The organism is Pseudomonas kilonensis, from assembly GCF_001269885.1.
GTDB lineage: Bacteria > Pseudomonadota > Gammaproteobacteria > Pseudomonadales > Pseudomonadaceae > Aquipseudomonas > Aquipseudomonas kilonensis.
Window position 1 is genome coordinate 230686 of record NZ_LHVH01000022.1, and the last position, 57671, is coordinate 288356.

At 62.5% G+C, this 57671-nt stretch carries 49 protein-coding genes (2 of these 49 only partly in view); 22 read left to right on the plus strand and 27 right to left on the minus strand.

Going from position 1 to position 57671, the window contains the following annotated elements:
- The 7 genes from AD662_RS15345 to AD662_RS15375 all read left to right on the plus strand — a co-directional run.
- Window positions 1–695, plus strand: the 3' portion of a protein-coding gene (locus tag AD662_RS15345) for an MFS transporter (RefSeq protein WP_053188534.1). The gene continues 592 nt to the left of window position 1, outside the view; the window shows 695 of its 1287 coding nt (coding positions 593–1287); its start codon lies off the left edge, out of view; the stop codon is at window positions 693–695.
- Window positions 688–1656, plus strand: coding sequence for a fatty acid desaturase family protein (locus AD662_RS15350; RefSeq protein ID WP_053188537.1), 969 nt, complete (start codon window positions 688–690; stop codon window positions 1654–1656). Before AD662_RS15345 ends, AD662_RS15350 begins: the two co-directional genes overlap by 8 nt.
- Before the next feature lie 4 nt (window positions 1657–1660).
- On the plus strand, window positions 1661–2434 hold the full coding sequence (locus tag AD662_RS15355) for a metal-dependent hydrolase (RefSeq protein ID WP_053188540.1): 774 nt from the start codon (window positions 1661–1663) through the stop codon (window positions 2432–2434).
- A gap of 93 nt (window positions 2435–2527) precedes the next feature.
- The gene (locus tag AD662_RS15360; protein ID WP_053188543.1) at window positions 2528–3907 is read left to right on the plus strand and encodes a UDP-glucose dehydrogenase family protein; all 1380 of its coding nucleotides are present in this window, start codon (window positions 2528–2530) and stop codon (window positions 3905–3907) included.
- A gap of 176 nt (window positions 3908–4083) precedes the next feature.
- On the plus strand, window positions 4084–4791 hold the full coding sequence (locus AD662_RS15365; protein WP_053179890.1) for an HPP family protein: 708 nt from the start codon (window positions 4084–4086) through the stop codon (window positions 4789–4791).
- A gap of 134 nt (window positions 4792–4925) precedes the next feature.
- On the plus strand, window positions 4926–6032 hold the full coding sequence (locus AD662_RS15370; RefSeq protein WP_018603919.1) for an enoyl-CoA hydratase/isomerase family protein: 1107 nt from the start codon (window positions 4926–4928) through the stop codon (window positions 6030–6032).
- A gap of 3 nt (window positions 6033–6035) precedes the next feature.
- Window positions 6036–7187, plus strand: coding sequence for an acyl-CoA dehydrogenase family protein (locus AD662_RS15375; protein WP_053179894.1), 1152 nt, complete (start codon window positions 6036–6038; stop codon window positions 7185–7187).
- Between the two features lie 374 nt (window positions 7188–7561).
- Here AD662_RS15375 and AD662_RS15380 read toward each other — a convergent pair whose 3' ends face one another.
- From AD662_RS15380 to pssA, 7 genes are all read right to left on the minus strand, one after another.
- Window positions 7562–8335, minus strand: coding sequence for an enoyl-CoA hydratase (locus tag AD662_RS15380; protein WP_024617255.1), 774 nt, complete (start codon window positions 8333–8335; stop codon window positions 7562–7564).
- A gap of 13 nt (window positions 8336–8348) precedes the next feature.
- Window positions 8349–9476 carry an acyl-CoA dehydrogenase gene (locus tag AD662_RS15385; RefSeq protein WP_024617256.1) on the minus strand — a complete coding sequence of 376 codons (1128 nt, stop codon included), beginning with the start codon at window positions 9474–9476 and terminating at the stop codon, window positions 8349–8351.
- 9 nt (window positions 9477–9485) lie between these two features.
- The gene (locus AD662_RS15390) at window positions 9486–10676 is read right to left on the minus strand and encodes an acetyl-CoA C-acyltransferase (RefSeq protein ID WP_162493986.1); all 1191 of its coding nucleotides are present in this window, start codon (window positions 10674–10676) and stop codon (window positions 9486–9488) included.
- A 12-nt stretch (window positions 10677–10688) separates the two neighbouring features.
- Window positions 10689–11450 (minus strand): SDR family NAD(P)-dependent oxidoreductase, encoded by a 762-nt coding sequence (locus AD662_RS15395; protein WP_003202015.1) that lies wholly within the window; start codon window positions 11448–11450, stop codon window positions 10689–10691.
- 16 nt (window positions 11451–11466) lie between these two features.
- Window positions 11467–13131, minus strand: coding sequence for an AMP-binding protein (locus AD662_RS15400; RefSeq protein ID WP_053188644.1), 1665 nt, complete (start codon window positions 13129–13131; stop codon window positions 11467–11469).
- Window positions 13132–13361: 230 nt separating this feature from the next.
- Window positions 13362–14378: an AraC family transcriptional regulator gene (locus AD662_RS15405; RefSeq protein ID WP_053188647.1), complete on the minus strand. Its 1017-nt coding sequence runs from the start codon at window positions 14376–14378 to the stop codon at window positions 13362–13364.
- Window positions 14379–14389: 11 nt separating this feature from the next.
- Window positions 14390–15733: a CDP-diacylglycerol--serine O-phosphatidyltransferase gene (gene pssA, locus AD662_RS15410; RefSeq protein ID WP_053188553.1), complete on the minus strand. Its 1344-nt coding sequence runs from the start codon at window positions 15731–15733 to the stop codon at window positions 14390–14392.
- Window positions 15734–15853: 120 nt separating this feature from the next.
- Here pssA and AD662_RS15415 point away from each other — a divergent pair, with 120 nt between their 5' ends.
- The 3 genes from AD662_RS15415 (at window position 15854) to AD662_RS15425 (ending at window position 18038) form a co-directional block, all read left to right on the plus strand.
- Window positions 15854–16417: a TetR/AcrR family transcriptional regulator gene (locus tag AD662_RS15415; protein ID WP_053188556.1), complete on the plus strand. Its 564-nt coding sequence runs from the start codon at window positions 15854–15856 to the stop codon at window positions 16415–16417.
- A 45-nt stretch (window positions 16418–16462) separates the two neighbouring features.
- Window positions 16463–16942 carry a nuclear transport factor 2 family protein gene (locus AD662_RS15420; RefSeq protein WP_018603901.1) on the plus strand — a complete coding sequence of 160 codons (480 nt, stop codon included), beginning with the start codon at window positions 16463–16465 and terminating at the stop codon, window positions 16940–16942.
- Window positions 16943–17636: 694 nt separating this feature from the next.
- Window positions 17637–18038: a hypothetical protein gene (locus AD662_RS15425; RefSeq protein WP_003202036.1), complete on the plus strand. Its 402-nt coding sequence runs from the start codon at window positions 17637–17639 to the stop codon at window positions 18036–18038.
- A 36-nt stretch (window positions 18039–18074) separates the two neighbouring features.
- On the opposite strand, the gene AD662_RS15430 is transcribed toward AD662_RS15425, so the two are convergent.
- The 4 genes from AD662_RS15430 to AD662_RS15445 all read right to left on the minus strand — a co-directional run bounded on the left by AD662_RS15430 (window position 18075) and on the right by AD662_RS15445 (window position 22954).
- Entirely contained in the window at window positions 18075–20498 is a 2424-nt protein-coding gene (locus tag AD662_RS15430) for a TonB-dependent receptor (RefSeq protein WP_053188559.1), read from the minus strand.
- A gap of 253 nt (window positions 20499–20751) precedes the next feature.
- A complete protein-coding gene (locus AD662_RS15435) occupies window positions 20752–21696 on the minus strand; it encodes a FecR domain-containing protein (RefSeq protein ID WP_053188562.1) in 945 nt (314 codons plus the stop codon).
- A complete protein-coding gene (locus AD662_RS15440; protein WP_003202042.1) occupies window positions 21696–22205 on the minus strand; it encodes a sigma-70 family RNA polymerase sigma factor in 510 nt (169 codons plus the stop codon). Before AD662_RS15440 ends, AD662_RS15435 begins: the two co-directional genes overlap by 1 nt.
- Before the next feature lie 227 nt (window positions 22206–22432).
- The gene (locus tag AD662_RS15445) at window positions 22433–22954 is read right to left on the minus strand and encodes an SgcJ/EcaC family oxidoreductase (protein ID WP_024618799.1); all 522 of its coding nucleotides are present in this window, start codon (window positions 22952–22954) and stop codon (window positions 22433–22435) included.
- A 173-nt stretch (window positions 22955–23127) separates the two neighbouring features.
- Here AD662_RS15445 and AD662_RS15450 point away from each other — a divergent pair, with 173 nt between their 5' ends.
- The 5 genes from AD662_RS15450 to AD662_RS15470 are packed head-to-tail and all read left to right on the plus strand — an operon-like array spanning window position 23128 to window position 28679.
- Window positions 23128–24312: a sensor histidine kinase gene (locus AD662_RS15450; RefSeq protein WP_053188565.1), complete on the plus strand. Its 1185-nt coding sequence runs from the start codon at window positions 23128–23130 to the stop codon at window positions 24310–24312.
- Window positions 24309–24977, plus strand: coding sequence for a response regulator (locus AD662_RS15455; RefSeq protein WP_053188567.1), 669 nt, complete (start codon window positions 24309–24311; stop codon window positions 24975–24977). Before AD662_RS15450 ends, AD662_RS15455 begins: the two co-directional genes overlap by 4 nt.
- A complete protein-coding gene (locus tag AD662_RS15460) occupies window positions 24974–27286 on the plus strand; it encodes an ATP-binding protein (protein WP_053179908.1) in 2313 nt (770 codons plus the stop codon). The genes AD662_RS15455 and AD662_RS15460 overlap by 4 nt, the downstream gene beginning before the upstream one ends.
- A complete protein-coding gene (locus tag AD662_RS15465; protein WP_018610463.1) occupies window positions 27283–27750 on the plus strand; it encodes a response regulator in 468 nt (155 codons plus the stop codon). The genes AD662_RS15460 and AD662_RS15465 overlap by 4 nt, the downstream gene beginning before the upstream one ends.
- Window positions 27751–27782: 32 nt before the next feature.
- On the plus strand, window positions 27783–28679 hold the full coding sequence (locus AD662_RS15470) for a helix-turn-helix domain-containing protein (RefSeq protein ID WP_053188571.1): 897 nt from the start codon (window positions 27783–27785) through the stop codon (window positions 28677–28679).
- Window positions 28680–28841: 162 nt separating this feature from the next.
- Here AD662_RS15470 and AD662_RS15475 read toward each other — a convergent pair whose 3' ends face one another.
- The 5 genes from AD662_RS15475 to AD662_RS15495 all read right to left on the minus strand — a co-directional run bounded on the left by AD662_RS15475 (window position 28842) and on the right by AD662_RS15495 (window position 35451).
- The gene (locus AD662_RS15475; protein ID WP_053179912.1) at window positions 28842–29654 is read right to left on the minus strand and encodes an energy transducer TonB; all 813 of its coding nucleotides are present in this window, start codon (window positions 29652–29654) and stop codon (window positions 28842–28844) included.
- Window positions 29651–30097 (minus strand): protein TolR, encoded by a 447-nt coding sequence (tolR, locus tag AD662_RS15480; protein ID WP_018610437.1) that lies wholly within the window; start codon window positions 30095–30097, stop codon window positions 29651–29653. Before tolR ends, AD662_RS15475 begins: the two co-directional genes overlap by 4 nt.
- A gap of 13 nt (window positions 30098–30110) precedes the next feature.
- Window positions 30111–30818: a protein TolQ gene (tolQ, locus tag AD662_RS15485; protein WP_053188573.1), complete on the minus strand. Its 708-nt coding sequence runs from the start codon at window positions 30816–30818 to the stop codon at window positions 30111–30113.
- Between the two features lie 64 nt (window positions 30819–30882).
- On the minus strand, window positions 30883–32799 hold the full coding sequence (locus tag AD662_RS15490) for a phytase (RefSeq protein WP_162843749.1): 1917 nt from the start codon (window positions 32797–32799) through the stop codon (window positions 30883–30885).
- 129 nt (window positions 32800–32928) lie between these two features.
- Window positions 32929–35451, minus strand: a complete 2523-nt coding sequence (locus tag AD662_RS15495) for a TonB-dependent receptor (protein WP_053188581.1) — start codon at window positions 35449–35451, stop codon at window positions 32929–32931.
- 458 nt (window positions 35452–35909) lie between these two features.
- On the opposite strand from AD662_RS15495, the gene AD662_RS15500 reads away from it, so the two are divergent.
- Window positions 35910–36824: a GGDEF domain-containing protein gene (locus tag AD662_RS15500; RefSeq protein WP_053188584.1), complete on the plus strand. Its 915-nt coding sequence runs from the start codon at window positions 35910–35912 to the stop codon at window positions 36822–36824.
- The gene (locus tag AD662_RS15505; RefSeq protein ID WP_053188587.1) at window positions 36821–37858 is read left to right on the plus strand and encodes an AraC family transcriptional regulator; all 1038 of its coding nucleotides are present in this window, start codon (window positions 36821–36823) and stop codon (window positions 37856–37858) included. Before AD662_RS15500 ends, AD662_RS15505 begins: the two co-directional genes overlap by 4 nt.
- Before the next feature lie 107 nt (window positions 37859–37965).
- Here the strand turns inward: AD662_RS15505 and AD662_RS15510 are convergent, their stop codons facing one another.
- The 4 genes from AD662_RS15510 to AD662_RS15525 all read right to left on the minus strand — a co-directional run bounded on the left by AD662_RS15510 (window position 37966) and on the right by AD662_RS15525 (window position 42689).
- Window positions 37966–38406, minus strand: a complete 441-nt coding sequence (locus AD662_RS15510; protein WP_018610425.1) for a CBS domain-containing protein — start codon at window positions 38404–38406, stop codon at window positions 37966–37968.
- Between the two features lie 171 nt (window positions 38407–38577).
- Window positions 38578–38964, minus strand: coding sequence for a nitrite reductase small subunit NirD (nirD, locus tag AD662_RS15515; RefSeq protein WP_018610423.1), 387 nt, complete (start codon window positions 38962–38964; stop codon window positions 38578–38580).
- Window positions 38964–41525: a nitrite reductase large subunit NirB gene (nirB, locus tag AD662_RS15520; RefSeq protein ID WP_018610421.1), complete on the minus strand. Its 2562-nt coding sequence runs from the start codon at window positions 41523–41525 to the stop codon at window positions 38964–38966. The genes nirD and nirB overlap by 1 nt, the downstream gene beginning before the upstream one ends.
- A gap of 540 nt (window positions 41526–42065) precedes the next feature.
- A complete protein-coding gene (locus AD662_RS15525) occupies window positions 42066–42689 on the minus strand; it encodes a TetR/AcrR family transcriptional regulator (RefSeq protein ID WP_033062763.1) in 624 nt (207 codons plus the stop codon).
- Between the two features lie 86 nt (window positions 42690–42775).
- Between AD662_RS15525 and AD662_RS15530 the strand changes: the two genes are divergently transcribed.
- A complete protein-coding gene (locus AD662_RS15530) occupies window positions 42776–43402 on the plus strand; it encodes an NAD(P)H-dependent oxidoreductase (protein ID WP_053179926.1) in 627 nt (208 codons plus the stop codon).
- Between the two features lie 2 nt (window positions 43403–43404).
- Here the strand turns inward: AD662_RS15530 and AD662_RS15535 are convergent, their stop codons facing one another.
- Window positions 43405–44967: a L,D-transpeptidase family protein gene (locus AD662_RS15535; protein WP_053188590.1), complete on the minus strand. Its 1563-nt coding sequence runs from the start codon at window positions 44965–44967 to the stop codon at window positions 43405–43407.
- Between the two features lie 162 nt (window positions 44968–45129).
- On the opposite strand from AD662_RS15535, the gene AD662_RS15540 reads away from it, so the two are divergent.
- The gene (locus AD662_RS15540) at window positions 45130–45813 is read left to right on the plus strand and encodes a murein L,D-transpeptidase catalytic domain family protein (protein ID WP_018610412.1); all 684 of its coding nucleotides are present in this window, start codon (window positions 45130–45132) and stop codon (window positions 45811–45813) included.
- Between the two features lie 219 nt (window positions 45814–46032).
- The gene (locus tag AD662_RS15545) at window positions 46033–46986 is read left to right on the plus strand and encodes a class I SAM-dependent methyltransferase (RefSeq protein WP_053188593.1); all 954 of its coding nucleotides are present in this window, start codon (window positions 46033–46035) and stop codon (window positions 46984–46986) included.
- A 54-nt stretch (window positions 46987–47040) separates the two neighbouring features.
- On the opposite strand, the gene AD662_RS15550 is transcribed toward AD662_RS15545, so the two are convergent.
- The 5 genes from AD662_RS15550 to AD662_RS15570 all read right to left on the minus strand — a co-directional run bounded on the left by AD662_RS15550 (window position 47041) and on the right by AD662_RS15570 (window position 54813).
- Complete coding sequence (locus AD662_RS15550) at window positions 47041–52140, minus strand: dermonecrotic toxin domain-containing protein (RefSeq protein WP_053188596.1); 5100 nt, start codon at window positions 52138–52140, stop codon at window positions 47041–47043.
- Window positions 52141–52366: 226 nt separating this feature from the next.
- Complete coding sequence (locus AD662_RS15555; RefSeq protein ID WP_018610406.1) at window positions 52367–52969, minus strand: LysE family translocator; 603 nt, start codon at window positions 52967–52969, stop codon at window positions 52367–52369.
- A gap of 54 nt (window positions 52970–53023) precedes the next feature.
- A complete protein-coding gene (locus AD662_RS15560; protein WP_018610404.1) occupies window positions 53024–53860 on the minus strand; it encodes an AraC family transcriptional regulator in 837 nt (278 codons plus the stop codon).
- Window positions 53861–54067: 207 nt separating this feature from the next.
- Window positions 54068–54268: a nucleoid-structuring protein H-NS gene (locus tag AD662_RS29330; protein ID WP_156334913.1), complete on the minus strand. Its 201-nt coding sequence runs from the start codon at window positions 54266–54268 to the stop codon at window positions 54068–54070.
- Between the two features lie 119 nt (window positions 54269–54387).
- Window positions 54388–54813, minus strand: a complete 426-nt coding sequence (locus tag AD662_RS15570; protein WP_018610403.1) for a GlcG/HbpS family heme-binding protein — start codon at window positions 54811–54813, stop codon at window positions 54388–54390.
- A gap of 280 nt (window positions 54814–55093) precedes the next feature.
- Here AD662_RS15570 and AD662_RS15575 point away from each other — a divergent pair, with 280 nt between their 5' ends.
- Together AD662_RS15575 and AD662_RS15580 are read left to right on the plus strand one after the other, a co-directional pair.
- Window positions 55094–56179, plus strand: a complete 1086-nt coding sequence (locus AD662_RS15575; RefSeq protein WP_053188603.1) for an aromatic ring-hydroxylating dioxygenase subunit alpha — start codon at window positions 55094–55096, stop codon at window positions 56177–56179.
- Window positions 56176–57126, plus strand: a complete 951-nt coding sequence (locus AD662_RS15580) for a PDR/VanB family oxidoreductase (RefSeq protein WP_053188607.1) — start codon at window positions 56176–56178, stop codon at window positions 57124–57126. The genes AD662_RS15575 and AD662_RS15580 overlap by 4 nt, the downstream gene beginning before the upstream one ends.
- A 289-nt stretch (window positions 57127–57415) precedes the next feature.
- On the opposite strand, the gene AD662_RS15585 is transcribed toward AD662_RS15580, so the two are convergent.
- Window positions 57416–57671, minus strand: the final stretch of a protein-coding gene (locus AD662_RS15585; protein ID WP_003202123.1) for a GntR family transcriptional regulator. Its footprint extends 458 nt past the window's final position; 256 of the gene's 714 nt are visible here — the last part of the coding sequence; its start codon lies beyond the right edge, outside the window; its stop codon occupies window positions 57416–57418.

Sequence of the window (57671 nt, forward strand, 5' to 3'; positions counted from 1 at the left end):
TCCTCGATGCGCTCACTTTCGCCTTGTCCGCGTTCGGCCTGCGTGCCTTGCCTGTCCGCCGCGCCACGGGTTCCGAAACCAGCGCCGGCACGACAACGGCAGAAGGCCTGCGTTATTTCTTTCAGGATCGACGTCTGCGCACCTACCTGACCTACATGGCCGCCATGACATTACTCATGAGCGGGCCGGTGCAGGTCGCCTTGCCGCTGCTGACCCATGAGCGCTTCACGCCCGAGGCGCCCGCGCTGGGATGGCTGTTCGGGGCGCAGGGGGCCGGCACGCTGGTGGGCATGCTGATGTTTACCGCCCGGCCGAAACTGCGGATGGTCAATCTGGGCATCACGTTGCTCGCCGTCGACGCCGCCATCGCCTTGCTGCTAATGCCATTGGGCTGGGTCTACGCCCTTTGGCAGGGGGTGGCCTTGTTGTTTGCCATCGGGCTTTGCGGCGGCTTCGTCCAGGTCATGGCGTTTACCTGGTTGCAGCGCTCATTACCGCCCAGGCTGCTTGGGCGCGGCATGAGCCTGTTCATGCTGGTGTTTTTCGGTCTTGCGCCGGTCTCGGCGGCGATTGCGGGCTGGGTTCTGCAATTCGTCTCCATCCAGGCCGTCTTTCTTGCAACCGGCGCGCTGCTCCTGGCAGCCGTATTGATGACTTACTTTGGATCGAGCCTGAGGAGGCTGTCGGATGTTTAATCCAGTTGAACCTGGGCAATCCCACGGGCAGCACGAGCGTGCCGTCACGCGCGCCCAATTACTGGAGTGGGGGCGCCCTGCCCCCTTGCGCTTGCTTGCCAGCACGATTCTGGAGTGGGTGCTCATCCTGGGGGCGGCAACTCTGGCCATCCAGACCCAGACCATTTTCGCCTCGCTGCTGGCCATTGTGTTTATCGCCACCAGGCAGCATGCCTTGCTGATCCTGATGCATGAGTTCTCTCACCGGCAGTTCAGCCGGACTCGTCCTGTGCTCAACGACACATTGGGCGACTTCCTGACGGCACTGCCCTTCACCATTACCCTGTTTGGTTTTCGGCGCGACCACGCCGCCCACCACCGACATACCGCCACTGACCATGACCCCAACTGGGTGTCATGCACCGGGCAGGATCGATTCAGGTTCCCCAAATCGGCCTTCGACATGCTCGTCCTGCTGTTGAAACACTGCATCGGGCTGTACAGCATCCACGAGTTCAAAACCGCCTTGGTGACATCAAAAATGGCCTCGCAGTGCCCACCCGCCACTCAGTACCGGCAATGGATTTTCGCCGTGTTGCTTGCGGTGGTGCTCACCGGGTTTCACCTTTGGCTGGCGGCGTTGGTGTACTGGCTTATACCGATGTTCACGGTGCTGATGGCGCTGCTGTATTGGCGCGACGTGGCAGAGCATTTCGCAATGCCTCAGCCCGGTCACGGCGCGTCTCGAACCGTCATTGCCCCTGGGTGGGAACGCCTCTTGATCGCGCCCCACGGAGTCGGTTTTCATGCCGAACATCACCTTTACCCCGCCATACCAGGCTTTCGCCTGCAGCAGGTGCACGCCGCGCTCATGAAAGACAAGGCGTATGTCCAAAAAGCCCAGATCACTCATGGCTACTGTACCGGACTGATCCGCGAGATAGCCGCCACCGGCACAGCGCATTCACGCATGAAGGACTGAGCCAATGAATATTCCCCAGCAACAGGTCACCGACCGACATGGCGAAGACGACACTTTCGCCCCCTTCTGGAACGACACACCGATCAGGACCTACCTGTTCGATGCCTTTTCGGTGTTGCTTCCCGCCGGAGAACAGTTCGTGATCTCGGTGGTGGAATCATCCGCTTTGCAGTTGCCGCCAACCTCGACGCTGGCAGACCAGTCGCGCAGCTTCGTGGCCGAGGAACGCGCCCACCAGCGAGCCCACCGCCTCTACAACCAGCAACTGGAAAAGCAGGGATTTAATGTCCAGGAATACGAACACGGAATCGAGAAGGACCTCGATGCCCTGCGCGCCAAACTGTCACTCAAGGCGCAGCTGTCCCTGGCTGCGGCGTTCGAGCATGTGACGGCCGTCACCTCGCGGATCGCCTTGCGCAGTGGCGGGCTGCTTTCTACCAGCGCCTCCGCGCAAACGCGCCTGTGGCGATGGCACTGCACGGAAGAAGTGGCCCACCAGCACGTCACCACCGACCTCCTCCAGGCGCTGGGTGTTCCCTATTGGCAGCGAATTTTCTATTTCTTGGCCGCTTCAGCGTTGATGACCTTCGATGTCCTGCGACATCTGCACGGTTTTGCGCGACTGGACATTGCCCGCGGCCGGGTCAGCGCCAGACAGCTGCGACAGGCGACGAGCCGCCTGCTGCTACGCGACAGCGCGAACCTGGTGTTGCTGGCAGCGGGATGGGCCGCCTACTTCCTTCCGCTGAAAACAAATGCGGCGTCAGGCTGTCAGTGAACTGCAATATCCCCGACTTATTCTGAGTCGAGCGCACTGCGGCGAACGCTGGTTGTGCATGTCGCTCGCTCGGAACGATCCAGGGAATCCGCCATGAAAATCAGTGTATTCGGAAGTGGCTACGTAGGTTTGGTGCAAGCCGCCGTGTTGGCCGAAGTGGGCCATGACGTGGTGTGCATGGACATCGACGAGCGCAAGGTCGACAGCCTGCGCCAAGGCCAGGTGAGCATTTACGAGCCTGGCCTGGCCGCGCTGGTGCGTGAAGGCCTGGAGGCTGGCCGTTTGCATTTCACCTGCGACGAACAGCTCGCCGTGCAGCACGGCCAGGTGCTGTTTATCGCCGTGGGCACGCCTTCCCGGGACGATGGCAGTGCCGATCTGAGCCAGGTCCTGGCCGTCGGCGAGGCCGTCGCGCGTTACCGCGAGCAACCGCTTATTGTGGTGGAGAAGTCCACCGTGCCGGTGGGCACCGGCGACGTTCTGCGGGCGCACATCGACAGATGCCTGCTCAAGGCCAGTCGCTTGCTGCAGTTCGATATCGTCTCCAACCCCGAATTCCTCAAGGAAGGCTCGGCGGTCGCCGATTGCCGTCGTCCGGACCGCATCGTGATCGGCTGCGAGTGCGATGAAGTGCGCGAAACCATGCGCGACCTGTACGCCCCGTTCAACCGCAACCACGACCGGATCCTGTTCATGGACCTGCGCAGCGCCGAACTGACCAAATACGCCGCCAACGGCATGCTGGCGACCAAGATCAGCTTCATCAACCAGATCGCCGAACTGGCCGAACACCTGGGGGCCGACATCGAGTCCGTGCGCTTGGGCATCGGCGCCGACTCGCGCATCGGCTACCACTTCATCTACCCAGGATGCGGCTACGGCGGCTCGTGCTTCCCCAAGGACATGCGCGCCCTGATCCACACCGCCGAGCAGGCCCACTGTTCCAGCGACCTGCTGCAAGCGGTGGAAGCCATCAACGGGCGGCAGAAACACAAGCTGTTCGAGCGGATCAACGCGTTCTACCAGGGCGACCTGCGCGGCAAGACCTTCGCCCTATGGGGGCTGGCCTTCAAGCCCAACACTGACGACATGCGTGACGCACCGAGCCGCACCCTGCTGGAATCGCTGTGGGCCGCGGGGGCCAGCGTCCGTGCGTTTGACCCGGAGGCGATGCAGCAAACGCAGTTGCTCTACCCCGACGAGACCCGACTCATGCTGATGGGCACGCCGGAATCGGTGTTGCCAGGGGCCGACGCGCTGGTCATCTGCACCGAATGGCAGCCCTTCAAGGCGCCGGATTTCGAGCTGATCCGGCAGAGGCTCAAGGCCCCGGTGATCTTCGACGGACGTAACCTGTTCGACCCGGAGCGCATGGCGGACAAGGGTTTCACCTATTTCCCGATGGGTCGCGGGCAGTCGCGCAACCTGCCCATTACCCAGCAAACGTGGTTCCCAGCGTCGAGAAGCGCATGAGCCGTGGCCTTACCTCAAAATTAATGCACTCAAGCAGCATTAATATGAATTTGTAAGCAAGGGGCATGAACGGCACACTGTGCAACGTTCCTCCCCCAACTGTTGGAACACTTAAAGGGCTTTCTGGGATTTTCCCGTAAGCCCCTTTTTTTGTTCTTTTTTTGGATTCTCGCTTAATGCTTTCTCGCTGGTTCCCCGCCGCTATCAATACCCGTCCCACCGAATGGAGCCGAGCCGCCATCGGCATGGCGCTGGGGACGATGTTCAGTGTCTGGCTTTGTGGGCAGGTATTTGGCCTCGAGGTGGCGCAACACCTGATCGGCCCGCTCGGCGCCTCGGCGGTGCTGTTGTTTGCGGTGTCATCGGGCGCCCTCGCCCAGCCTTGGTCGATTGTCGGCGGTTACCTGTGTGCGTCGGTCGTCGCGCTGCTGGTGGCCCATGTATTGGGCCGCACCCTGGGTAGCGCCTGCCTGGCGGCGGGCATGGCGCTGGTATTGATGTGCTGGCTGCGTTGCCTGCACCCGCCGGCAGGCGCCCTGGCGGCGACGTTGGTGCTGGCCGCCCCGTCTATCATTGCCTTGGACTGGCAAGCCGTTGGTGCGGCGATGCTGGCCGGTTCCGGGTTGCTGGCCTTTGCGCTGGCCTACAACAACCTGACGCGGGTGCGGTATCCCAAGCGTGCCAGCGAACCGGTGGCCGTCATACCGGCCGACCACACTCCCGTCGACCGCCAGGCGATCACGGCCGAGGATCTGAAACTGGCCTTGGCGGAAATGGAAGCATTCTTTGACGTCACACCGGAAGATCTCGAGCAATTGATCCACGTCAGCGAGCGAAATGCCAAGCGCCGCAGCATCACGGAGGTTCTCTCTGGTCGCGGTTGAGCCTGTGGCTGCTATAAATATGCAGAAAGGACCTGCACGTATCCCGGTTGTGCAATGCAAATTTGCACTGGTACGATCCTGAATGGGTACGCGCGACACAATTCATAAAGAAGAATAAAAGCAGGGAGTTAGCGATGACAGCTCAGGTTTCATCACACGCTGCGGGAACCATCGAAACCGCAGCCTATGAGGTGCTGGTCGAAGTTCGCAATCACATTGGCCATTTGACCCTGAACCGCCCCGCCGGCCTCAATGCCCTCACCCTGGGCATGGTGCGCAGCTTGCAACAACAACTCGATGCCTGGGCCCTCGACCCACAGGTCCGCGCCGTGGTACTGCGTGGCGCGGGGGACAAGGCGTTTTGTGCCGGCGGCGATATCCGCTCGCTGTACGACAGCCACAAGCAGGGCGACACCCTGCATGAAGATTTCTTCGTCGAGGAATACGCCCTCGACCTGACGATCCACCACTACCGCAAACCGATCCTCGCCTTGATGGACGGCTTCGTGCTGGGCGGCGGCATGGGGCTGGCACAAGGTGCCGACCTGCGGGTGGTGACCGAGCGCAGCCGCCTGGGCATGCCGGAAGTCGGCATCGGGTATTTCCCGGACGTGGGCGGCAGTTACTTCCTGCCGCGCATTCCTGGCGAACTGGGTATTTACCTGGGCGTCAGCGGCGTGCAGATCCGTGCGTCTGACGCCTTGTATTGCGGGCTGGCCGACTGGTATCTGGACAGTCGCAAGCTTGAACAGCTCGATGCGCGCCTCGATCGCCTGGCGTGGGGTGATACGCCACTCAAGGACCTGCAAAGCTTGCTGGCCAAACTGGGTGTGCAACAGCTGCCTGCCCCGCCCCTGGCCGACTTGCGGCCGGCCATCGACCATTTCTTTGGCCTGCCCGACGTGCCGAGCATGGTCGAGCAGTTGCGCCAGGTCACCGTCGCCAACAGCCACGGATGGGCGATTAAGACCGCCGACCTGCTGGACAGCCGCTCTCCCCTGGCCATGGCCGTGACCCTGGAAATGCTGCGGCGCGGTCGGCATTTGAGCCTGGAAGACTGTTTTGCCCTGGAACTGCATCTGGATCAGCAATGGTTCGAACGCGGTGACCTGATCGAAGGCGTGCGCGCCTTGCTGATCGACAAAGACAAGAACCCGCGTTGGAACCCGCCGACCCTGGAGGCGCTGGACGCCGACCATGTGGCGAGTTTCTTCGAGGGCTTCGACGACCACGGGAACTGAGCCATGCATGACCTCGAACTGACCGAAGAACAAGTGATGATCCGCGACATGGCCCGGGACTTCGCCCGCGGTGAAATCGCCCCCCATGCCCAGGCCTGGGAAAAGGCCGGCTGGATTGACGACGGCCTGGTGGCGAAGATGGGCGAACTGGGCCTGTTGGGGATGGTGGTGCCGGAAGAATGGGGCGGCACCTACGTCGATTACGTGGCCTATGCCCTGGCGGTGGAGGAAATCTCCGCGGGTGACGGTGCCACCGGGGCGCTGATGAGCATCCACAACTCGGTGGGTTGCGGGCCGGTGCTGAATTTCGGCACCGACGAACAAAAGCAGACGTGGCTGGCTGACCTCGCCAGTGGCCAGGCCATTGGCTGCTTCTGCCTGACCGAGCCCCAGGCCGGCTCTGAAGCCCACAACCTGCGCACCCGGGCCGAACTGCGCGATGGCCAGTGGGTCATCAACGGCGCCAAGCAGTTCGTCAGCAACGGCAAACGGGCGAAACTGGCCATCGTGTTTGCCGTGACGGACCCGGAGCTGGGCAAAAAAGGCATTTCAGCGTTCCTGGTGCCCACCGATACGCCGGGTTTCATCGTCGATCGCACCGAACACAAAATGGGCATCCGCGCCTCGGACACCTGCGCGGTCACCTTGAGCAACTGCACCATTGCCGAGGCCAACCTGTTGGGGGCTCGCGGTAAAGGCCTGGCCATCGCCTTGTCCAACCTGGAAGGCGGCCGCATCGGCATTGCTGCGCAAGCCTTGGGCATCGCCCGCGCGGCGTTTGAAGCGGCACTGGCTTACGCGCGTGATCGCGTCCAGTTCGACAAGCCGATCATCGAGCACCAGAGCATCGCCAACCTGCTGGCCGACATGCACACCCGCATCAACGCCACCCGCCTGCTCATCCTCCACGCCGCCCGCCTGCGCAGCGCTGGCAAGCCGTGCCTGTCAGAAGCCTCCCAGGCCAAGCTGTTCGCCTCGGAAATGGCCGAGAAAGTCTGCTCCTCGGCCATACAGATCCATGGTGGCTACGGGTATCTCGAGGATTATCCTGTAGAGCGCTACTACCGCGATGCGCGGATTACCCAGATCTATGAAGGGTCGAGCGAGATACAGCGAATGGTCATCGCCCGGGAACTCAAACATTACCTGGTGTGAGGGCCGAAAAGCATCGCGAGCAAGCTTTGCTCCCACTGAATCTGCGCTGCACACAGAATACTGTGTCAGGTCACGGCCCCTGTGGGAGCAAGGCTTGCCCGCGATGGCGGTGTATCAGTACCGCCGCCATCGCGGGCAAGCCCAGCTCCCACAGGGTTTAGCGGCGCACACAAATGCTGCGTATCCCTCCGATCCCCTGTGTGCGAGCCTGCTCGCGATGGCGGTGTATCTGTCACTGAGATGCTGAATGTTCAGGCCCGATCGCGGGCAAGCCTCGCTCCCACTGAATCTGCACCGCACACAGAATACTGTGTCAGATCACGGACCCTGTGGGAGCAAGGCTTGCCCGCGATGGCGTCAGTGAGAACGCTGCATCACTTGTCCTGGAACTCCGCCGCACGCTTGGCCACGAACGCCGCCATCCCTTCCTTCTGATCCTGCGTCGCAAACGCTGCGTGGAATACCCGGCGCTCGAAACGAACGCCTTCGGACAGGCTGACCTCAAAGGCGCGGTTGACGCTTTCCTTGACCATCATGCTGATGGGCACCGACTTGGAGGCGATCAGCGCGGCGGTTTTCAGCGCGTCGTCCAGCAGCTCATCAGCCGGTACGATCCGCGCGACGATGCCGCAGCGCTCGGCTTCCACCGCGTCGATGAAGCGCCCGGTCAGGCACATTTCCATGGCCTTGGCCTTGCCCACCGCCCGGGTCAGGCGCTGGGTGCCGCCCATGCCCGGCAGCACACCGAGATTGATCTCCGGCTGACCGAACTTGGCATTGTCGCCGGCCAGGATGAAGTCGCACATCAACGCCAGTTCGCAGCCACCGCCCAAGGCAAAACCGTTCACCGCCGCGATGATCGGCTTGCGGCGGTTGGCCACGCGGTCGCTGTCGCTGAACAGGTCGTCCAGGTAGATCTGTGGGTAGGTCAGCTCGGCCATTTCCTTGATGTCAGCACCGGCGGCAAAGGCTTTTTTCGAGCCGGTCAGCACGATGCAGCCAATCTTCGGATCAGCCTCCAGGCTGTCCAACGCCTGGTTCAGTTCGCTGACGATCTGCGCATTCAAGGCGTTCAATGCCTGGGGACGGTTGAGGGTGATCAGGCCGACGCGGTCCTTGATCTCCAATAAAATCGTTTCGTAGCTCATGCAGGACTCCTGTTCAAAGATTGCGCGAAATGACCATGCGCTGAATGTCGCTGGTGCCTTCGTAGATCTGGCAGACCCGCACGTCGCGGTAGATGCGTTCCAGCGGGAAGTCGTTGAGGTAACCGTACCCGCCCAGGGTCTGCAACGCCATGGAGCAGACTTTTTCAGCCATTTCCGAGGCAAACAGCTTGGCCATGGAGGCCTCTACCAGCGCCGGTTGGCCACTGTCTCGCAGGGCGGCGGCGTAGTGCACCATTTGCCGGGCCACGGCGATCTGGGTCGCCATGTCGGCCAGGCGGAACGCCACGGCCTGGTGCTCGATGATTGGTTTGCCGAAACTGGAGCGTTCCCGGGCATAGTCCCGGGCCGCCTCGAACGCCGCGCGGGCCATGCCCACCGCTTGCGCCGCGATGCCCACGCGCCCGCCTTCCAGGTTCGCCAGGGCGATCTTGTAGCCCTCGCCCTCCTCCCCCAGACGATTGCCCACCGGCACCTTCACATCCTCGAAGAGGATCTGGCAGGTGTCGGAGGCGTGCTGGCCGAGTTTGTCTTCGACCCGGGCCACGCTGTAGCCCGGCGAATCGGTCGGCACGATGAACGCACTGATGCCGCGCTTGCCGGCGCTCGGATCGGTCACCGCAAACACAATCACCACCCCGGCGTTCTGCCCGGACGTGATGAACTGCTTGCACCCGTTGAGCACGTAATGATCACCTTCCAGCCGTGCCCGTGTCTTGAGGCTGCTGGCGTCCGAACCGGCCTGGGGCTCGGTCAGGGCGAAGGCGCCAAGCATCGCGCCACTGGCCAGGGGCGTGAGGAATTTCGCCTTTTGCTCATCGTTGCCGAACTTGAGGATCGGCACGCAACCCACCGAGTTATGCACGCTCATGATGGTCGAGCACGCGCCGTCACCGGCGGCGATTTCCTCCAGAGTCATGGCGTAGGCCAGGTAACCGGTTTCACAGCCGCCCCACTGCTCCGGCACCAGCATGCCGAAGAAGCCCAGCTCGGCCATTTCACCAATGGCTTCCCGGGGAAAACGGTGCTCGCGGTCCCATTCGGCGGCGAACGGTTTCAAGCGCTCCTCGGCGAACTGCCGGGCCATGTCGCGGATTTGGGTCTGTTCTTCAGTCGGGAGCATGGTGATTCCTTAATACAGGCATTCGACGGCCATGGCCGTGGCTTCGCCGCCGCCGATACAGATCGCCGCGACGCCGCGCTTCAAGCCTTTCTGGCGCAGGGCTGACAGCAGGGTCACCAGGATTCGTGCGCCAGACGCGCCAATCGGGTGGCCCAGCGCACAGGCGCCGCCGTGGACGTTGACCTTGTCATGGGCAATCTCCAGCTTGCCCATGGTCACCAGCCCCACCACGGCAAAGGCTTCGTTGACTTCGAACAGGTCGACTTGATCCAGCGACCAACCGGTTTTTTGCATCAGCTTCTTCACGGCGCCAATCGGTGCGGTGGGAAACAGGCTCGGGGTATCGGCAAACGCCGCATGACCGTGGATCACCGCCAGGGGCTTGAGGCCACGCTGGGCAGCCTGGCTCTGGCGCATCAGCACCAGCGCTGCGGCGCCATCGGAAATGGAACTGGCGTTGGCCGCCGTCACCGTGCCGCCCTCGCGGAATGCCGGCTTGAGCGAGGCGATCTTGTCGATCCGCGCTTTCGGCGGCTGCTCGTCGTGGCGCACGGTCACTTGCTCTTTGCCGACCATGACCTGCAACGGCACGATCTCGGCGTCGAAACTGCCATCCTTGATCGCCTGCTGGGCGCGGGTGGTGGATGCAATGGCGAACGCATCCTGGGCCTCACGACTCAAGCCATTGGCCTCGGCGCAATCTTCGGCAAAGGTGCCCATCAGCCGACCTTTGTCGTAGGCGTCCTCCAGGCCGTCGAGGAACATGTGGTCAAGCACCCGGCCGTGGCCCATCCGGTAACCGCTGCGGGCCCGATCCAACAGGTACGGCGCGTTGGACATGCTTTCCATGCCGCCGGCCACCACCACTTCGGCGCTGCCGGCGATGAGCATGTCATGGGCGAGGATCGCCGCTTCCATGCCCGAGCCGCACATCTTGTTGAGCGTGGTGCAGCGGGTCGACTTGTCGAGCCCGGCGCCCAGCGCGGCCTGACGCGCCGGTGCCTGGCCCAGGCCGGCGGCGAGTACGCAACCGAACAGCACTTCTTCAACCGCGTCGGGTGCGATGCCGGCACGCTCCACGGCGGCCTTGATGGCAGCGGCACCCAGCTGCGGGGCGCTGAGGCTTTTCAGTTCGCCCTGGAAACCGCCCATGGGCGTACGGACGGCGCTGACGATGACAATCGGATCGTTGGACATCATGAATCCTCCTGATTATTTGGCTGCCATACGCAAGGCACCGTCGAGACGGATCACCTCGCCGTTGAGCATGCTGTTCTCAATGATATGCCTGACCAGCGCCGCGTACTCGGAAGGTTTCCCAAGGCGCGGCGGAAACGGCACGCCGGCGGCCAGGGAGTCGCGTACTTCCGGGGTCATGCCGGCCATCATCGGGGTCTCGAAAATCCCTGGCGCAATGGTCATCACCCGGATACCGAAACGCGCCAGCTCGCGGGCGGCCGGCAACGTCAGGCTGGCGATGGCGCCTTTGGATGCCGCATAAGCCGCCTGGCCGATCTGTCCATCGAAGGCCGCCACCGACGCCGTATTGATGATCACCCCGCGCTCGCCGTCGGCGTCTGCCTCGGTTTCGGCAATGGCCGCAGCCGCCAGGCGCAGCAGGTTGAAGCTGCCGATCAGGTTGACGTTGATCACCTGGCTGAAGCTGGCCAGGGCGTGGGGACCGTTCTTGCCGAGGATCTTCTCGCCGCGCACGATACCGGCGCAGTTCACCAGGCCATTGAGGCCGCCGAACGCATCGACCGTGGCCTTGACCGCCGCTTCAGCCGCCGCTTCGTTGCTGATGTCGGCCACCACGCTCTGGCAACCCAGTTTTTGCGCCTGGGCGGCCACGGCGTCGGCGTTGAGGTCCACCAGCATCACTTTGGCGCCGGCCTTGACCAGCATTTCACCGGTGGCCGCGCCGAGGCCGGAAGCACCGCCGCTGACGAGGAAAATCTTGTTGTCGATCTGCATCATGGTTTCCTTGGATTCAAGCTGAAACGTTGTGCGCCGCAGCCTCTTGAGCTTTGGCGATCTCTTGGTTGCGCAAGATAAAGCGCTGCAATTTGCCGCTTGGGGTTTTCGGCAAGTCGCTGACAAATTCGATTTCACGGGGATAGGCATGGGCCGCCAGGCGCTGGCGCACGTGCAGGCGCAATTCCTCGGCCAGCTCCGGTGAGGCACGGTATTGAGTGCTGAGCACCACGAAGGCCTTCACCAACTCGGTGCGTTCCGGATCGGGCTTGCCGATCACCGCCGCTTCCACCACGGCCGGGTGCTCGATCAGCGCGCTTTCCACGTCGAACGGACCGACCCGGTAGCCGGAGGTGGTGATCACGTCGTCGCTGCGGCCGACGAAGCTGATGCTGCCGTCTGGGTTCAGCTCCACGGTGTCGCCGCTCAAGTAGTAGTCACCGACGAAGGCCTTTGTCGGTCCGCCTGCGTAACCGGCGAACCAGCACATGGGCGATTGGCTGCGGTCCAGCGCGAGAATGCCCGGCTGGCCCACGTCCAGCTCGCGCTGGTTTTCATCCAGCACCACGATCCGATGGCCCGGCGAAGCAAAACCGGCCGCGCCCAGGTGCACCGGGTGTTCCAGCCCATGGTGGTTGCACAGCACCATGCCCAGTTCGGTCTGGCCGTAATGGTCGTGGATCACTACGTTCAGGTTGTCGGCGAACCAACGGATCACCTCCGGGTTCAACGGCTCGCCGGCGCTGCTGACGATGCGCAGCTTGCCCTTGATCGACCGAGCGAACTGCTCGCCACCGGCGATCAACAGGCGATAGGCCGTGGGCGAGCCGGTCAGGTTGGTGATGCCGTATTTGTTGATGACCCGGCAGGTGCTTTCCAGGGTGAACGGGCCATCGTAGAAGGTAATCGGATGCCCCATGGCCAGCGGCCCGGTCACGCCAAAATAGATGCCGTAGGCCCAGCCCGGGTCGGCGACGTTCCAGAAGGCGTCTTCAGGGCGCAGGTCTACCGCGTCACGCATGTAGCTCTGGAACGCGACGATGGCCTTGAGCGGCACCGACAGCGCCTTGGCAGGGCCCGTGGTGCCGGAGGTGAACATCAGCAGGAACGGGTCTTCGCCGGTGAGCATCAGCGGTTCGCATTGGTTGGAATGGTTCGCCACTTCGGCCCAGAAACTGTAGTCGCCGCGCACGATGCCCTGGCCCTTTTCGCCGCCGACCGTGACGACGGTGGAGCAACTGGCGACTTCGTCGAGCTTGGGACGGTTGACCGCATCGGTGACGACCACGCGCGCCCCCGAGCTGCCGAGGCGGTGCTCGATGGCCTTGGGCCCGAATGCAGTGAACAGCGGTTGATAGACCGCCCCGATGCGCCAGGTGGCGAGTACCACGATCAACAGTTCAGCGGTGCGCGGCAGCAGGCCGGCCACTTTGTCGCCCTTGCCGACGCCTTGGGCGCGCAGGAAATTGGCGAACCGCGCGGCGTTGTCCTGCAGGTCACGGTAAGTCCAGGCGGCGTCGCTGCCGTCACGGCCCTCCCAGAACAAGGCGATGCGCCCCGGCAACGCATGCCGGTCGCAACACTCGACACAGGCATTGAGCGCCTCGAGCGAGCCGTGCAGTGCGGTGTTGACAGTGTGCAGGTAATCGAACTGCGACGTGGCGGACGAATAATCGCGCATGACCAGCATCCCTCTGTGGTTTTTATTGGTTGGGGGAACCGTGAATAGCAGGCAAATACTCGCGCCGAAGGGCTGTGGCGGCAATGGTCAAAGCTTTCAAGTTGCTTGACTGGTTTGGCCATGGTTTAGGGATGTGGTGTTCTTTAGGCTCGCTCCCACAAGGTTTGAGGCGGAGCCTCGACCTTGCGACCACCTCCCCCCCTGTGGGAGCGGTGTCGGATTCGGCGGGATTAGTCCGACTCGTTGAGAATCAGGCTGCGATAATGCCCCGGGTTGGACCCGGACCATTTGCGAAACGCCTTGTAGAAGGAGCTGGCATCGGCAAAGCCCAGGCGCGAGGCGATTTCGACGAAACTGATGGAGGGCTCCGCCAGCCAGGTGATCGCCAGATCCTTGCGCACGCTGTCCTTGAGGCCTTGGTAGGTCTGGCCCTCCTCCGCCAGGCGTCGGCGCAGGGTGGACGCGGACACGCACAACTGCTGGGCCAGGGCCTCGGTTTCCGGCCACTGTTCGGCAGGCAACTGCCGCAGGTCGTGCCGGATACGGCTGGCCAGGCTTTGCGGGTTGCGGTATTTCACCAGGATGTTGGCCGGGGCCTGGGCCAGGAAGCGCTTGAGTTCATCAGCGTTGCGCCTGATCGGCAGGTCGAGGCATTCGGCGGCGAAAATCATCCGGGTACGAGGCCGGTCAAAACGCAGGTTCTGGGAAAACATCACCCGATAGTCGTCGCAGAAATCCGGCGCCGGGCAACGCAGTTCGACGGAAAGAATGGGAATGCGCCGCCCGGCCAGCCAGCAGGCCACGCCATGGACGATCATCCAGTAGGTGAAATAGGTAAAGGCCCGACGCGGCGCCTGATCGTCTTCCAGCAGCACGATCTCCGCCAGGCTTTGCTGGCGCACCCACTGGGCTGGCAGGTGTTCGAGCATCAGCGACAGAAACCCCAGCCCCGCCGTCAAGCCGCTCGCCAGCGTGGGCTGAGCCATGGCGCACTGGCAGAGAAACGCCAGGCTGCCGGACTTGAGTTTGCGCGAGTCCATGCCAAAAAACTCGTCGTCCAGGCGCCGGGCGAGCAAACGCCAGAGCCGCGCATAGGCATGGGCCGGGACTCGCGCCTGGGCGTCGTCGAGCAACGCAGGGTCTATGCCGACCTTGCTCAGCACTTCATTGGTCGCCGCTCCGGGGGCGCAGCTTTGCAGCAGCGCCTCACGCACCAACTGGATGGAGATGGTGTCTTTTTTCGACATGGCGCGGGTGTTCACAGGATTCGGTAAAGCAGCCGTTCTATCCGCACCCGGCTGACCCGTTTCAGGAACCTGGCCACGGCCTCGGGGTAATCCGGCAGGTTTTCCAGGTCCAGGTAACCATCGATCCGGCGCGTGTGGCGGTAGATCTGTTCAAGCTCGGCCTGGCGCGGCGCCAGCAACTCGCCCTTGGGGTCGTCCAGCAACAGCGCGTTTTCCAGGTCCAGGCGAAAGGCCCGCGGGTTGAGGTTATTACCGGTCAGCAAGGTGTAGCGCTCGTCGATCCACATGCCCTTGAGGTGATAGGTGTTGTCCCCGTCACGCCACAGGTGCAGGTTCAATTGGCCGCTGTCGATAGCGCGCTGATGGCGTTTGGCAAAGCGCCGCAAGCTGATTTCGTAGAGGTATGGCAGTGCTGCGATGATCTTGAACGGCTCGCTTGGCGGAATGTAGAAGTCATTGGCCGTCTTGTCGCCGACGATGATGTCGATCTTGACCCCACGGGCCAGGGCGCGATTGAGCTCCCGGGTTACCGCCAGGGGCAGGTTGAAATATGGGGTGCAGATGGTCAGTTGCTGGCGGCTGCTGGCGATCAGTTCACCGATCACCCGGCTCAGCGGATTGTTCTTGCCCACGCCCAGCAACGGGCTGACCGACAGGCCACTCTTGTCGAGGCTGCCAACGCTGGTGTCATAGGTCGCGTACTTGAGGCGACTGCGCAGGTCGCCAATGTCCTTGCGCAAACTGCGGGTGCTGGGCAGGTTCGGCAAGTCCAGGCGATGCACGGCGCTGGAGGCGACCAGGCCGTGCTGGATCAGATGCTGCATCGAATCGGCCAGTGCCGTGTTCTGCAGCAGGTGATAGCGGTCGTAACGGTATTTGTCGAACTTGTGCAGGTAGACGTTATTCAGGCTGGCGCCGCTGTAGAGCACACAGTCGTCAATCACGAAGCCTTTCAAGTGCAGCACGCCGAACAGCTCGCGGGTTTGCACCGGCACGCCGTAGATCGGCACTTCGCTGGCGTGGGTGCGAGTCTGTTCCTGGTACCACGCCGAGTTGCCCGGCTGCTTCTTGGCGCCGATCAGCCCGCGCTGGGCTCGCAGCCAGTCCACCACCACGACCACGTCCAGTTCCGGACGCGCGGCCTTGGCGGCATGCAGGGCATCGAGGATTTCCTGGCCGGCCTCGTCCTGTTGCAGGTACAGCGCGACGATGTAGATGCGCTGGGTGGCCTGGGCGATTTTCTCCAGCAGGCAACGGCGGAATTGGGCAGCACCATCGAGGATGGTCACCGCATCGGCGGTCAGTGCAAAGCTGCGCAGCTTGGGCAGCAGGGAGCGTTTGAAAAGCGACGGCATAGGGCTCGCAAAAGGTCGATTCCGAAGAACGGATGAGCTTACACCATGGATGGGTTTGGGTCTTCCTGTCCTAAAGAAAAAACACTTGACCAAGGAGAACGATCATTCTACTTTTGTTTCATGAACGAAATTACTGGTAATGAAACACGAGACATCATCCTCGATGTCGCCGAAAAGTTGATCTATAAAAGTGGCATCGCCGCCACCGGCATGGACCTTCTGGTGAAAACCGCCGGCGTCTCCAGGAAAAGTGTCTATCGCTACTTCGCCAACAAGGACGACCTGATCGTGGCTGCCCTCAAGCGGCGGGACGAGCGCTGGATGCACTGGTTCAGCACCGAAGTGGACAAGGCGCCGACCCCGACTGCACGGCTGCTCAACCTGTTCACCGTGCTCAAGGGCTGGTTCGACAGCGAAGGTTTCCGCGGCTGCGCATTCATCAACACCAGTGGCGAAACCGGCGATCCACAGGATCCGGTCCGCCAGGTGGCGAAGCTGCACAAACAGAAGTTGCTCGATTACGTAACCCGGCTGTGCGTCGAACAAGGTGTCCAGAACCCGGACGCACTGGCGCGCCAACTCCTGATTCTGATTGACGGCGCCATTACCGTGGCGCTGGTCATGGGCGACCACCGCGCGGCTGACGACGCCCAGGACTTACTCGAAAAACTGCTACACGTCTGACCTGTTGAACCCTTGTGCAATTCGTCAATTCTCTGGAGATCCGCCATGTCTGCTTCTTCCGAAGTTCGTCCGCCGTTGCCGCCGTTCACTCGTGCGTCGGCGATCGAGAAAGTTCGCCTGGCCGAAGACGGCTGGAACTCTCGTGACCCGCAAAAAGTATCCTTGGCCTACACGCTGGATACTCAATGGCGTAACCGCGCCGAATTCGCCCATAACCGCGAGGAAGCCAAGGCGTTCCTGACCCGCAAATGGGCCAAGGAGCTGGATTATCGGCTGATCAAGGAGCTCTGGGCGTTCACCGATAACCGCATCGCCGTGCGCTACGCCTACGAATGGCACGACGACTCGGGCAACTGGTTCCGTTCCTACGGCAACGAAAACTGGGAGTTCGATGAGCACGGCCTGATGTACAACCGCTACGCCTGCATCAACGATATGCCGATCAAGGAAAGCGAGCGCAAGTTCCGCTGGCCGCTGGGCCGCCGGCCGGACGATCATCCGGGGTTGTCTGAGTTGGGGTTGTAACGCTCTCGACATGGCGGCCTGATAGTTGGTCGGGGTTTTGTTGACCGGGTACATATCCATTGCTGCGGTAACGGCTGCTTAGGGTTCCGCCCTGACGGCGGGTCACTTTTGGAAGAGCCGGGAGCCGGACCAGCCAAAAGTAACCAAAAGCGCTTTGCCCCACCACTCGGTGCCTCGCCTAGGCTCGGCATGCCCGAACGAAGGCATTGCTCCGTGGGCCGCCGCGAAGGGCCATCCATGGCCCAGCGCGGCTACCTCGGCATCCATGCCGAGGTGCCCACTGCGCAATGCCTGCGTTCGGCCATCGTGGTTAACGGGGCGCCGAGATCAACGTCCACGCCGAGGCGGCCTAGTAGCCGACCTGGCTCTCCCGGTCGTACACCCATTAGATCTGTGGGAGCAAAGCTTGCTCGCGAGGCGGCCTTACAGCCGGCCTGGCTCTCCCGGTCGTACTCCGATCCCATTGTGGGAGCGAGTTTGTTCGCGATGACGGCGGCAAATCCAACAGGGGTGCAAACTGACCCACCGCTATCGCGAGCAAGCTCGCTGCTCCCACAGTAAAACGGTGGGGCACACAGCAACGCCAGACAAGCGGCCCCTCCAACAGGCTTGACCCACATGCCGCCAGGCATCACATTGCCTGGGCCGGCGATAAGCTCGCTGTTTCGTTGTGCAGCAGATTTTTGTGGAGCCCATGACCGCGTCGATTCCGATCCGTCCCCCCTGCCCGCCCGGCGTCTGCGATTGTGGCCGTGATGCCTTGCTGCAAGCGCCTGGCAGCGACCTGCGCATCCTGTGCCTGAATCGCCAGGAAGAAAAACGCCTGCTTGAACGCCTGGAGAACATCCAGAGCCTCGACGAACTCCAGCGCCTGCAGCAACGCCTGTACGAAAACCTGGGGATCCGCCTGAGCGTCGAGCCTGGCTACAACGAAGTGCGGACCATGCGCGGCATCGCCATCGAATTCCAGGACCAGCCCGGCCTGTGCCGCAAGATTCGCCAGTCGATTCCCGCCGCCATCCGCCGAGGCCTGGAAAAACGCCCCGAGATTGCCTGGCGGCTGTTGGATGCCCACGATCTGTTTCGCGACATCTGAACCCAGGCGGCTCCTTCCCTGGAGCGGCACCTCGGCCTAGAAATCCACCGTCGCGGAAAGCAGATAGGTGCGCGGGGTCGACAGCGTCAATCCGGCCTCACTGTCATCCGACGCCCCGGCCGAACTCCAGTAGCGCTTGTCTGCCACGTTTTCGATGTTGGCCCGCAGGGTGATGTGCTTTTCGTCGACCTTGAACGCGTAGCGGGCGCCCACGTCGAAACGTTCCCAGGAATCGATTTGCTTGGTGTTGGACTGGTCCAGGTACTGCGAGCTGGAGTAGATGCCGCGGCTGGTCAGGGTCAGGCCCTGTACCGTCGGCACGTCCCATTCGGCGCCGAGGTTGACGTTGTACTTCGGCGTGGCCGGTGCGCGGTTGCCGTCGAAGGCGCCGTTGGTGGTTTGGGTCAGTTCGCTGTCGATGTACATCACGCCGCCGAGCAAGCGGGTTCCCTTCAGCGGTTCGCCAAACACACTCAACTCCACGCCGGTGTTTTCTCGCTTGCCGTTCGGGCCGAAGACACGCGTCGTGGCGTCGGTCGCATAGGCCGGCTGCTTGATCCGGAACAGCGCGGCGGTGACGGCGAACGGACCGGCATCATACTTGGCGCCCACCTCGACTTGACGGCTGATGAACGGCGGGAAAATCTCATCCTCGTTCACCGACGTCGACGGCGCGATCTTGCCCTGGCTCAGGCCTTCCATGTAGTTGGCATACAGCGACAGCTTGTCGGTCGCCTTGAACAGGATCCCACCCGAGGGCGAAACCTTTTCCTCATCGTAGGCGGTTTCGCCCTTGGCGTTATTCGTCCAGTCGTCAACCTTCACCCGTTGCCAGCGGGCACCTAGGGTCAGCAGCAAGCGATCCTCAAACAGGCCAAGGGTGTCGGACAACGCCAGGCCACTGAAGCGGTTCTCGGTGTAGACCTTGTCGTCCTGTCGCGTCGGGTTGCTCGGCGTCGGGGTCTGTACCGGGTCATACAGGTTGCTGCTGCCGTTGGCGTAACGGGCGCCGCCATTTTCGAAGTCCATGTAGAAATAGCTGGCCGACAGGTTGACCTCATGGCTCACCGGGCCGGTATGGAACCAGTTGCGCACCCCGGCACTGGCCGTCCGGACATTCTCGTCGCGGGTGAAATCCCGGGGTTGAACGCGGAAATCTCCAGCCTCATTGAGGACCGAAACGGCATGCCGAAGGAACTCATGAGTACTTTTGCGCGCCCCCACGCCGCCGTACAGCATGACGGAGTCGTTGACATCGAATTCGGCATTCACCGCGCCGAAGGTATCTTTGGTACGCGCCTTGCTCCAAGGCTGCGCGTAGTTGCGATCTACATCGCTGGCATGCGGCACTGGCGCGTCGGCGGCAACCTGCACGCGCTCCTGCGGCGCGTCGGTGTTACGCTCGGTACGGCCAATGTCCGTCGAGAGCCGCAGGCGTTCACCGCGAAAATCCAGGCCCAGCACCGCCATCTCGCGGTCCACGCTCTGGTGATCCCATTCGGTGTCGCCCGCCTGCTTCACGCCATTGAAGCGAATCCCGAACTTGTCCTCTTCACCAAAACGCCGCCCGACGTCCACGGCACCGCCAAGCTGATTATTGGAGGCATAGCTGCCGGTGAATGAGGTGATGGGCTTGTCGGTGGCCCGCTTGGGCACCACGTTGATCCCGCCGCCCACGCTGCCCCGTGGAGAGATACCGTTGATGAGCTGGCTCGGGCCCTTGACGATATCGACGCGCTCGGCCATCTCCATGTCGATCGTGTACGTCGGCAGGATGCCGTAGAGACCGTTGTACGCAACATCACTGTTGAACAGGCTGAAACCGCGAATGGTGAACTGCTCAAAGCGCCCGCCCGCCGGGTTGGTGGCACGGACCGAGGGGTCGCTGGCAATCAGGTCGCCCAGGGTGCGTGCCTGCTGGTTCTTGACCGCCGTGCTGGTGTAGGTGGTCATGCTGAACGGCGTTTCCATGAAGTCCCGCGAGCCCAGCAATCCTTGCGAACCACGCCGCGCCACCTGACCGCCGGCGTACACCGGGCTGTCCGTCGACACCGTGGCGCCGACAATCGAGGTGGGGGCAAGTTGCAGGCTGCCGCCTTCTGGCGCCGGCATCAGGATATAGGCCTGCTCACCCACCGCTTGCAATTGCAGGCCCGAGCCCGACAACAGCCGGGCAAACCCCTCCTCGACCGCAAACTCACCCGAAAGCCCGGCGCTGTTGCGACCACTCACCAGGGCCGGATCCACCGACAGGTTGACGCCCGCCAGCCCGGCAAACCGGGTCAACGCCGCGCTGAGGCTGCCCGCCGGCACCTGATAGCTGCGCCGGGTGGCTTCTTCGGCCAGGCTCGATGAGATAAAGAAGGGGCTGGCGCTCAGGCTCAACATGAGGCTCAGGTTCAACAGCGGACGCCTGCCGGCAAAGGCCGGGCGCAAACGCAAAGGTGCAACTGCGGACATTGGAAAGCGCTCTCATTTTTGTTCAGTTGCCTTGAATGACAAGCGAGACAAAAAAAGGGGACAGGCCTCAAAACTACACCCTCCCTGTGGCGAGGGGATTTATCCCCGCTGGGCTGCGAAGCGGCCCCCAACCCCGGCAACTCGGTGTGTCAGTAAGATCAAGGTCGTTGCTTTTGGGGCTGCTGCGCAGCCCAGCGGGGATAAATCCCCTCGCCACAGGGGTATGACTGCTCGTCTTTATTGCGTACCGACCTCAGGCCATATTTTTGCGAAGTGTCAACGTGACCCAGTAGCGAGTGCGCCTGTGCACGTCCAGCGGCAGGCTGGCTGCAAGCAGCGCGAGGATTCGGTCGGTGTTGTCCAGGCGGAAGCTGCCGGTGATTCGCAGGGGTTCCAGGTTTTCATCCCAGCGCAACACGCCGGGGCGATAGCGGCTCAGCTCCCGCAGGAAATGCCCCAGCGGCTGGTCCTGCGCAACCAATACGCCGTCACGCCAACCCAGCTGCGCCACGTCGAACGCCTTCACTGGCCCCGCGCCTGATTCCTGGATATTGACCTGCTGGCCCGCTTCCAAGCTCAGCAATGGCCCCCGCAGCGGTTGCAGTTGCGCCGAGCCGCTGACCACCGACACCCGGCAATCGCCCTCGCCCAAGTGCAGGCAGACCTCGCCACGAGTGATGGTGATGAGCCCGTAGGGTGATTGAACGGACAGCGGCGTGTTTCCGGCGAGCTTGAGAGCCATCTCGCCGCGTACCAGCACCAGGCGCCGCGCCTTGAGGTCCAGGTCGACGGCGCTGTCGGTGTTCAGTTGCAGCGCACTGCCATCGACCAGCGACCAGCGCCGTTGCTCGCCCGTGACGGTGTGCAAGTCAGCGCGCCAAGCTTCCAACGGCAGCTCTCGCCCCAGCAGCCAAGCGGTCGGGACCAATGCGGCGACGCCCAATGCGCGCTTGAGCACCTCGCGCCGGGCCAACACTGGGCGGTCCAGGGTTGCCATGCCCAGGGACGCGGGCACCCCGGCAAAACGCTGGCGCAATCGCTGGGCCTTCTGCCAGGCCGCCTCATGATGAGCGCTGCTGTCGCGCCAGCGTTGCAGGGCCGCCGAGTCGAACGCATCCCCGTCGAACTCCATCAGGGTCAACCAGCGAGCCGCCGCCCGCGCCGCTTCACGGGCTTCGGGAGAAGGAGCCGAGCGCATCAGAAGTCCACCAACAGGCAATGCTCATAGGCCTGGGCCATGTAGCGTTTTACCGTGCGTTCGGAGACTTGCAGGCGCTCGGCGATCTCGCGATAACCCAGGCCTTCAAGTTGGCTCCAGAGAAAAGCCCGGCGCACCAAGGGCGGCAGGCCATCGAGCAATTCGTCCAGGGCTTGCAGGGTTTCCAGCAGCAGCCAGCGTTGTTCTGGCGACGGTGCGCAGGCTTCAGGCAGGCTGGCCAAGGCATCGAGATACGCCTGTTCCAGATTGCGCCGGGTGTAGAAATTGCTCAGCAGGCGTTTGCCAACGGTCAGCAGATAAGCCCGGGGCTCTTGCAGGTCAGCCAAGGTCTGGGAACTGGAAAGCACCCGCAGGAAGGTATCCTGGCGCAGGTCCGCCGCATCCCAGGCATTGCCCATGCGCCGCCGCAGCCAGCCTTCCAGCCAGCTACCGTGGTCACGGTACAACGCATGGAGGGAATGCTCCGTCGGCGTAACTGCATCACACATGTCCAGAGCCTGCGCAAAGTCTTAAATGAGACTGATTCTAATTAATGTTCGCGCGTTAATCCAAGCTCTTTATGCAAAGTGTGTCTAAACACGGGGATGGAATGGATAGAGGGCCCTGTGGGGAGCTTGCTCGCGATGGCGGTGTGTCAGAAACATGGATGCTGACTGATACTCCGCTATCGCGAGCAAGCTCGCTCCCACAGGTAAGTCTTTTGCGAGCAGTGCTATCAGTGACTGGCGTGCAAGGTCTTCGCCACCTCAGGCATGGCCGACGAGTGATGGTTGATGATCTTCCACTGGCCATCGAGGCGCTCATAGAGGAAGGTGTAGCGCGCCTGGACCTCGCGCTTGGAGCCGTCGGCCTGGGTGAGCGTGAAGGTATAGACACCACTGTCCATCGCCGCATCGGGGCCCAGGTGGCGGATCTCCCGGTAGTTGATTTGCCCGACCGGTTTGCCGGCCAGGAAATGCTCGAAGTAATCCTGGATCTGCGCCGGCGTGTTGCGCACCTTGTTGGAAACAGTCGGTTGCAAAATCGCATCCGGAGCGTAGAGGCCGGTCACGGCGGTGGCGCTACCGGTTTGCAGCGCGGCGTTCCAGCGGTCGAACAGCGCCGCGATCTCGCGGTCATTCACATTCTTGGGCTGCTCGGCCACCGTGCGATACACGTAAGGCGTAGCCTCAAGCGCCTGGACAAACGGCGCGGCCAGCAGGAATAAAGCAGCAATGGCGCAGGTTTTCATTTTCATCAAAGTGTTCCTTTGGGTTTCAATGGGCCCACTTTGCCGGCCTTCCCGGCCTTCGCCATCGGCCAACCGGTGCCAATCGCCTATGCCGTTCGGCAGATAGGCCCAGTGCCGGTGACACGTTCTAATGACGCCACCGCGAACCGGACCGGTCCTCTTCCACGCTGGAGTTCCCCATGCAAAGTCCACCCCATGACCCCGGCAGTGCCCTGGCCATCCGCAGCCAATATCGCCAGTCGCAAAGCCGTGCCGCGCGCCTGGGCCTGCTGCTGGGCACCGGCCATGAACTGACGCAGTTGCCCCTGCCGGCCATGCGCCAGCGTGCGCTGCAACGGGCGTGCGCGTTCATGGCCATGGACCATGGCCTGCTGCTGGAGTGGGCGCCGGACCACCCGTTGCGCACCCTCGCCAGCCACGGCAGCGCGGAGCGACTCGACCTGCTCGCCAACCTGGCCCAGCCACAAACGCCCGGCCCACAATGGCTGGAGTCGCCCGGCAGCGCCCTGCCCCAGGTCTTGCGGGTGCCGTTGCGTGCCTCCGACGGCGTAGCGTTCGGGGCGTTGTTGCTGGGCAACAGCGTGGCCCTCGGCGCACCGGACAACGAAGACATCGAATCACTGCAATTGCTCGCGACGCTGTTGGCGGCGCACCTGGAGAACAGCCGTCTGCTCGAAGCACTCCAGGCCCGCGAGCGGACCATGTCCGAGCTGGTCCACCGCCTGTTCAGCGCCCAGGAAGACGAACGCAAGCGCGTGGCCTACGACCTGCACGACGGCCTGGCGCAGAACCTCGCCGGTTTGCATCAGCGCTTGCAGGGCTTCGCCGGTCGCTGCCCGTCGCTACCGCCTGCACTGGCGAACGAGCTGCAAAGCATCCTCGACCTGGCCCAAGGCTGCGTCGGCGAAGGTCGGCAACTGATCGGTGGCCTGCGCCCCCACGTGCTGGATGATTTTGGCCTGTACAAAGCCGTCGACAAGGAGGCCGATCGCCTGCGCGATGCGGGCCTGACGGTGAACTGGGCCGAACACAGCACCGCGCGCCTGCCGGGCAACACGGAGATCGCCCTGTTTCGCATTGCCCAGGAAGGCATCAACAACATTCTCAAGCACGCCCAGGCCAGCCACGTGCACTTGGGGTTGGCGGTGGACGATGGCCACGTTTGCCTGCGAGTGGAAGACGATGGCCGTGGCTTTGCCCTGGAACAACCCATCGAGACCAACGGCAGCTGCCATCTGGGGCTGGCTGCCATGCAGGAACGCGCACACTTGCTGGACGGCCACTTGAGCTGTTGCAGCCAGCCCGGCGGCGGCACCCGACTGCTGGCCAGCGTGCCGCTACCAGCCCACGGAGTACAACCATGAACCGCCCTTTGCGCCTGCTGCTGGCCGATGATCACGAAGTCACCCGCACCGGGTTTATCAGCATGCTCGCCGGCAACCCGGGATTCGAGGTCGTCGGCCAGGCCCGCGACGGACAGGAAGCCCTCGACCTGTGTGAGCGGCTACAGCCGGACATCGCGATTCTCGACATCCGCATGCCCATCCTCAACGGTTTGGGCGCGGCGCGGATCCTGCAGCAGCGCCAGCCCGGAATCAAAGTCGTGATCTTCACCATGGATGACAGCCCCGACCACCTCGAAGCCGCCATCGGTGCGGGCGCAGTCGGCTATCTGCTCAAGGACGCCAGCCGCGATGAAATGCTCGACGCCCTCAAACGGGTCGCCCAGGGCGAAGAGGCGTTGAACAGTTCGGTCAGCGCGCGCCTGCTGCGCCGCATGGCCGAGCGCGGTGCGAATGGTGTCACTCAAGTCCAGGCCCTGACCGCCCGGGAACGCCAGGTCCTGGGGCTGGTTGCCGGCGGTTTCAGCAACCGTGAAATCGGCGAAAAGCTGGGCATCGCACCCGGCACGGCCAAGGCCCACGTAGAGCGTGTCATCGGCAAACTGGGCGCCGCCGACCGGACCCAGGCCGCCGTGCGCGGCGTTGCCCTGGGCCTGGTGGCGCAACCCGCCGGGCAATGGCCATGAGGTTTCTCGCCGCCCGCCGCTGGGCCGACCTGCCCTTGCGCGGCAAAGCCCTGGTGGTGATTTCCCTGCCCCTGGTGGTCCTGCTGCTGTCGCTGGTGCTGATCTATATCACCGAACGCCAGACCGCCCGGGCCGAAGAGGATGTGCGTCGGGTGCTGCTGGTCCAGGGCGATATCCAGACAGTCCATACCCTGCTGGCCGAGGCGGCGGCCAGCGTGCGCGGTTACCTGCTGACCCGCCGCGAAGATTTCCTGCCCAGCTACGAACAGGCCACGCCGCTGATCCATGCCGCGTTGCAGCGCCTGGACCACAACATTCGCGACGCCAGGATGCGCGAACACCTCAAGACCATCACTCCGCTGATCGCCGACAAACTCGACGGTTTGCTCGCTTTGCGCAACGGCAAGCGCGACGATCCCGAGGCCATCACCGCGATCCTGATCGAAAACAAACAGGTGCTGGACGTACTGCGCGAGCAGATCAGCGCCATGCGCATACGCGAGGACGCCCTGCTCGCCGACCGCAGCGCCGCCGCCTCGGCCACGCGCATGCGCCTGTTGTTCGCCACCTTGCTGGCGGCGGTGTGCGGGCTGCTGGGGGCGATTGTCGCGGTGTTGTTCCTGTCCAAGGGCATTGTCGCCCGGGTCCAGCAGGTACAAGGCAACGCCCAGCGCCTGGCATTGGGCCAACCCTTGTTGCCGCAACCGCCGGAGCAGGACGAAATCGGCCAGCTTGGCACGCGCCTGGTGGAGGCCGGGCAGTTGCTCGCCGAACGCGAGCGGGCCCTGCGCGACAACGAGGAGCGCTTGCGGCTGATCATCGATGGTGTAAAGGACTACGGAATCTTCGCCCTGGATGCCCAAGGCTACGTCACCACCTGGAACGCCGGCGCGGAGCGGATCAAGGGCTACACCGAGCAGGAAATCCTCGGCCGGCATTTTTCCCTGTTCTACCTGGCCGAGGAATGCCCGGCGCACCCGGACATGGCCTTGCGCGAAGCCACCCGCGACGGTCATTACATGGAAGAAGGCTGGCGTTGCCGCAAGGACGGCAGCCGCTTCTGGGCCAGCGTGGTCATCACCGCCCAATACGATGGCACCGGTGCCTTGCGCGGTTTTTCCAAGATTACCCGCGATATCACCGACCGACGCGCTGCCGAGATCGCCCTGCGCACTGCCCGCGAAGAAGCCGAAAGCGCCAGCCGGGCCAAGAGCGAGTTTCTCTCGCGCATGAGCCACGAACTGCGCACGCCCTTGAACGCCATCCTCGGTTTCGCTCAATTGCTGGACATGGACTCCACGGCTGGCCAACGCCCTCAGGTCAGCCACATCCTGCGGGCCGGCCAGCACTTGCTTGCGTTGATCAACGAGGTGCTGGACATTGCCCGGATCGAGGCCGGACGCCTGCCGCTGAACATCGAACCGATCGCCCTGTCGACGGTGCTGCACGAAGCCCTGACCCTGGTTTCACCAATGGCCGCCGACGCCGGGATCCACTTGGCCGAGCTGCCAGCGCTGCCCGACGACAGCGGCGTGCTCGCGGACCGCCAGCGCCTGGTGCAGGTGCTGCTCAACCTGCTGTCCAACGCCATCAAGTACAACCGGCCCGGCGGTGAGGTGCGCATCGAAGTCAGCGTCCAGGCCCATCAGGTGAGCATCGCCGTCAACGACACCGGTCATGGCATTGCCCCGGAACAGCTGGACCAACTGTTCAAGCCCTTCGAACGCCTGGGCGCCGATCCCCAGGTCGAAGGCACTGGCCTGGGGTTGTCGTTGAGCAAGAGCCTGCTGGAAATGATGCAGGGCAACCTGCAGGTCCACAGTGAGCCCGGACACGGCTGCTGTTTCACCCTGCAACTGCCCGGCACCCAGGTGGTTGGCGCGCATTTGCCGCCCATCGCCGCCCTGGCGGTGACACGTTCGCCTGTGGACTATCACGGCAAAGTCCTGTGCATCGAAGACAACCTGTCGAGCCTGGCGCTGATCGAAACCCTGATGCAACGCCGCCCTGGCATCCAATTGCTGTCGAGCATGCAAGGCCAGATGGGCCTGGACCTCGCTCGCCAGCACACCCCGCAACTGATCCTGCTGGACGTCAGCCTGCCCGACCTCGAAGGCCTTGAAGTCTTGCGGCGCCTGCGCCAGTCCCCGGCCACCGCCGCCACGCCCGTGCTGATGATCACCGCCGATGCCAGCGACCTGACCCATCGCGCCCTGCGTGACGCCGGTGCCACGGCGATCCTGACCAAACCTATTCATATCCAGGCCTTCCTGGGCCACCTCGAACACTATCTACCGGAGCCCGCATGAATCGCGACTTGCGCATTCTGATCGTCGACGATCAGCGCCCCAACCTGGACCTGATGGAACAACTGCTGGCCCGCGAAGGGTTGCACAACGTGTTGAGCAGCACCGAACCGTTGCGCACGCTCGATCTGTTCAACAGCTTCGAGCCGGACCTGGTCATCCTCGATTTGCACATGCCGGCGTTCGACGGCTTTGCCGTGCTGGAGCAACTCAACCGGCGGATCCCGGCCAACGATTACCTGCCGATCCTGGTGCTGACCGCCGACGCGACCCGAGACACGCGCCTTCGGGCGCTGGCCCTCGGTGCCCGGGATTTCATCAGCAAACCCCTGGATGCGCTGGAAACCATGCTGCGTATCTGGAACCTGCTGGAAACCCGTGCGCTCTATAAGGCGTTGCGCGAGTTGATCCCGTCCCAGCAGATCGAACTATTGCGCCAGCACCGTCCCGCCGCCGGCCCGGCTTGACCTGGCGGCTGTTCCATCGAGGCATTCGAAGCATGGAAGTCACTGAACGAACATCGGCAACCGGCTTGCAGGCACACATTCGCGGCGAGCGCCTGGCGACGTCCGACGGCGTATCGGCCAAAGAAATCCTGGTCGAGATCTTTGTCCGTGAGCGCAGCGAAGCACACACCGTCGTGCCGGCAGTGGCCGAGCCGTTGCTCGTCTGGGTGCTGTCCGGGGAAGCCATCGTCGAGGAGCGCGTTGCCAACGAGGCGTGGGAAGCGAATACCGTGGTCACCGGAGATTTTTTCCTGACCACATCCCCGGTTCCTTATGAGATGCGCTGGCAAGTGACCAGTTACGAGCCGTTTGTGGTCATGCATCTGTACCTGGGGTTGGCGTTGCTGGAACGCGCCCTTGCCGAAGCCGGCGGCAGCGGCGCGATCCAACTGCGGGAAGTCTCTGGCGGGCGGGATGAAGCGCTTTCAGCCTTGCTTGAACAGATTCGGGCGGAATTGACCCGACGCGGTGAAACCAGTGCCTTGCTGATCCAGGGCGTGGCGCAATGTGTGGCGGTGCACCTGGCGCGGCATTATGTGGATGCCGAGGCCGAGGACATGTCCAGACGTAACGCCCTGCCCGCTTTCAAGCTCAAACGGGTGACCCAGTTAATGGAACAACACCTGGCCGAACCCTTCAGCCTCTGTGACCTGGCCCAGGCCATCGGCATGAGCGAATACCACTTCAGCCGCTTGTTCAAGCGCGCCACCGGGCGTTCACCTTCGCAGTACTTCATCCAACTGAGAATCGCCCGGGCCCGGCAACTGCTGCTGGAAACCGAGCGCAGCGTCATCGATATCGGCCTGGAGGTCGGCTATGGCAGCGCCAGTCACTTCTCGCAGATCTTCCGCCGCGAAGTGGGCGTGGCGCCGAGTCATTACCGCAAATAAAGGCCTGATGGCGCCACAATGAGGTTCTTGGTGGTGTTGGCGATCAAGTGGCCGCACACAAACCGCTGTGGGAGCGAGCTTGCTCGCGATAGGGCCAGGCCAGTCAACATTGATGGCGGCTGGTCCACCGCTATCGCGAGCAAGCTCGCTCCCACAGGTGTTTCATTTGATCCGGTAGTGAAAGGTATTGCGCACCGCCGGTACCGTCACCGCCTTGCCATCGATGATTCGCGGTTGATAACGAAACGTCTGGGCAGCGGCCAGGGACGGTCGGATGAACAAGGGGTGGCAACCGTCGATGACCTTGGGGTTATCGATCCGCCCGTCCGGCGTCACGCTGTATTCCACGGTGCAATCACCTTCCAGGCCCTTGTCCAGGGCGCGTTGCGGATAGTCCGGGGCTTGCTTGCTCAGCGGTTGGTAGCTACGGCTGTCGGCGGCGGCCTGGCGCGCTTGCTCGGCTCGGCGTTGCTCGGCGAGTGCTTGCGCCTGCCGGGCCTGGCGCTGTTGTTCGGCGGCCTGCTGCTCGGCGTCTTGCCTGCGTCGTTCGCTTTCCTGGCGTTCGCGCTGCTGCTGGGCCTGTTGCTCACGCTTTTGCTCCTCGACCCGTTTACGGGCCAGGGCCGCCTGTTCCAGTTTCTGCGCCTGGACACGCGGATCGACAACAGGCTGGGTGGGAGCGGGACGCGGCGCTTCTACCGGCGCCAAGGTCGGCTCGACCGGCGGTGCTACAGGAATAACAGCGGCCGAGGCAGGCGCTTCGGGCGCCGGTGCCGCTGGCAACATCACCAGTTGCGTGCGCAACACCCGGGGCGCCTCGGCGGCGGGCTTCTCCACGCTCCAACCCAGCACCAACAACGCCACCACACCCGCGTGCAGGGCCACGGCGAGCCCCGCCGCCAGGCTGTTTTTCCAAAAGCGACGGCCCAGCGCAGGTACGCTCAAGGAGGGACTGTGCATGATCATTGCCGTCATCGCGGCGCCTCGGTCACCAGTCCCAGGTTGCTCACGCCGCCCTGCTGCAGCGCGGCCATGGCTGCAACGACCCGACCGTAATCGGCATGCGCGTCGGCACGGATGTACACCTGGGTATCGCTGCGCTCAGCCACGACCTGCGCCACCTTGGCGCGCATCTGCTCCAGGTCCACGGCGCTGTCGGTCTGGTGACGGGTGTCCAGCTCACCGCCCAGGTTCCAGTAGTAACCGCCCTCGGCCTTGACCGACAGCGTGAGGATTTGCTGGCGACTGTCGCTGGCCAGTGCTTCGCTGGCGACCTTGGGCAGTTCGATCTTCACCCCCTGGGTCAGCATCGGTGCGGTGACCATGAAAATCACCAGCAGCACCAACATCACGTCGATGTACGGCACCACGTTCATTTCGGCCTTGGGACCGTGCTTGCGTTGTGGCTTGACGAGCATCTGCCCTCTCCTCTCAAGCGGCCGTGGCCAGGTTCATCGGGGCACCGTGCAGCTTGAGGTGCAGACGCGCCTGCAGCTCGTTGCCAAAGGCGTAGTAACGGGTCAGCAGGGTCTGGCCGCGAGCGGCAAAACGGTTATAGGCAATCACCGCCGGGATCGCCGCGAACAAGCCGATGGCCGTGGCGATCAACGCTTCGGCAATGCCCGGCGCCACAGTGGAAAGGCTGGCCTGTTGCACCTGGGACAGGCCGATAAAGGCATTCATGATCCCCCAGACGGTGCCAAACAAACCGATGTAGGGGCTGACCGAACCGACGGTGGCGAGAAATTGCAGGCCTTTTTCCAGCTGTATTTCCTGTTCGCTGATCGCCACTTGCAGCGCGCGCTCGACGCCTTCAAGCACCACTTGCGGCGTGCTTGAAGGTTGGCTGAGCTGAGTGAAGGCCAGCACACCCGCCTGGAAAATCGGCGTGACGCCACCGTCGTCTTCACGGACCTGTGCGTGCTCCCGATACAGGGGCAGCAGATCCTGGCTGCTGCGAAAGCGCTGCATGAAACCGTTGAGCTGGCGCTCGGTGCGTTGCAGCACGGCGCTGCGCTGGATGATCAGGTACCAGCTCAATAGCGAGGCCAGCAGCAATGTGAGCATGACCGCCTTGACCAACAGACTCGCGTCACTGATCAGGCCCCAGATCGTCATGTGTTCCAGAGTGGCTTGCATGGTTGAAACTCCTGTCTGGCGGTTATTCGATGAAATATTCGTGACCGGTTGATGACAGCGTCGCTCAAGGCAGGCGCAGCGCTTTCGCCACGTCGGCCCAGGGCACGAACTTGAAGTTCTGGGTCTGCTCGGGCATGCGTTTGCGGCCGTCCTGGACCACCAGCATGCCCTGGCTCCAAAGCCCGCCGAGGTTCACCGAGGTCACCTCCAGGCCATCGGTTTGCGACGCACCATCAATGCCTGCGGCAGCGTTCAGACCGACCCGGAAAGCGCCGCGCACGGCATAGGGAGGCTCGGCATCGAGCACCAGGTAGCTGTCATTGCCCTGGCTGGAGATCACCAGGTAGTCGCGGCCCTCGGCCTGGTACAAGGCCATGCCCTCGACGTCAGCGTGCAACGCCGGGCCAACCTTGATCACACTGTTCAAGGTCGCCGGTTGGTCGGCCCGGGCATCCACCGCCCAGACGCCAACGTCCTCTTCACCGAGAAACAAGCGTTGGCGTTGCTCATCGGCGACGCAACCTTCGGGCTGGCTGTCGACGCTGAACTGGCGCACCAACTGACCTTTCACCACGCCGTCCGGCGCGCTCAGGCGATACTGCACGAAGCGCCCGTCCTTGCCGTTGGCGAAGGCATACAGTTCGCCTTCGGCAGGCTGGAACAGGCAGATGCCGTAGATTTCCTTCAATGACGTTGCAATCTCACCGGCTTCGCGCAACTCGCCACTGGCGCGGTCGATGCTGAACAGGCTCAAGCTGTTGCGATCTCGGTTGCTGGCCACGGCCAGATCAACGGTTTGCGTGCCCAGCTTGAAGTTCGCCCGCACATCGACGTTATTCAGGCGTCCAACCGCCAGTTCCTGCAGCAACTTGCCTTGCAGGTCATAGGCCAGCAGGCCTTGCTTCTTGTTGGTGCCCAGCACCCGGCTCAGCCCGGGCGTCGTCGGATGCACCCAGATCGCCGGGTCATCGGCGGCATCGCCCTGGCGGGCCACCGGTTCGCTCTGGACGATGGCAGCCACAGAGGGCAGTACCGGCGGCAAAGGCGCTGGCGTGGGTTTCCAGCTGATTTCGCCTTGGTACAGGTGCCCGTTGTCATCGTCGCGCAGCAGCACCTCGACGCCACTTTTCGTCAGCCGCGCCGCGAGGTTTTCCGGCTCCTTCAGGCCCGCCAACGGCAGACTGGCTTTAGCACTCCACCCCTCTCCCTGCTGCTGATACACATGCAGTTGCGCCGCTTCCGGGTCCAGCCCCAACAGGCTTCCCGGCAACACGGCCATGGCCCCGGCGCTTTGCTGGAGGTCGCCGAACGGTGCGCGCATCGCCACGGGCACCCGCACGGTCTCGGCCTCTGAGGATGCCGAATAGGCCCACCAACCCACCCGCTCCTCGTTGACGAACAATTGACTGGCGCTGTCCTGCACCTGACAGGTCTTGGCGTCCGGCGGCAATGGCAGGCCGCGCACCCGTTGCGCGGTGTCGCTCAGGCGCTCGCCATTGCCCACCAACCATTGCTCGCCCTTACCCTCCTCGCCAACCAGAAACACAAACAGGTTGCTCGCCTCGTCGCGATAAAGGCACAGGCCGTTGACCGGGAAATCCCGTGCGGGCAGGTACACCGGCATGCCCCACTGACGGTTTTGTGGGTCGAGGCTGACGACCAGGGCTTGCTGGCGCGTGCTGTCGAGGCTGGCGACCAACACGTTCGCGCCCTGGGCACGGCTATCGACACCTTCGAAGGTGCCCTTCAGGCGCGTCAGTTCGCGACCCTGGGCATCGAGCAAGAACAAGCCCTCGCGGGCGCTGGCCAGCCGCTCGGTCGTCGAAGGGCCAGGCAGGAATGCCAGGGCGTTGATCGCCAGTGGCTCGGCTTGAGACCAGGGTTGCAGTTTTAGCTTGGGCGCTGGGGCAGCCGCCAGGGCGGCGGCTGATGCCAGGCTGATCGCCATCGCCAACAGGTAGCGCTTAGGTAAGAAAAACATCGTGTTCAACGGGAAAATCCTTGTCGTTCAGTCAGACTCAAACGGGCTTGTGGCCCACTTCTATTGCCAGGGAATTCATCTGTGGGAGCAAAGCCAAATCCTCTTGCCACAAGTGATCAGGCTCGCGATTCAGAAATGGGTAAAGGTCAGCCCCAGCTTGTAGGTCGGGCCGTACTCTTCGTACTGGCCGTTGTAGGCGCGGTGACCGGTGTAGACGAAATACGACTCGTCGGTGAGGTTCTGGGCCTCCAGGCTGACTTGCAGGTTCTTGGTCAGCGAATAGCGCGCGCTGAAGTCGACGAAGGTCTGGGCGTCGACGTGCAAGTCGTGGTCGCGGTCGCTGATGGACGCCAGCTCGAACAGGTACGCTGACTTGTAGTTGGCCGACAGCCGCAGGCTCAGCTTGTCGTTTTCCCAACCCAACATCAGGTTGCCGACCGTGTCCGACTGGTTCGGCAAGTCGATGCTGCGTTTGCGCTGGGTACCACTGGCCTGGTCGAAGCCCTCGATCTCGGCGTCCGAACGGCTGAAGGTGGTGTTGGCGCCAAGCAGCAGGCCGTTCCAAGGGGCTGGCAGCCAGTCGAATTTTTGCGAGTAGGCCAATTCCAGGCCATACAGCTTGGCGCTGTCGCCGTTGGCGTAGCTGTGGGCTTCTGAGAAATCGGTCCAGGCACCCGTGCCGGCCAGGTCGGTGTTGTAGACGAAGTTCTTGATGTCCTTGTAGAACACGAAGGCCGAGACGGTGCCGGCGTGGCCCATGAAATGCTCGATGCCCAGGTCCAGGTTGCTCGACTCCAGCGGCTTGAGGTCCGGGTTGCCGAACGTGGCCTCGTCATCGTCGATGACAAAACCCGGCGCCAATTGCCCGAAGGTCGGACGCACCACGGATTTGGTCCACGCCGCACGCACCTGGGTGTTCTTGTCCAGTTGATAGCGCGCGTGCAGGCCCGGCAACCAGTGGTGATACTTGCGCCGGGTCTCGGTATCGGTGAATACGCCGTCGGTGGCGCCGGTGCCCTTGGCTTCGAACTCGGTGCCTTCGTAGCGCATGCCGGCGATGAAGCGCCAGTCATCGATATCGACGGTGTTCATCAGGTATCCGGCGTTGATGTCCTCGCTCATCTTGAAGTCGTTGACTCGCGACTCCTGCTCGTCGAAAAACTCATCGCGATTCAGACCGCCGAGCAACTGCTTGATCGCGTCGGCGCTGATGCCCGGGCCGAAGCGGCCGAGGCGATAGTCCACGTCGCCTTTCTGGAACTGCCCGAGGTTCAACTGCTCGTCGGTGAAACCCAGGTCGTCAAAGTCCTCGTAGACCCAGGCATTGAGGTCGTTGTCCTTGTCCCGCCGGCTGACTTTTCCGCCGAATTTGACTTGGGATGCATAGCCGCTGAAATCGTAGTCCCGGGCCAGATCCAGGCGCAGGTTTTTCTCGGTGTCGGTGGTCTTCTGTTCTTCCCAGTCCACCTTGTCGAGGCTGAAGTTGGCCGGATCGTAGAACCCCGAGCCGATGATCGGCCGCGGCTTGTCGTTGTCGTAGAAACCACCGTTGAAACCATCGATGCCTTTGAAGGTGGCCCCGGCAATGTGGCCGGGGCTGTCTTCGCTGGATTGGCTATAGCCACCCTGGCCACTCAGGGTCCAGAGCCCGAACAGGCGTTCGCCACCGAGTACGTAGGATTGGATTTCCTGGGTTTCTTCACGTTGCTTGAGTTTGCGCTCGCCCTCGGCATCGCCCAACTCGCCTGCCGCTTGTGGGTCTTCAAAGGCAATACTGGCGGCGTTGCGGGTTTCGCTGTCCTTGTAGCGGCTGTACAGCGTGCGCAGGTAATAGCTGCTGAAGTCATCGGGCTTGTAGTCGAAGTTCAACCCGCCACCGGCCCGCTCGCGACGGATGTCGTAGTCGCGCTGCTCGAACTCTTCGAGGCGCGAGCCTTGCTCGAAATCCCAGGCACCGCCGGTTTCGACGTTGTCCGAACCGAAGTCACGCTTCTGCCAGCTCAGCGCCGCGGCCACGCCGAAGTTGTCGATGCCGTCGCCGAGGCTGAAACGGTCGCTGATGGCGCCGGAGAATTTCGGGCTGGTCTGACGGGTGTTCTTGTCATAGCTGGCTTCGCTGCTGCCGGTGTAGAACAGGCCCTTATGGTCGAAGGCCGAGAGGCTTTTGACGTCCACCGTGCCACCCAGGGAATTGGCGTCCATGTCCGGCGTCAGGGTCTTGATCACCGACAACGATTGCACCAGCTCCGAGGGCAGCACATCCAGGGCAACGGCCCGGCGTTCGCTCTCCGGGGCTGGCACCAGGGTACCGTTGATGGTCACGCTGTTGAGGTCCGGTCCCAGGCCGCGCACGCTGACAAACCGGCCTTCGCCCTGGTCGCGCTCGACGCTGACACCGGGCAGGCGCTGCACCGCTTCGGCGACGTTTTCATCCGGCAACTGCGCAACGCCATCGGCATGCACCACGCTCTTGATGCTGTCAGCGCTGCGCTGTTCCTTGAGGGCCTGATCGATGCTGGCCGCCTGGCCGACCACTTCAACGTGTTCTGTGACCGCCTGCTCGGCGGCGCTCAGTCGCTCACTGGCAATGGCCATCGCCAACGCGGTAACAGTGAAACCGACGAGCCCGGCAGTGCTTGTGCGGTGATACATGGTGGTCCTCCCCAGGAATCCGGAAATCCGCCAGGCAATGGCCCGGCAACTGGGAGGGCACGCTAGGGGTGGGGGATGACGGTTCTGTGACAGGGTTTGGCTGGAGAGGCTGCAATCGGTTGATTTAGGGGGGCTGGCGAGCCGGAATGAGCTGAAATGACCTGTTTTACAGGCTCAGGGAATCTGAAGGGCGAAGGAATCACCTCTGTGGGAGCAAAGCTTGCTCGCGATGCAGGCGCCTCGATTCCCTGAAAAACCGCATCGTCTTCATCGCGAGCAAGCTTTGCTCCCACAAAATCCCCTCGCCACAATGAGATAGGTGGCGATGTCATGAATGAAAAGTTCAGACAATGGATGAGCTGATTCGACCTCCCCCACCCCGTCACCCGCCGTCACCGCACTGTCACATTCATCTGCTGTGCTGGGCCGCATTCCGCTTCTGGCAAAGGATTCCGGTCATGTTCTCCGTGCTGCGCCCGCACCGCCTCAAACTCGCCCTGTTCCTGCTGGCGGCCAACCTCGGGTTGATCCTGCACCTGGCCTGCGGCGAACTCAAACCCGTTGCCGAATGGGTCTGGCTGGACATCCTCGGCGAAGGTGGCTCGGCGCTGCTGGCGCTGGTCTGGTTGGGGCTGGTGCTGAAAAGCCGCCCGGCCGGACGGGTCACCAACTACCTGATCCTGGGCCTGGGCTGCATCTTCTTTTCCTGGTGGATCGACAGCCTCGATGAATTCATCCGCCTGCCCGACAGCATCACCTGGGACCACTGGCTCGAATCCGGGCCGATGCCGGTGGGCATGATCCTGCTGACCCTAGGCATCTATCACTGGCACCGGGAGCAACTGGCAATCAACGGGCAGATGGAGAAGCGCGAGCGGCTGTTCCGTGAGCATCGCCTGTTCGACAAACTCACGCCGTTGGGGGGCGCCGACTTTCTCAAGCACGAACTGTCCGCCAGCCTGGAAGACAGTCGACGCCGCCAGCAACCCTTGTCGCTGCTAGCCCTGGACCTGGACAACTTCACCGCCATCAACCAGCGCTTCGGCCACGGCGAAGGCGATGCGGTGTTGCAGGCTGTCAGCCAGTTGCTGGTATTGAACCTGCGGCGCCAGGATCTGCTGTGCCGCCTGGCCGGTGATCGCTTCGTGGTGCTGCTGCCCGACACCGGCGAGAGCCAGGCCCGGCGCCTGGCCCTGGAGCTGGAAATTGCGGTGCGCAGCCTGGCCCACAAGACCCGGCAACACAGCGAACGGTTGCAACTGGTCGCCAGCACGGCGGTGGTGATGGCGTTCGACGAGTCCCCCGAGGCCTTGCTCAAGCGCCTGAACCTGGCATTGGCCCAGTCCCGGACCACGTTGGCGAAAAGCGCATGACGCTCAAGACGTGCTGGTACGAAACCGACAGCCGCTTCATTCCGGGGCACTATCAGCCTGCCGCGCTGATCGACCTGGCGCTGTCGCGGGACATCGACAGCCATCGCCTGCTGCGCGGCACCGGGTTGTTTCACGACGATATCCTCGCCGGACAGAGCCGCATCAGCCCGCAGCAGTTCCTCGGCCTGATCGACAATAGCCGACGCCTGCTGGATGCCAGCGACAGCAGTTTCCTGTTTGGCCAGCGGCTGTTGCCGGGGCACTACGGGCCAGCGAGCCACGCCTTGCGCCACGCGCAGAATCTGCATCAAGCCCTGCAAACCCTGATCGACCAGCAGGCGCTGCTCAGCCCGTTGGCCGCCCCGAGGCTGCTGTTGGACGAGCACTATGCCTATGTCCATTGGCTGGATAGTTGCGGCGCCGATGAACAATGGCGCTTCGTACTGGAGGCGAGCATGACCTCGATGGTGGCGATGAGCGCCTGGCTCAGCGGCGAACGCCTGCCCTGGCAGTGCAGCTTTCGCCACAGCGAACCGCGCTACGTCGAGCAATATTGGGTGCACCTGGGTGAGCACACCCAGTTCGACCGCCCCCTGGACCTGATGCGCCTGCCCCGCCACTGCCTCGCCCAGCCCTGGCCCAACGTCTCGGCCACCGCCGGCCAGGTGGCGCGGATCGAAGCCCGGGAACAGCTCGATCAACTGGGCTTCGCTTCAAGCTTCCTGGATTGCCTCTACGACTATCTGCACGCTCATGTGCAGCAGACGCCCAGCCTGGAACAGACCGCCCAAGCCTTCGCCATGAGCCCGGCAACCCTCAAGCGCAAGTTGCACAAGCACCACACCGGGTTCCAGCAACAGGTGGATCGGGTGCACACCCACGTGGCCTTGTATCTGTATCAGGTCAAGGGCTTCAGCAACGAGGAAGTGGCGCAGTACCTGCGCTTCAACGATACGGCGAACTTTCGTCGCTCGTTCAAGCGCTGGACCGGCAGTACGCCGAATCTGATCCGGCAATTGCTGATGTTGGGCTGAACTGTGGGAGCAAGGCTTGCCCGCGATGCAGGCGCCTCGGTTCACCAAGGACCGCGTTGTCTGCATCGCGGGCAAGCCTTGCTCCCACAGATAAACTCCCTATGGGTTCAATGCCCGCGAATGTAGTGCTCCAACTGCCGGATCAAATCCGCCTGCTCGACAATCGCCTCTTTCACCAGGTCACCAATGGACAGCAGGCCGATCAACTGCCCGTTATCCAGCACCGGCAGGTGCCGCAAGTGGCTGTCGGTCATGACTTCCATGCAACGGTCGATGCTTTGCTGGCTGTCGGCGGTGATCACTGGCGCGCTCATGATGGTGCGCACCGTCGTCCCCACCGATGAACGCCCCTTGAGCACCATCTTGCGCGCGTAGTCCCGCTCGCTGAACACACCCACCACCTGGCCGTCCTCGATCACCGGCAGCGCACCGACATTTTTCTCGGCCATGATCTGTAGCGCTTCGAGCACCGTCTGCTCCGGTGCGATGCTGTGGACCTGCTGGTTCTGCACGCTCTTGAGTCTTACCAGTTGGGCGGCGGTTTTCATTGTTCATCCCCAAATTTCAATAAAATCTGACCCGCTGTTGTGGCCAGAGCTTGCTCCCGCTCGGTTGCGCAGCGTCCGCAAAAGCTTGGGGCCGCTCCGCAGCCCAGCGGGAGCAAGCTCCCTCGCCACAAAAGCACCACTACAACACCACGAACGCAGCGATTGCGCAGATCAGTCTTCGCCAATCTCCACCACATCGCCGTTGAGCCGCACCGGCCATACCCGCAGGCTTTGTTCCGGGTATTCCAGGCAATGGCCGTCTTCCAGGCGGAAATGTTGCTTGTACATCGGCGAGGCAATCACCAGGTCACCCTTGATGCTGCCCAACAGACCGCGGCCGATGACGTTCGCACCCGACTTGGGGTCGCGGTTGTCGATGGCGTACAGCGGCTTGTCCTGATGCTCGGGCAGGTACAGCAACGCCACTTGGCTGCCGTCGTGCCAGGCGACCACGCCAGAGTTGGGCACCAGGTCGTCGCGGCTGCACAGGGCACGCCATTGCGCCGGTTCCTGGGCGACATTGCGGGCGGGAATACGAACGACGTTTGACTGGCTCATCAGAGCACCTCCTCGGTAACGGGAATCAGGTGGAGTTCGTGGGCGTGAACCGGCCGGCGCTGGCCGCGTTCCCTGACGAAATGAACATCCGGATCGCCGCGCCCATCGTTGACGAAGGTGCGGAAACGCTTGAGTTTGTCCGGATCCTTGAGGGCATTGGCCCATTCGCATTCGTAGCGGTCGACCACCAGTTGCATCTGGGCTTCGAGCTCGGCGCCCAGGCCCAGGCTGTCGTGGATGATCACGTCCTTGAGGTAGTCCAGGCCGCCTTCCAGGCTTTCGCGCCAGACCGAGGTCCGTTGCAGTTTGTCGGCGGTACGGATGTAGAACATCAGGAAGCGGTCGATGTAGCGGATCAGCGTGGCGTCATCCAGGTCCGTGGCGAACAGCTCGGCGTGACGCGGGCGCATGCCGCCGTTGCCAGCCACATAGAGGTTCCAGCCCTTCTCGGTGGCGATCACGCCGACGTCCTTGCTCTGGGCCTCGGCGCACTCGCGGGTGCAACCGGACACCGCGAACTTGAGCTTGTGCGGCGAGCGCAGGCCTTTGTAGCGATCCTCGATGGTCAGGGCCATCTGCACGCTGTCCTGCACGCCGTAGCGGCACCAGGTGCTGCCCACGCAGGATTTCACCGTGCGCGTGGATTTGCCGTAGGCATGCCCGGTTTCGAAACCGGCTTCGATCAGTTCGGCCCAGATGTCCGGCAACTGGTGCAACTGGGCGCCGAACAGGTCGATACGCTGGCCGCCAGTGATCTTGGTGTAGAGGTCGTATTTCTTGGCGACCACGCCGATGGCGATCAGCTTGTCGGCGGTGATTTCCCCACCGGCGATACGCGGTACCACCGAGTAGGTGCCGTTTTTCTGCATGTTCGCCATGAAGGTGTCGTTGGTGTCCTGCAACGGCACCAGGGACGGGTCCATGATCGGCTGGTTCCAGCACGACGCCAGGATCGAGCCCACCGCCGGCTTGCACAGGTCGCAACCGGTGTGACCACGACCGTGCTTGGCCAGCAGTTCGTCGAAGCTGATGATGCCTTCCACCCGCACCAGCGCATACAACTCCTGGCGGGTGTAGGCGAAATGTTCGCACAGGCTCTTGTCGACGCTGACGCCGCGGGCAGTCAACTCATGCTCGAACACTTGCTTGACCAGGGCCGCGCAACCACCACACCCGGTACCGGCCTTGGTGTCGCATTTGAGCTGGCCCAGATCAGTGCAGCCACCGTCGATGGCCGAGCAGATCGAGCCCTTGGTGACGTTGTGGCACGAGCAGAGGGTGGCGGTTTCGGGCAACGCCGCCGGGCCCAGGGTCGGGGCGCCTGCGGACGAGGGCAGGATCAGGCTGGCAGCGTCCTTGGGCAAGGCGATACCGTTCTGCATGTATTGCAGCAAGGTGTCGTAGTAGCTGTTGTCGCCCACCAGCACCGCGCCGATCACGCGTTTGCCATCGGCGTCCACCACCAGTCGCCGGTAGCTGGCGCTGGTTTCGTCGATGAATTGGAAGCTGCGCGACCCCGGGGTGTTGCCATGGGCGTCGCCGATGGAGCCAACGTCCACACCGAGCAACTTGAGCTTGGTCGACATGTCGGCGCCGGTGAAGGCTTCAGCGCTTTCGCCGCACAGCCGGGCCGCGACATTGCGGGCCATTTGGTAACCCGGGGCGACCAAGCCGAAAATGCTGCCGTTCCAGGCCGCGCATTCGCCGATGGCGTAGATGTCTGGGTCGCTGCTCTGGCAATGGTCGTCGATCACCACGCCACCGCGCGGGCCGATCTGCAGGTCGCACTGACGAGCCAAGGCATCCTGGGCACGGATACCGGCGGAAAACACGATGAGGTCGGTTTCCAGGAAATCGTCGTCGCCGAAGTTCATCCGATAACGGTACTGTTCACCGGCGCTGATGGACTGAGTGCCCTTGGACAGGTGCACGCCGACGCCCAGCTTCTCGATACGGGCCTTGAGGGCCAAGCCTCCCTGGATATCCAGTTGCACCGGCATCAGCCGGGGGGCGAATTCCACCACATGGGCTTCAAGGCCCAGGGTCTTCAGGGCGTTGGCCGCTTCCAGGCCCAGCAGGCCGCCACCGACCACCACGCCACGACGGGCATTGCTGGCAGCAGCGCGGATCGCGTCCAAGTCTTCCAGGGTGCGATAGACCAGGCACGAATCGCCTTCGGCGCCTTCAATCGGTGGCACGAACGGGTAGGAACCGGTGGCGAGCACCAGTTTGTCGTAGTGAAGGCGATCATGGGCGGTCACCACCTGATGCGCGTCACGGTCGATTTCCAGCACCGGCACACCCAGGTGCAACGTCACGCCGGGAGTCTGGTACAACGACGCTTCGCCAAGGGCCAGGGACTCGGCATCGCGACCCGAGAAGTACTCGGACAGGTGCACACGGTCGTAGGCACGCATCGGCTCTTCGCTGAACACATGCACACGGTAATGATTGAGGGCACCGCGCTCGATCAGTTGCTCGACACAGTGATGGCCGACCATGCCATTGCCGATCACGATCAGCGTTTGCAGCTTGTTCAGAGAAGCAACGTTGGAATTCATAAAAAGCACCCGACAAAAGCCCATCACGATTTTGAAAGCAAAAAAAAGACGCCTGAAACCTTGCGGTTCCAGGCGTCTTTGCCTGTTCTGTGCGGTATCGGCCCGGCGACTGCGCCCTGACCTACCGTTGTCCCCCGGCCTGCTGGCACTCGATCTTCGTTGACCGACGGGGCTGCCCACTCGACTGTGTTCGCGGTGGGCCTGGATAGCCTCTTGCAGCGAGCGTGCCAAACCTGCGTCCCCCCTTATTCACGCCCTCCCGTTCACCCACAATCCCCTGTGGGAGCGGGCTTGCCCGCGAAGAGGCCAGCTCAGTCACCGCAAGCCAACCGGCGCCCACCTCCGCTGCGCAAGCATCGCCAACTGCCTTGCGATGGTGCGATCACCCCGCCTGCGGCTTCATAAAAGTGCAGCCCGCCCTCAGGAAGGGCTTGCTCTCGATATCAGTCGGTCAGTGGGCAAAGATGCCGGATGTGCCGCCGCCATCGCGAGCGAGCTCGCTCCCACAGAGGTAAGTGGTGAGCTCGCGATGGCGGTGGTTCAGCTTGAAAGGGTGTCGACGGTCCTGTTCACCATCGCAACGATACTGACAAGAAGCTCTTCCTTCGCCTCGCCAGCGCTGATCTCCCCGGTGGCAGCGGCGTTGGACAGGGCCTCCGCCGCTCCCAGCATCGCCCGCAAACCGGCCTGGGCGATGCCTTTCGTGCCGGCGAACGGTTCCAGCACGGCGCGGCACTTGTCGAGGAAAATCCCCTCGTATTCGCGCTTGATGCGTTCCAGTTCCGGCGAGCTGGTCAATGCCGCGATCACCCCGGGAATCTCCCGACCTTGCAACAGCACGCACTCGACGTAGGAAGAAGCAATCACCGCCGCCCGGCTTTGCAGGGTCGCGTCGCTGGCGTCCAGGGCCGCGTCCATCAACGCGGTCTGGCGGGCGTCGAAATCCTGGTACAGCGCCGCCAGCAACCCGGACCGGGTGATGAAGTGGTCGTAGACGATCGGCTTGGTCACCCCCGCCTGATCCGCCAGCCGAGCCAATGTCAGGGCGTCGCTGCCCTCCTCCCTCACCAGTCGCCAGGCGACATCCAGCAATTGTCGCTGCCGGTCATGCCGGGATAAACGACGACGAGGTGAAGACTGCGGATGTTCGTCAGTGCTTGACATGCTAACTTTACCAACCGTAACTTACTAACCGTAACTTAACCCAGCATACCTGTCTTCCAGACTGCGTGACCAGAAGGAGTTTCGCCATGCATGCATTGATCGTTGTGGCTCACCACGACCCTCGTTCCCTCACCCACAGCCTGGCCGGAAAAATCGCCGAGGGCATCACCCGCGCCAACCCCGCCGATACGTTCGAGATCGCCGACCTGGCCGCCGAAGGCTTCGATCCGCGCTTCAGCTTCGCCGACCATGCCGTTCACCACCGCGAAGCCTTGCCGCCCGCGGATGTGCTGGCCGAACAAGCCAGGATTGATCGTGCCGATACGTTGGTGCTGGTCTATCCGATTTACTGGTGGTCCATGCCGGCGCTGCTCAAGGGCTGGATCGACCGGGTGTTTTCCAACGGCTGGGCATTCGATTTCAGCCTCGACAAGCCGTTTGTCCAACAACTGCAGCACTTGCGGGTGCACCTGGTGGCGGTCGGTGGCGCCGATGCCGACAGCTTCCAGCGCCACGGTTACGGCGAGGCGATGACCACGCAGATCGACCATGGCATTTTCGATTACTGCGGCGCCCGCGTGGTGAGCTCCCAACGTTTGCTCGAATCGGAAACCGTCGATCCGCACCAGCATTTGCAGGCCGCTAGCGTTATCGGCCAGCGGCTGTTCACGACGCTCGACGAGACCACACACGCCGCCACCGCCTGCGCGTGACCTCAGAGTGCTCGACCCCGGGCAGCAGACAGTGTCGCGTCACGAGCATAGATATCCGGGATGTACAACGGCTGGCCCTGGCTGTCCGCTTGTGCTGTCCAGTACCCCAGCAGGATCGGCACGGGCCGGGCCAACCGGAATTCATGGGTCGTCTCGGTGGCCAGCAGCGTATCGGTACGCGCGCGTTCGGCCGGGCTTACCAGCAGGTCGCGCAAGCTCATCACTTGCTCGATCCGCACGCAGCCTGAACTGAAGGCTCGCGGGCCTTTGCTGAACAGCGCCTGGCTCGGGGTGTCATGCAGGTACACCGAGAACGGATTGGGAAAGCGGATCGCCATTTTGCCCAACGGGTTCTTCGGACCTGGATCCTGGCGCAGCATGACGTTGCCCGGGTGCTCCCAGTCGATATCCTCTGCCAGCAACGGCAGGCCTTCACTGTCGAGGATCCGCAGGTTATGACGGGCGAGAAACTCCGGATCGCGGCGAATCTCGGGCAGTTTGTCTTCACGCATGATGGTCGGCGGAATGGTCCAGGTCGGGTTGAGCGTCAGCCGGGTGACATGGGATTTGAGCAACGGTGTCTGCCGTTGCGCTCGGCCCACCTGGGTGCGGGTTTGCCAGACTGGCGCGCCGCCTCGATAAACCGTCAACTGGGCCGCCGCCACGTTGACCAGGACACTATCGTTCTCCACGTCCTGGGCCAGCCAGCGCATGCGTTCCAGATTGATGCGCAACTGCTCGCGACGCGTGGCCGGGCTGACGTTCAGCTCGGTCACGGTCCACGGTCCCACCACGCCATCGGCCTGCAGCGAATGCTGGGTCTGGAAGCTTTTCATCGCGTCCACCAGTGTGGGGCTGTAGTGCTCATCGGTCAGCAGCGGCGGTGTACTCAGGTAGCCCTCGCTGAACAGTCGCTGGGCCAGGGCGGGTACGCGGGCGTCCTGCTTGTCCGGTTGTAGCAGCGGTCCGCTCGGCACGGGTTGCCAGTCGGATAGAGGCTGTTGCCGCAGCCGGGCATAGAGGCCACGCAGGTTGCGATAAAGGTCCAGGTTCGGGCGGGCCTGTTCAAAAGCAGCGGCGACGTCCCGCAGGCCGAGGCCGGCGATGGCCAGCACCACGGCCTGATGATCCTGCGGTGGCGGGTTGGCCTTCCATACCGGCTCCAGCCGGGCTTGGGGCAGGTAGCCGAAACGCAGGTCATGCAAGGCTTGCAGGTAGCGCTGGCTGATGGCGATGTCGACGCAGTGAGCGCCCTGGGCTGCCCCCTCGACCGGCAGGCCATAGCGTGTTGGATCCAGGCCGTCATCGGCCAATTGTTGCAACTGGAACTGCAACGCCCCCCGTCGTTCGTCGTCCGACCAGATTTCCTGGCCTGCGTTTTGCTGATAGAACGCCTGCAAGTCGAGCAGCGTCGGAAAGTCGACGCCCGCCGCGACGTCCGGGCACGCGACCGCCAGTTGCGCCAGTGTGGTCTGCACGAATGCCGGATCGCTGTCTTCGGCTGTCGCGACCAATGGCGCAGTGAGCAATAAAAGGCTCAGGTAACATGCGGACTTTTTGAACAACTGCTTTACTCCAATCCATGGCCGTCTCGTTGACGGTGAATTTTGCGACAGGTACGACCCGCCATCATGCAAACAATCAAAATCGGACGGGATGCCGCTAACGAACACCACGCTGGAAACGCTTCGCCTGTACAGGGCTTTTTGCGCCGATTCTGTCTGGTCATGCTGGGCCTGGGCGTCATTTGCAGCCCGGCGCTGGCGGAAAAAAAGGCGAATTCGAAAACGCTCTACCACAGCCTCGCCTACGCAGCGCCGGAACTCAATCCCCTGGCGCTCAAAAGTGCCTTGAGCGCCATGCAATGTGCGGTCGCCAACGGTGCCAACCCAGCCCGTCACCTGGCGGTCATCGACTACTCGCAACCCTCCACCGCCCGTCGCCTGTGGATCTTCGACCTGCGCCAGAAAAAGCTGGTGTTGCGCGATCTGGTGGCCCATGGACAAAAGTCCGGGGAAAACTTCGCGACACAATTTTCCAATCGCCTGGGCAGCTACCAGTCCAGCCTGGGCCTGTTTCGCACCCAGGAAAGCTACCAGGGTGCCCACGGCTATTCGCTACGCATGGACGGCCTGGAGCCGGGTTTCAATGACCAGGCCCGTGATCGGGCAATCGTGATCCATGCCGCCGACTACGTGAACCCGTTGTGGAGCGTGCGCCAGGGACGCATCGGGCGCAGCCAGGGCTGCCCTGCCGTACGCCCCCAGGTGGCGCGCCAGGTGATCGACAAGCTCAAGGGCGGTCAATTCATGTTTTCCTGGTACCCGGACCCGGGTTGGCTCAAGCGTTCGGCCTATCTCAATTGCCAGCCGCAACAGGTTGCCAGTATTTTGGCTACCAGCGGCGGTTAGGTGGCACCTTGTTCCTGCTGGCTCTGTAGGAGCTGCCGAAGGCTGCGATCTTTTGCTCGTTTGCTTGCGACTCAACTGCCTGGAACAAGATCGCAGCCTCGTTACACTCGACAGCTCCTACGATGCCGCATAGCGGGAGCAAGCTCCCTCGCCACAGGGATTGCGTCGGGTTCACCTGTGGTTAAAATGCCGGCCTTTCGAATCCCTGGCGTTGCCTGAATGAATTGCGTAGTCCTTCAAACCCTTCACGACCATTTGCTGACCGCCCTGGAATCGGTGCCGGAAGAAACCCGGCGCCTGTTCCATGGCCGCGGACGCTGCTGGCCAGGCCTGGAGCAGATCACGGTTGACTGGTTGCAAGGGGTGGTGCTGGTCTCGCTGTTCAAGGAGCCGGAACCCACGCACCTGGACGATTTGATCGCGACACTGCTGGCTCTCACTACGTCGCCGGCCTGGCAACACAGCAAGGCCCATACACTGGCGGTGCAGCACCGCTACCTGCCGCAAAGCCTCACCCAATGGCTGGTGGGCGAGCCCATTGACGAATGGACCTTGACCGAAGGTGGCCTGCGCTACCGGATCGACCTGGGCAAAAAGCAGAACAACGGCCTGTTCCTCGACATGCGTTATGGCCGCGACTGGGTCCGGGCCAACGCCGAGGGCAAACGGGTACTGAACCTGTTCGCCTACACCTGCGGCTTCTCGGTGGCGGCCATCGCTGGCGGCGCGCAGCATGTGGTCAATCTGGACATGTCCCGCGCAGCCCTGAGCCGAGGCCGCGACAACCATCGACTGAACGGCCACGACCTGAGCCAGGTGAGTTTCCTCGGCCACGACTTGTTCAAGTCCTGGGGCAAGGTGATCAACAGTGGCCCGTACGACCTGGTGATCATCGATCCGCCGACCTTCCAGAAAGGCAGCTTCCTGCTGACCAAGGATTACCAGCGGGTATTGCGCCGCCTGCCGGAACTGTTGGCCACCCACGGCACGGTGCTGGCTTGCAGCAACGACCCGGCCACCGGCCCGGACTTCCTCATCGACGGCGTTACCCGCGAAGCGCCCGGGCTGGTGTTCGAAGCGCGCCTGGACAATCCGCCGGAGTTTCCTGACGCCGATATGGCTTGCGGGTTGAAAGCATTGGTTTTCAAGTCGGCGACGCCTGGCGCGGGATAACACATGCGAAGAGACCCGCCGCGGCGGGCCTCTTCATCTTATGCGTGTGAGAGACTAGCGCGGTCGCAGCGGCCACCAAGGGTTGACCAGGTCTGCTGTTATTCGCCGTACCTGGGCCTCGATTTGCTGACTTCTGACCGAACGGTAGATAGCCATGGTTCGTCGTAGCTGGTCTTCGGTCAGGGTCACCGGTTGACCAGCGGTCCACTCTACATCCGCCACCGGTTCGAGCGGCGTGCGGCGCCAGACGTGCTGATCGCCTTGTGTGACTGGCTCCCATGCACTAGGCAGGTCGGCATCCGGTCGTGCAAGGTTATCCAGCAGCACCTGGGGCCAACTGGACGGGTTCACGGACTCGCTGTAGGCATCGATAATCGTTTCGTCTACCCCCGCCCAGGCCTCCAGACCTTCGGCCCAAGCCTCGGACATGATCCCGAGATAAGGCCGCCAGATCATTTCCCCGACCCGAGGATTTTGATCGTTGTTATTGAAGGTGTCCTGTGCATCGCTGAGCCAGTTGATGAAGTGTTCCCGGGTCATATGGGGCTGTCGCTCCAGCGCATCGGGAAAACGCTCAATCTGCACGTGAGTCCAATAAGTGTATTGGTCCACCAGGAAACTTGCGAACGGCACACTTTGCTGCGCCAGACGAGCCCGTAGAACCGACTCGAACATCATCATGTGCAGTTCTAACTCCCAGATATTCGGTTTTAACCTGTCCAGGGTTCGGTCCCGCAGGCGCACGCGCAGTTCGGTCATCCGCTGATCGAAATCGGTAACTGCCGTTGATAGGGGCTCATTCGCGTTTTGATAGCCGATGAAATGCTCCAGAATGAAGGCACCCCTTGTACGAACCTGGAAGGTCAAGCCCAATGCCGTACGGCGATCCGAGTCACGCATCATCCCTGAAAACCAGTCGATGAACTCACGGTTTACGGCATCGTCGCGGGCGGCTTCCAGTGCGCTCCGTAGTCCTGGGTTGATATACAACCAATCATCGATGGTGTATCTGAAAATTCCGTTATCCCACTGGTGAAGTGCGTTTATTTGTACGCTGGGCAGCGGGTTGTCGTCGAGCAACACGCCAACGCTGCCCCCTTGCAGCCGCTCAAGAACAGGCAGCAGGTCGTCCTGAATATCGGTGATGTTATTGTTGCTGAGATCGATACTGTCGACCTCTTCAGCCGATGGCCTCGACAGCATCGCCAACGCCAGCGCCGGTACCCGCGTGAGCCCCGTGTCGGACAGCTCCAGGTCCCGGAGTGCAACAAGCTCAGGCAAGTCTGGCAAATCCCTGCAATTATTGCCGTTGAGGCTCAGGTCCTCCAGGGCGGTGGCGCTTCGCAGGAATTGACTGCCCTCCTCATCCAGGCGCAGGCCGCAGCGCGACAAATCCAACGAACTCAATTGAGGTAAAGCGGTGATGGCTCGCAATTGCTCCTCGGTGAAATGGATGTTGTCGCTCCAGGACACCTCACGCAACGATGGAAGCTCGGCCAGACGGCCGATAGCACTGACCGCCATCCCGGTGTTGCTACGGATTCCGGACAGGTCCAGGATTTCCAGCTGTGGAGCCAAATCGGGGCCGAGCAAAGGGGCGAATACATCAGCGGTCAGGGCGAGCGGGTTTGCGCTCAATGAGAGTTCCATCAGCCCACGCAATTGGCCGGCAGCCAGTGGGATTGCAGTGAGTTGATTACCCTGCAGGTGCAACGTATCGATATTGGGAAACAGGCGCAAAAAGTCCGAAGGGTCTTCGCTCAGGCCCATGTCTATCAGAACCAACTCTTCGATGTGTTCAAAACCCACACTGATCGGCGGCAAACGGCCAATGTTTTGCCCCCCCAAGCGCAATGCCATGTCGCTGCCTTCGTTACCGGGATCCGGCACACGCCGCCAGGCGCTACGAATTTGCGCAGCCACAGCCCTACGCTGTGAAAGCCGAACCTCGACATCGACGCTGCCTTCGGCTGGGTGATGTAACCCTTGATGCGTCTCCCATTGCTGCAGCTCATTGTCAAGCGTCGTCCATTCATTTTCCAGCCGAGTGACAAAGCTCTGCAACTCGACGCCCTGGCTCCTCGCCTGCTGGGCCAGGGTATCTTTTAGCATCTCAAGATCAGGCCCCGCATAGCTAGGATATAGCTGCTCGAGACGCTCCGAGAGCCCATGCCGCCAGGCCATCAGCGGGAGCCGTCCACGTCCGCTGGCCGGATAACCCAGGCGTCCATTAATCCATTGCAGACGAGCCCCGCTCGTGTCGAGGCGCCTCATCATCAAATAGGGACGCAACCCTTGCCGATCATCCAGGGCTTGGGCAAGCAAGCGGGTCCGAAGCATCGTCCCTTCCCAGATGTTCAAGCCCAGCGCTTGCCGTGCGTCGTCCGGCATCGCCCTGAGCAACGCGTCTTCCAGGCCCAATGCATCAGCGAGTTCGTTCCCTTCATCGTCAAAGGGCCGGTACAGCTCGTCTTCCTGGCGGATGATCTTCCAGGGCCCCGCCTCGCCCACCTCGATTGGACTCAGGGCTTCGCGCAACAACAGACGCAGTCGCACCCGGCTCTGCAATTGGGGAGTGCGCCCCACCAGGCCCATGACGATACGATCCCGGTCGGCACTGCTTTCGCCGCGCTCCAGATCGCGCAAGGCACGGGAGAGGCGCAGCTCACGCAGCGCCTCGGCGCACTGGCTACCAAGGCCCGCACTCACGCGCCCTTCCCGCAGGCGTACACGGTCCTGTCCCACCGATTGGCTGGCAAGCTCAGTGGCCATTGATTCTGGCAGGCCCGGAAAATCCCGCACCAGGGGGGCTGCCAACGGATCGAGCCCAGTGGGGCGGGCCATACCGGCAATGATCCGTTTCGTATTGTTTTCCAACTGCCGGGCCCAAAGTCCGGCAAGCCGACGGCTGCGCTCCAGCGCGCTCAGGCCGAAGCTGTTTTGCCCCAACAGTGCAGCCTGTTCATCCGTGCTGAAGCCGGCCAGGATGCGGCTCGCCCAGGTATCATCCTCCAGATCCGATTCGCTCAGCAGAAGGCTACGCCTGCTGGTTGCATTGCCCAGGGAGTAAAGCTGTTCTCCGTCGTTGTAATGCACTGCAACCCCTTCAGGCCAACCCGGCAGTTCGAGCAAAATTTGCAGGGTACGAAAATGCACCCGGCCTGGCGCCTTATCGAGGTTCAATTGCTCAATGGTATGTCGCACCCATCGCCAATTGCGTGCTTCAGCCAAGGCATCGGACAAGATCGCCGGCATCGGGTGTCCCTCGACTTGCAGATGCCGCAAATGCGCCTCGCTGATGCCGACCTGTCGCTGCACTGCAAGGATTGCACTGTCGTCGAGTTCGCTCGGTGTCTCGGCAAAATTGTGCAGCAATTGCAAGTTGCTTCGTTGCAAGGGATTTCGATGCGCCCACTGCCAGCCGCGGGTACGACTCCACTCCAAGGGCGGCCTCACGCCTCGGTGCCCGGCAGGCAGGCGCAGCGCCAGGTTGTCGCCCGCACCACGCACCTCGAAATAACGCTCCTCGACTTGCACCCAGGCGTCGTCTGCCGTGCGCCAGACACCCCAGGCGTCCTGCACAGCCTCCACTGGCGGCAGCCGCCGTGCGGCGAAAGGCTCGACATCGCCGTTCCACAGACGCGTGCTCCCGTCACTGACCGGCATGGGTTCGATGACCGCGCCTACGAATCCCAGATAAGCACCTTGGGCAATCCCGAACAGTACATTGAAGATATGTTCGATGGCTTCCTGGGAATGGCCTTCGTTGAAAGCCTGGATGCCCTCGAAAATTTCATACACCAGGCGAACGCCCCCTACTACCGCAGCGGCCATTCCGATAGGGGCGAAGAACGGAAAAAAGACCGCGGTGAGCATCAGCGAACGTTCGACAAGACCTTCCCAATAAGCAAGACGAGCCAGCAGCGCCTGCCAGTCGAGATCTTCGGTCGGCACCATCAGCGCTGCGGCATTTGCCAAGGTATTGCCGCGCCATTCGTGGTAGTAGGCATGCCAAGGGTCAACGCGTAGATCCCTCAGGCTCCAGGTCACCCTCGGAACAGGGATCCGAATGCGCCTACGACTGCCGTCCTCGCCTCGCTCGCCATCGCGCCAGCCACTGATCCGGCCATAAATCTCCTGGATCAAGTTCGGGTGAGGCTCTACTCTCCATTCCACTTGATCATGCAAGGCCTCACCCAGTTGGGCCTGCAAGCGCAGCGGGAAATAACGCATCAGGCTCTGGCGATAGCTGCGTTGGCGGACTCTGGCGGTCAGTTCCGCCGACATGGCTTGTAAACTGGGGAACTGCCTCACGGGTGCAACCGGATCATGAGGGATGTGCAAGACGATCGGTCGCACCCCATTGGCGTCTCCTTTCACACCCCAATACACCCGGGCGCCGAACAGTGGCACCGATAAAAATTCGAGCGACTTGATCTCACAGGCCAAAGGGACAACAGGCTTGTTCTCAAGGTGCACGCCGGCATCGGCCAACAGCCGTTCGCCGACATCATCGAGGCGCCCGTCCAGTTTCGCCTCGTAAGCGTCGTGGGCCAGGAGGCTGCGGGCATACGCCATGTAGGCGCTCGCGACAGTAGGCACCGTGCTGCGGATGCGAGGCAATTTGCGTTCAAGTGCCTTGCGGTAAGCGCCCCCCACGTTCGCGCGGCGACAGATGCGCGCGAACTCGGCCGGCGTCGTGGGCAAAACCACGGAGTCCACCGGGACATCCCACTGGTAGAACTCTTGCGGATTACCTTGGATGAAAAGCTGGCCTTTTTTATCGAAATCGCTGTCGGTGGCGGCATCGGCAGGCGGATAGTTGCGCATTGCCGCTTCGATCAGTGATTGCGAAGGGGTATATGGAGCGCGCTTGACTCGTGCCCGGCGCACTGCGTCGACGGCAATACGAGTGCCATCGACAGGGCCGCTCACGACTTCCCAGGCTTGCACCTCCGGTTGGGCGGCCAACACGTCATAGGTAAAGGTCTGCGGTACAGGAAGATCAACCAACAGTGCGTTGAGTGCATCGCTATCGCGCTGCAGTTGTTGGGTAAGGACCTTGAAGCGTTCCTGGTGAACCCGGGACGCTCGTTTCAACCAAGCGGGTAGCCTGGCTTGGATAAATTCAATATGAGTCTCTGGGGCAGACATGAGAAACCTCCTTCCTTGGAGTTGATTGGTTGTTCGAGCGCGAAGAAGCGCCTGCGATGCTCTCGAAAACAAGCGCTCTTTGAAATCATCCAACCGTTGCAAGGGGTTGCGAGGCGTGTAGGGATGTATTTACATGGCGTGGGGACGGGAAACAGGGGCGGTACAAGGTCCGACTCGGCCGGCAACCTGGAGGTTTCGAGAGAAAAGTTACAATTCTGTCAGCCGCTCAGACCACCAGCGTCAACCACGCCGACACCAGCAGCATCACCGCCATGACCCGATTGAATCGGCCCATCGCCACGGCCGAACGGCAGAACCTGGCGGCGCCGCGGCCCAGGTAGGCCCAGGCGGTCATGCACGGGATCGAAATGGCAAAGAACGCCAAGGACAGCCAGAGGACCCGCACGGTGCGGTCGGCCTCCGTCCCCGCGAAGACGCTGACCACCGCCAACGCCATCATCCAGGTTTTCGGGTTCACCAACTGCAAACCGGCAGCCCCCGCCAGACCCAGCCGCGGGCCTTCGACCGGCCGGTCCGGGTCGATGGCCTGGGCCGGGGCGCTGAAAATCTGCCAGGCCATCCAACTCAACCAGGCGATGCCCGCCCATGAGAGCAGCGTCTGAATCGTGGCATGGCGCGCCAGCACGTCCCCCAACCCGGTGCCGACCAAAAGCACCAGCAAGGCCGCTGCCGTGCAGGCACCGAGGATGATCGGCACAGTGGTTGCCAAGCCGAAGCGCGAGCTATGGCTCAGCACCAGGATATTGGTCGGGCCCGGGGTGATGGAGGCGACAAACGCGAACACGGCAAACGGCAGTAACTGGTCCATTGAGCAACATCTCGGTGAATGATCGATCGCTTGATCATCCCCATGAAGCCGTGATCAGTCTGGAACAATTGAGCAGCGCTTGCGGTAGTCCGCCGGGCTCAGGCGATAGGCGCGCTGGAACCAGCGGCCCAGGTGGCTTTGGTCGGCAAAACCGAGCATGGCCGCCACTGCCACGGCACTCTCGCCACGCGCCAGCAGGCGCCGGGCGCGGGCCAGGCGCAACTGGATCAGATAGGCATGGGGCGCCAGGCCAAAAGCCGCCTTGAACGCACGGGTCAGACGGAAACGATCCACGCCGGTGACCTGCGCCAGGTCATCCAGGCCGATGTCTTCGCTCAGGTGACTGTGCAGATAATCCCGGGCCTGCTGCGCCACCAATGGCAGCCGCGGATCCGGGTTGATCCGCGCCCGCCAGTGCAGGTGTTGGGTCAGGTTGGCCAACAGCGTATCGAGGGCCGTCTGGCGCACGATGCGAATCTCCTGCTCGTGCAGGCTCTGGAAAGCCATGGCCGTGGCACTCGCCAGCCGCGCATCGTCGGTCAGGGTCGCGGCAAACCCCAACTGGGCGTTGTCCGGCGCCACGTCGAACAAGGAACGCAATTCGCGCTCCAGCCATTGAGGCTCCAGGTACAACGTGCGGTAGGTAAACCCGTGGTCGTGGGGGGCATTGCCGTCATGCAGCTCGCCGGGCTCGAGCAGGAACACTTTGCCCGGCGTGCTGTTGTGCTGCTGGCGCCGGCAATGAAACTGCTGCACCCCCTGCTCGGTCACGCCCACCAGATAGGCATCATGCCAATGGGGATCATAGGCATGCCCCTCGAAATGCGCGCGCACGGTCTCGATCCCGGACGTGGCGTCCTGCTTGAGATCGATCCAGTTGCGCGCCGTCATGCCCTATCCTGCTTGGTGAATGTGCTCTTGGCAGATTAACTGCTGATGAGGAGAGTGTCTGGAAGATTTGTGCAGGCCTTGTGGAATTCGGGTCTGCTCACGATGGTGTTCGGTCTGTAGATGCATCTGTGACTGACCCACCGCTATCGCGAGCAAGCTTTGCTCCCACAGAAAAAACGCGGTCTCCACCAAGAACCAGGTCGGCTATCAGGCCGCCTCGTGGTGGACGTTGATCTCGGACGCCCCGTTAACCACGATGGCCGAACGCAGGCATTGTGGAGTGGGCATCCCGGCATGGATGCCGGGATAGCCGCGCTGGGCCATGGATGGCCCTTCGCGGCGGGCCCACGGAGCAATGCCGGAGTGAGGGCACACCGAGCCTAAGCGAGGTGCCGAGTGGTGGGGCATAAAGCGTTTTGCTTACTTTTGCGCTCTTCAAAAGTGAGCCGCTGTAAGAGCGGAACCCTAAGCCGCCGTTACCGCGAAAATGGATATGTACCCGGTCAACAAAACCGGCCGATCCCACCTCAGGCATCCGGAGTGATCGCTGGCAACACCGTCTCCACCGCCAAACGAGCCAATTCAGCATCCTGCTCAGCCTTGACCCCTGACACCCCGATGGCACCAATGCACTGCCCGTCATGACGAATGCTCACCCCACCTTCAAGCATCCCCTGCAGGTGCGGAGCGCTGAGAAACGCGTAACGACCACCATTGATCATGTCTTCGAAAACCTTGCTATCACGCCGCCCCATGGCGGCCGTGCGGGCTTTTTCGGTGGCGATATAGGCCGACAACGGCGAGGCATCGTCCAGGCGCAGCAGCCCCAGGGGATGACCACCGTCGTCCACCACACAAACCGACACCGCCCATTGACGCTGGTGAGCCAGCTCCTTGGCCGCCACCAGCAATTGCGCAACGTCCTGCTCAGTCAATACCGCTTTGCTTTTCATGGATCACTCCGTGCTATGCCACAGGAGGCCCGCGAGACAATCAGGCGCCCGCCCAGCAAGCCGAGGAATATTTCCTTCTGCGAACCATAGCGCACATCCAGCGGTTCATTGAAGCCCGGGGGCCGGCGATCTACCGCGGGTGACACGAACATCCATTTCACCTCAATGGATCCACCACTCAACCAATTGTCCGTAAACACAGCAAAAATGTTGACAGATAAATTAGTTAAGAGAGTTAATGGATCCACAGACAAGAACAACATCCGCCTGGAGATCCCTCATGTACCCCAAAAATGCCTGGTACGTTGCCTGCACCCCCGATGAAATCGCCGACAAGCCCCTGGGTCGTCAGATCTGTGGTGAGAAGATGGTTTTTTACCGGGGGCATGAAGGCAAGGTCGCGGCGGTGGAAGACTTCTGCCCCCATCGCGGCGCCCCGCTCTCCTTGGGCTATGTCGAAAACGGCAACCTGGTGTGCGGCTATCACGGCTTGGTGATGGGCGGCGACGGCAAGACCGTCGAGATGCCGGGGCAACGAGTACGAGGCTTCCCTTGCAACAAGACCTTTGCGGTACAGGAGCGGTATGGCTTCATCTGGGTCTGGCCCGGTGACCAGGCGCTGGCCGATCCGGCACTGATCCACCACCTGGAATGGGCCGAAAACGATGAGTGGGCCTACGGTGGCGGCCTGTTCCATATCCAGTGCGACTATCGCCTGATGATCGACAACCTGATGGACCTGACCCACGAAACCTACGTCCACGCCTCGAGCATCGGCCAGAAGGAAATCGACGAGGCGCCGCCGGTGACCACGGTCGAAGGTGATGAAGTGGTCACCGCCCGGCACATGGAAAACATCATGGCCCCGCCGTTCTGGCGCATGGCCTTGCGCGGCAACAACCTGGCCGACGACGTGCCGGTGGACCGCTGGCAGATCTGCCGCTTCACCCCGCCCAGCCATGTGCTGATCGAAGTCGGCGTGGCCCATGCCGGCAACGGCGGTTATCACGCCGCGCCGCAATTCAAGGCGTCGAGCATCGTGGTGGATTTCATCACGCCGGAAACCGAGACGTCGATCTGGTACTTCTGGGGCATGGCCCGGCACTTCCAACCACAGGATGACGCCCTCACCGCGTCCATTCGCGAAGGCCAGGGCAAGATTTTCAGCGAAGACCTGGAAATGCTCGAACGCCAGCAGCGCAACCTGCTGGACCATCCGCAACGCAATTTGCTCAAACTCAACATCGACGCGGGCGGCGTACAGTCTCGCCGGGTGCTGGAGCGCTGGATCGCACGGGAACGGGAAGCACAGGCCGGGTTGATCGCCAGCAGCCATCAACCGCAACAGGTGGAGCAACGGTCATGATCGAAGTCCAGGTCGCGGCGCGACACAACGAAGCCCTCGATATCTGCAGCTACGAATTGATGCGTGTCGATGGTCAGCTGTTGCCGGCCTTCACCGCCGGCGCCCATATCGATGTGCACTTGCCTGGCGGGCTGATTCGCCAGTACTCGCTGTGCAACCATCCCGAGGAGCGGCACCGCTACCTCATCGGCGTGCTCAAGGATCCGGCGTCCCGCGGTGGTTCGAGCAGCCTGCATGAGCTGATCCAGCCAGGTATGCGCTTGCACATCAGCGAACCGCGCAACCTGTTCGCTCTCGCCCCGCAAGCCCGGCGCAGCCTGCTGTTTGCCGGCGGCATCGGCATTACGCCGATCCTGTGCATGGCCGAGCACCTGGCCCAGAATGGTGGGGTGTTCGAGCTGCATTACTGCGCCCGCGCCCGGGACCGAGCGGCCTTTGTCGAGCGCCTGCGCCAGTCTCCTTATGCCGACCGGGTCTTCCTGCATTTCGATGAAGAACCTGAAACCCTGCTGGACGCCGCCAGGGTGTTGGCTGCGCCCAGTGACGACGCGCACCTCTACGTCTGCGGCCCTGGCGGGTTCATGCAACACATCCTCGACACCGCCAAGAGCCAGGGCTGGCAGGAAACCTGCCTGCACCGCGAATACTTTGCCGCCGCCCCTACCGACACCCGTGCCGATGGCAGTTTTTCGGTCAAGCTGGCCCGCAGCGGCCAAGTGTTCGACGTGCCAGCGGACTGCAGTGTGGTGCAGGCGCTGGAGCGCCATGGGGTCGAGATCCCGATCTCGTGCGAACAAGGTGTCTGCGGCACCTGCCTGACCCGTGTACTGGAAGGTGTGCCGGAGCATCGGGACATGTTTCTGACCGAGGCTGAACAGGCCTGCAACGACCAGTTCACGCCGTGTTGTTCCAGGTCCAAGACACCGATCCTGGTACTCGACCTCTAACACAGGACATTGTGGGAGCGAGCTTGCTCGCGATGGCGTCGGCTCAGCAGTATTGATGGTGACTGACACACTGCTATCGCGAGCAAGCTCGCTCCCACAGGGGATTTGTGGTGAGTTCACAAATCCAGCATCCACTCGGTAAATATTGTGGGAGCGGGCTTGCTCGCGAAGAGGTCGGAACATCCAGCATTGATGCAAGCTGACCCACCGCTTTCGCGAGCAAGCCCGCTCCCACAGGGGGATTTGTGGTGGGCTCACGAATCCAGCAGTCATTCACAACTGGGGCTGTTCATTCCGAGCGAAGAATCACCGTCATTCGCTCGTCAGCCAGCGTCGAGCCGAAGACTTCGGCGTAACGCAGGGTCGCGTTGGCATGCTCGCGCATGATTGCCTCGGCGCGGCCGCTCTGGCGGTTGATCAGGGCGTCGAACACCGAGTGGTGTTGCATATGGGCATAGTTGAAGCGGCGAAATTCGCCGGCCATGTTCTGGCGATCCACCGCCAGGGCGGTGACTGAGGCGAATGGCAGATGATCGTTGCGGGCC

Bases quoted from the DNA above. Each gene is read 5' to 3' on its own strand.
- AD662_RS15350 (WP_053188537.1), top strand. From the start codon at position 688: ATGTTTAATCCAGTTGAACCTGGGCAATCCCACGGGCAGCACGAGCGT.
- AD662_RS15355 (WP_053188540.1), top strand. From the start codon at position 1,661: ATGAATATTCCCCAGCAACAGGTCACCGACCGACATGGCGAAGACGAC.
- AD662_RS15360 (WP_053188543.1), top strand. From the start codon at position 2,528: ATGAAAATCAGTGTATTCGGAAGTGGCTACGTAGGTTTGGTGCAAGCC.
- AD662_RS15365 (WP_053179890.1), top strand. From the start codon at position 4,084: ATGCTTTCTCGCTGGTTCCCCGCCGCTATCAATACCCGTCCCACCGAA.
- AD662_RS15370 (WP_018603919.1), top strand. From the start codon at position 4,926: ATGACAGCTCAGGTTTCATCACACGCTGCGGGAACCATCGAAACCGCA.
- AD662_RS15375 (WP_053179894.1), top strand. From the start codon at position 6,036: ATGCATGACCTCGAACTGACCGAAGAACAAGTGATGATCCGCGACATG.
- AD662_RS15380 (WP_024617255.1), bottom strand. From the start codon at position 8,335: ATGAGCTACGAAACGATTTTATTGGAGATCAAGGACCGCGTCGGCCTG.
- AD662_RS15385 (WP_024617256.1), bottom strand. From the start codon at position 9,476: ATGCTCCCGACTGAAGAACAGACCCAAATCCGCGACATGGCCCGGCAG.
- AD662_RS15390 (WP_162493986.1), bottom strand. From the start codon at position 10,676: ATGATGTCCAACGATCCGATTGTCATCGTCAGCGCCGTCCGTACGCCC.
- AD662_RS15395 (WP_003202015.1), bottom strand. From the start codon at position 11,450: ATGCAGATCGACAACAAGATTTTCCTCGTCAGCGGCGGTGCTTCCGGC.
- AD662_RS15400 (WP_053188644.1), bottom strand. From the start codon at position 13,131: ATGCGCGATTATTCGTCCGCCACGTCGCAGTTCGATTACCTGCACACT.
- AD662_RS15405 (WP_053188647.1), bottom strand. From the start codon at position 14,378: ATGTCGAAAAAAGACACCATCTCCATCCAGTTGGTGCGTGAGGCGCTG.
- pssA (WP_053188553.1), bottom strand. From the start codon at position 15,733: ATGCCGTCGCTTTTCAAACGCTCCCTGCTGCCCAAGCTGCGCAGCTTT.
- AD662_RS15415 (WP_053188556.1), top strand. From the start codon at position 15,854: ATGAACGAAATTACTGGTAATGAAACACGAGACATCATCCTCGATGTC.
- AD662_RS15420 (WP_018603901.1), top strand. From the start codon at position 16,463: ATGTCTGCTTCTTCCGAAGTTCGTCCGCCGTTGCCGCCGTTCACTCGT.
- AD662_RS15425 (WP_003202036.1), top strand. From the start codon at position 17,637: ATGACCGCGTCGATTCCGATCCGTCCCCCCTGCCCGCCCGGCGTCTGC.
- AD662_RS15430 (WP_053188559.1), bottom strand. From the start codon at position 20,498: ATGTCCGCAGTTGCACCTTTGCGTTTGCGCCCGGCCTTTGCCGGCAGG.
- AD662_RS15435 (WP_053188562.1), bottom strand. From the start codon at position 21,696: ATGCGCTCGGCTCCTTCTCCCGAAGCCCGTGAAGCGGCGCGGGCGGCG.
- AD662_RS15440 (WP_003202042.1), bottom strand. From the start codon at position 22,205: ATGTGTGATGCAGTTACGCCGACGGAGCATTCCCTCCATGCGTTGTAC.
- AD662_RS15445 (WP_024618799.1), bottom strand. From the start codon at position 22,954: ATGAAAATGAAAACCTGCGCCATTGCTGCTTTATTCCTGCTGGCCGCG.
- AD662_RS15450 (WP_053188565.1), top strand. From the start codon at position 23,128: ATGCAAAGTCCACCCCATGACCCCGGCAGTGCCCTGGCCATCCGCAGC.
- AD662_RS15455 (WP_053188567.1), top strand. From the start codon at position 24,309: ATGAACCGCCCTTTGCGCCTGCTGCTGGCCGATGATCACGAAGTCACC.
- AD662_RS15460 (WP_053179908.1), top strand. From the start codon at position 24,974: ATGAGGTTTCTCGCCGCCCGCCGCTGGGCCGACCTGCCCTTGCGCGGC.
- AD662_RS15465 (WP_018610463.1), top strand. From the start codon at position 27,283: ATGAATCGCGACTTGCGCATTCTGATCGTCGACGATCAGCGCCCCAAC.
- AD662_RS15470 (WP_053188571.1), top strand. From the start codon at position 27,783: ATGGAAGTCACTGAACGAACATCGGCAACCGGCTTGCAGGCACACATT.
- AD662_RS15475 (WP_053179912.1), bottom strand. From the start codon at position 29,654: ATGACGGCAATGATCATGCACAGTCCCTCCTTGAGCGTACCTGCGCTG.
- tolR (WP_018610437.1), bottom strand. From the start codon at position 30,097: ATGCTCGTCAAGCCACAACGCAAGCACGGTCCCAAGGCCGAAATGAAC.
- tolQ (WP_053188573.1), bottom strand. From the start codon at position 30,818: ATGCAAGCCACTCTGGAACACATGACGATCTGGGGCCTGATCAGTGAC.
- AD662_RS15490 (WP_162843749.1), bottom strand. From the start codon at position 32,799: ATGTTTTTCTTACCTAAGCGCTACCTGTTGGCGATGGCGATCAGCCTG.
- AD662_RS15495 (WP_053188581.1), bottom strand. From the start codon at position 35,451: ATGTATCACCGCACAAGCACTGCCGGGCTCGTCGGTTTCACTGTTACC.
- AD662_RS15500 (WP_053188584.1), top strand. From the start codon at position 35,910: ATGTTCTCCGTGCTGCGCCCGCACCGCCTCAAACTCGCCCTGTTCCTG.
- AD662_RS15505 (WP_053188587.1), top strand. From the start codon at position 36,821: ATGACGCTCAAGACGTGCTGGTACGAAACCGACAGCCGCTTCATTCCG.
- AD662_RS15510 (WP_018610425.1), bottom strand. From the start codon at position 38,406: ATGAAAACCGCCGCCCAACTGGTAAGACTCAAGAGCGTGCAGAACCAG.
- nirD (WP_018610423.1), bottom strand. From the start codon at position 38,964: ATGAGCCAGTCAAACGTCGTTCGTATTCCCGCCCGCAATGTCGCCCAG.
- nirB (WP_018610421.1), bottom strand. From the start codon at position 41,525: ATGAATTCCAACGTTGCTTCTCTGAACAAGCTGCAAACGCTGATCGTG.
- AD662_RS15525 (WP_033062763.1), bottom strand. From the start codon at position 42,689: ATGTCAAGCACTGACGAACATCCGCAGTCTTCACCTCGTCGTCGTTTA.
- AD662_RS15530 (WP_053179926.1), top strand. From the start codon at position 42,776: ATGCATGCATTGATCGTTGTGGCTCACCACGACCCTCGTTCCCTCACC.
- AD662_RS15540 (WP_018610412.1), top strand. From the start codon at position 45,130: ATGCTGGGCCTGGGCGTCATTTGCAGCCCGGCGCTGGCGGAAAAAAAG.
- AD662_RS15545 (WP_053188593.1), top strand. From the start codon at position 46,033: ATGAATTGCGTAGTCCTTCAAACCCTTCACGACCATTTGCTGACCGCC.
- AD662_RS15550 (WP_053188596.1), bottom strand. From the start codon at position 52,140: ATGTCTGCCCCAGAGACTCATATTGAATTTATCCAAGCCAGGCTACCC.
- AD662_RS15555 (WP_018610406.1), bottom strand. From the start codon at position 52,969: ATGGACCAGTTACTGCCGTTTGCCGTGTTCGCGTTTGTCGCCTCCATC.
- AD662_RS15560 (WP_018610404.1), bottom strand. From the start codon at position 53,860: ATGACGGCGCGCAACTGGATCGATCTCAAGCAGGACGCCACGTCCGGG.
- AD662_RS29330 (WP_156334913.1), bottom strand. From the start codon at position 54,268: ATGCCCCACCACTCGGCACCTCGCTTAGGCTCGGTGTGCCCTCACTCC.
- AD662_RS15570 (WP_018610403.1), bottom strand. From the start codon at position 54,813: ATGAAAAGCAAAGCGGTATTGACTGAGCAGGACGTTGCGCAATTGCTG.
- AD662_RS15575 (WP_053188603.1), top strand. From the start codon at position 55,094: ATGTACCCCAAAAATGCCTGGTACGTTGCCTGCACCCCCGATGAAATC.
- AD662_RS15580 (WP_053188607.1), top strand. From the start codon at position 56,176: ATGATCGAAGTCCAGGTCGCGGCGCGACACAACGAAGCCCTCGATATC.